The 41088-nt window shown below is 39.8% G+C and carries 41 protein-coding genes and 2 pseudogenes; 34 read left to right on the forward strand and 9 right to left on the reverse strand.

Going from position 1 to position 41088, the window contains the following annotated elements; genetic code table 11:
- Nucleotides 1-136: 136 nt before the first annotated feature.
- Nucleotides 137-367 (reverse strand): annotated as a pseudogene (locus tag PALI_RS20420) (transposase); the annotation flags it as partial.
- Nucleotides 368-1178: 811 nt separating this feature from the next.
- Here PALI_RS20420 and PALI_RS16265 point away from each other — a divergent pair.
- The 4 genes from PALI_RS16265 to PALI_RS16280 all read left to right on the forward strand — a co-directional run bounded on the left by PALI_RS16265 (nucleotide 1179) and on the right by PALI_RS16280 (nucleotide 3842).
- Entirely contained in the window at nucleotides 1179-1385 is a 207-nt protein-coding gene (locus tag PALI_RS16265) for a hypothetical protein (RefSeq protein ID WP_193156491.1), read from the forward strand.
- A gap of 107 nt (nucleotides 1386-1492) precedes the next feature.
- Entirely contained in the window at nucleotides 1493-2074 is a 582-nt protein-coding gene (locus PALI_RS16270; protein WP_193156492.1) for a hypothetical protein, read from the forward strand.
- 333 nt (nucleotides 2075-2407) lie between these two features.
- Nucleotides 2408-3040, forward strand: a complete 633-nt coding sequence (locus PALI_RS16275) for an OmpA family protein (protein ID WP_193156493.1) — start codon at nucleotides 2408-2410, stop codon at nucleotides 3038-3040.
- 94 nt (nucleotides 3041-3134) lie between these two features.
- A complete protein-coding gene (locus PALI_RS16280) occupies nucleotides 3135-3842 on the forward strand; it encodes a hypothetical protein (RefSeq protein ID WP_193156494.1) in 708 nt (235 codons plus the stop codon).
- Between the two features lie 34 nt (nucleotides 3843-3876).
- Here PALI_RS16280 and PALI_RS16285 read toward each other — a convergent pair whose 3' ends face one another.
- Nucleotides 3877-5655 (reverse strand): ABC transporter transmembrane domain-containing protein, encoded by a 1779-nt coding sequence (locus PALI_RS16285; protein WP_193156495.1) that lies wholly within the window; start codon nucleotides 5653-5655, stop codon nucleotides 3877-3879.
- Nucleotides 5656-5743: 88 nt separating this feature from the next.
- Between PALI_RS16285 and PALI_RS16290 the strand changes: the two genes are divergently transcribed.
- From PALI_RS16290 to PALI_RS16305, 4 genes and pseudogenes are all read left to right on the forward strand, one after another.
- Nucleotides 5744-6151, forward strand: a complete 408-nt coding sequence (locus tag PALI_RS16290; protein ID WP_182703426.1) for a DUF3224 domain-containing protein — start codon at nucleotides 5744-5746, stop codon at nucleotides 6149-6151.
- An 83-nt stretch (nucleotides 6152-6234) separates the two neighbouring features.
- Nucleotides 6235-6852 (forward strand): LysE family translocator, encoded by a 618-nt coding sequence (locus PALI_RS16295; RefSeq protein WP_138584523.1) that lies wholly within the window; start codon nucleotides 6235-6237, stop codon nucleotides 6850-6852.
- Between the two features lie 298 nt (nucleotides 6853-7150).
- A pseudogene (locus tag PALI_RS16300) lies at nucleotides 7151-7339 on the forward strand (hypothetical protein); the annotation flags it as partial.
- 24 nt (nucleotides 7340-7363) lie between these two features.
- Entirely contained in the window at nucleotides 7364-11668 is a 4305-nt protein-coding gene (locus tag PALI_RS16305) for an alpha-1,6-glucosidase domain-containing protein (RefSeq protein ID WP_193156496.1), read from the forward strand.
- A gap of 67 nt (nucleotides 11669-11735) precedes the next feature.
- Here the strand turns inward: PALI_RS16305 and PALI_RS16310 are convergent, their stop codons facing one another.
- Complete coding sequence (locus PALI_RS16310; protein WP_193156497.1) at nucleotides 11736-12491, reverse strand: MipA/OmpV family protein; 756 nt, start codon at nucleotides 12489-12491, stop codon at nucleotides 11736-11738.
- 252 nt (nucleotides 12492-12743) lie between these two features.
- Here PALI_RS16310 and PALI_RS16315 point away from each other — a divergent pair, with 252 nt between their 5' ends.
- Nucleotides 12744-13283 carry a PH domain-containing protein gene (locus PALI_RS16315; protein ID WP_193156517.1) on the forward strand — a complete coding sequence of 180 codons (540 nt, stop codon included), beginning with the start codon at nucleotides 12744-12746 and terminating at the stop codon, nucleotides 13281-13283.
- Between the two features lie 80 nt (nucleotides 13284-13363).
- Here the strand turns inward: PALI_RS16315 and PALI_RS16320 are convergent, their stop codons facing one another.
- The 3 genes from PALI_RS16320 to PALI_RS16330 form a co-directional block, all read right to left on the reverse strand.
- A complete protein-coding gene (locus PALI_RS16320) occupies nucleotides 13364-15148 on the reverse strand; it encodes an alkaline phosphatase D family protein (RefSeq protein WP_193156498.1) in 1785 nt (594 codons plus the stop codon).
- A 63-nt stretch (nucleotides 15149-15211) separates the two neighbouring features.
- Nucleotides 15212-15556, reverse strand: a complete 345-nt coding sequence (locus tag PALI_RS16325; protein WP_077536325.1) for a rhodanese-like domain-containing protein — start codon at nucleotides 15554-15556, stop codon at nucleotides 15212-15214.
- 5 nt (nucleotides 15557-15561) lie between these two features.
- On the reverse strand, nucleotides 15562-15750 hold the full coding sequence (locus PALI_RS16330; protein WP_193156499.1) for a YgaP family membrane protein: 189 nt from the start codon (nucleotides 15748-15750) through the stop codon (nucleotides 15562-15564).
- 124 nt (nucleotides 15751-15874) lie between these two features.
- On the opposite strand from PALI_RS16330, the gene PALI_RS16335 reads away from it, so the two are divergent.
- Genes PALI_RS16335 through PALI_RS16345 form a run of 3 tightly spaced genes read left to right on the forward strand, consistent with a single transcriptional unit; the run spans nucleotide 15875 to nucleotide 20515 of the window.
- On the forward strand, nucleotides 15875-16177 hold the full coding sequence (locus PALI_RS16335; protein ID WP_077536321.1) for an ArsR/SmtB family transcription factor: 303 nt from the start codon (nucleotides 15875-15877) through the stop codon (nucleotides 16175-16177).
- Nucleotides 16178-16182: 5 nt separating this feature from the next.
- The gene (locus tag PALI_RS16340; protein WP_193156500.1) at nucleotides 16183-19455 is read left to right on the forward strand and encodes an efflux RND transporter permease subunit; all 3273 of its coding nucleotides are present in this window, start codon (nucleotides 16183-16185) and stop codon (nucleotides 19453-19455) included.
- Nucleotides 19445-20515, forward strand: coding sequence for an efflux RND transporter periplasmic adaptor subunit (locus PALI_RS16345; protein ID WP_193156501.1), 1071 nt, complete (start codon nucleotides 19445-19447; stop codon nucleotides 20513-20515). The genes PALI_RS16340 and PALI_RS16345 overlap by 11 nt, the downstream gene beginning before the upstream one ends.
- A gap of 136 nt (nucleotides 20516-20651) precedes the next feature.
- On the opposite strand, the gene PALI_RS16350 is transcribed toward PALI_RS16345, so the two are convergent.
- Nucleotides 20652-21329 carry a nitroreductase family protein gene (locus PALI_RS16350; protein ID WP_193156502.1) on the reverse strand — a complete coding sequence of 226 codons (678 nt, stop codon included), beginning with the start codon at nucleotides 21327-21329 and terminating at the stop codon, nucleotides 20652-20654.
- Between the two features lie 176 nt (nucleotides 21330-21505).
- On the opposite strand from PALI_RS16350, the gene PALI_RS16355 reads away from it, so the two are divergent.
- From PALI_RS16355 to PALI_RS16370, 4 genes are all read left to right on the forward strand, one after another.
- A complete protein-coding gene (locus tag PALI_RS16355) occupies nucleotides 21506-22384 on the forward strand; it encodes an ABC transporter ATP-binding protein (protein ID WP_193156503.1) in 879 nt (292 codons plus the stop codon).
- An 11-nt stretch (nucleotides 22385-22395) separates the two neighbouring features.
- Nucleotides 22396-25971 carry an ABC transporter permease/M1 family aminopeptidase gene (locus tag PALI_RS16360; protein ID WP_193156504.1) on the forward strand — a complete coding sequence of 1192 codons (3576 nt, stop codon included), beginning with the start codon at nucleotides 22396-22398 and terminating at the stop codon, nucleotides 25969-25971.
- A gap of 261 nt (nucleotides 25972-26232) precedes the next feature.
- Nucleotides 26233-26544: a Bor family protein gene (locus PALI_RS16365; RefSeq protein ID WP_193156505.1), complete on the forward strand. Its 312-nt coding sequence runs from the start codon at nucleotides 26233-26235 to the stop codon at nucleotides 26542-26544.
- On the forward strand, nucleotides 26541-26864 hold the full coding sequence (locus PALI_RS16370; RefSeq protein ID WP_193156506.1) for a Bor/Iss family lipoprotein: 324 nt from the start codon (nucleotides 26541-26543) through the stop codon (nucleotides 26862-26864). The genes PALI_RS16365 and PALI_RS16370 overlap by 4 nt, the downstream gene beginning before the upstream one ends.
- Nucleotides 26865-26924: 60 nt before the next feature.
- Here PALI_RS16370 and PALI_RS16375 read toward each other — a convergent pair whose 3' ends face one another.
- Together PALI_RS16375 and PALI_RS16380 are read right to left on the reverse strand one after the other, a co-directional pair.
- Nucleotides 26925-27602, reverse strand: coding sequence for a TorF family putative porin (locus PALI_RS16375; RefSeq protein WP_193156507.1), 678 nt, complete (start codon nucleotides 27600-27602; stop codon nucleotides 26925-26927).
- A 276-nt stretch (nucleotides 27603-27878) separates the two neighbouring features.
- A complete protein-coding gene (locus PALI_RS16380; protein WP_193156508.1) occupies nucleotides 27879-29042 on the reverse strand; it encodes a hypothetical protein in 1164 nt (387 codons plus the stop codon).
- A gap of 477 nt (nucleotides 29043-29519) precedes the next feature.
- Between PALI_RS16380 and PALI_RS16385 the strand changes: the two genes are divergently transcribed.
- From PALI_RS16385 to rplQ, 18 genes are all read left to right on the forward strand, one after another.
- The gene (locus PALI_RS16385; RefSeq protein WP_193156509.1) at nucleotides 29520-31490 is read left to right on the forward strand and encodes an AsmA family protein; all 1971 of its coding nucleotides are present in this window, start codon (nucleotides 29520-29522) and stop codon (nucleotides 31488-31490) included.
- A 272-nt stretch (nucleotides 31491-31762) separates the two neighbouring features.
- On the forward strand, nucleotides 31763-32131 hold the full coding sequence (rplN, locus tag PALI_RS16390; protein ID WP_002959498.1) for a 50S ribosomal protein L14: 369 nt from the start codon (nucleotides 31763-31765) through the stop codon (nucleotides 32129-32131).
- A 10-nt stretch (nucleotides 32132-32141) separates the two neighbouring features.
- The gene (rplX, locus tag PALI_RS16395) at nucleotides 32142-32456 is read left to right on the forward strand and encodes a 50S ribosomal protein L24 (protein ID WP_002959496.1); all 315 of its coding nucleotides are present in this window, start codon (nucleotides 32142-32144) and stop codon (nucleotides 32454-32456) included.
- Nucleotides 32457-32472: 16 nt separating this feature from the next.
- The gene (rplE, locus tag PALI_RS16400; RefSeq protein ID WP_077536307.1) at nucleotides 32473-33012 is read left to right on the forward strand and encodes a 50S ribosomal protein L5; all 540 of its coding nucleotides are present in this window, start codon (nucleotides 32473-32475) and stop codon (nucleotides 33010-33012) included.
- Between the two features lie 10 nt (nucleotides 33013-33022).
- The gene (rpsN, locus tag PALI_RS16405) at nucleotides 33023-33328 is read left to right on the forward strand and encodes a 30S ribosomal protein S14 (RefSeq protein WP_077536305.1); all 306 of its coding nucleotides are present in this window, start codon (nucleotides 33023-33025) and stop codon (nucleotides 33326-33328) included.
- Between the two features lie 21 nt (nucleotides 33329-33349).
- A complete protein-coding gene (rpsH, locus tag PALI_RS16410; RefSeq protein WP_077536303.1) occupies nucleotides 33350-33742 on the forward strand; it encodes a 30S ribosomal protein S8 in 393 nt (130 codons plus the stop codon).
- A gap of 13 nt (nucleotides 33743-33755) precedes the next feature.
- Nucleotides 33756-34289 carry a 50S ribosomal protein L6 gene (gene rplF, locus PALI_RS16415; protein WP_077536301.1) on the forward strand — a complete coding sequence of 178 codons (534 nt, stop codon included), beginning with the start codon at nucleotides 33756-33758 and terminating at the stop codon, nucleotides 34287-34289.
- A 9-nt stretch (nucleotides 34290-34298) separates the two neighbouring features.
- A complete protein-coding gene (gene rplR / locus PALI_RS16420; RefSeq protein WP_002959486.1) occupies nucleotides 34299-34649 on the forward strand; it encodes a 50S ribosomal protein L18 in 351 nt (116 codons plus the stop codon).
- A gap of 9 nt (nucleotides 34650-34658) precedes the next feature.
- Entirely contained in the window at nucleotides 34659-35165 is a 507-nt protein-coding gene (rpsE, locus tag PALI_RS16425) for a 30S ribosomal protein S5 (RefSeq protein ID WP_002959485.1), read from the forward strand.
- Nucleotides 35166-35167: 2 nt separating this feature from the next.
- Nucleotides 35168-35350, forward strand: coding sequence for a 50S ribosomal protein L30 (rpmD, locus tag PALI_RS16430; protein ID WP_002959482.1), 183 nt, complete (start codon nucleotides 35168-35170; stop codon nucleotides 35348-35350).
- A 4-nt stretch (nucleotides 35351-35354) separates the two neighbouring features.
- Complete coding sequence (gene rplO, locus PALI_RS16435) at nucleotides 35355-35789, forward strand: 50S ribosomal protein L15 (protein ID WP_002959480.1); 435 nt, start codon at nucleotides 35355-35357, stop codon at nucleotides 35787-35789.
- Between the two features lie 10 nt (nucleotides 35790-35799).
- Nucleotides 35800-37128: a preprotein translocase subunit SecY gene (secY, locus tag PALI_RS16440; protein ID WP_138586020.1), complete on the forward strand. Its 1329-nt coding sequence runs from the start codon at nucleotides 35800-35802 to the stop codon at nucleotides 37126-37128.
- A 22-nt stretch (nucleotides 37129-37150) separates the two neighbouring features.
- Complete coding sequence (gene rpmJ / locus PALI_RS16445) at nucleotides 37151-37264, forward strand: 50S ribosomal protein L36 (protein WP_002959476.1); 114 nt, start codon at nucleotides 37151-37153, stop codon at nucleotides 37262-37264.
- A 126-nt stretch (nucleotides 37265-37390) separates the two neighbouring features.
- Nucleotides 37391-37747 (forward strand): 30S ribosomal protein S13, encoded by a 357-nt coding sequence (rpsM, locus tag PALI_RS16450; RefSeq protein WP_002959473.1) that lies wholly within the window; start codon nucleotides 37391-37393, stop codon nucleotides 37745-37747.
- Nucleotides 37748-37759: 12 nt separating this feature from the next.
- Complete coding sequence (rpsK, locus tag PALI_RS16455) at nucleotides 37760-38146, forward strand: 30S ribosomal protein S11 (RefSeq protein ID WP_002959471.1); 387 nt, start codon at nucleotides 37760-37762, stop codon at nucleotides 38144-38146.
- Nucleotides 38147-38167: 21 nt separating this feature from the next.
- Nucleotides 38168-38788 (forward strand): 30S ribosomal protein S4, encoded by a 621-nt coding sequence (rpsD, locus tag PALI_RS16460; RefSeq protein ID WP_002959461.1) that lies wholly within the window; start codon nucleotides 38168-38170, stop codon nucleotides 38786-38788.
- 24 nt (nucleotides 38789-38812) lie between these two features.
- Complete coding sequence (locus PALI_RS16465) at nucleotides 38813-39799, forward strand: DNA-directed RNA polymerase subunit alpha (protein WP_008168100.1); 987 nt, start codon at nucleotides 38813-38815, stop codon at nucleotides 39797-39799.
- A gap of 39 nt (nucleotides 39800-39838) precedes the next feature.
- Nucleotides 39839-40240, forward strand: a complete 402-nt coding sequence (rplQ, locus tag PALI_RS16470) for a 50S ribosomal protein L17 (RefSeq protein WP_008168098.1) — start codon at nucleotides 39839-39841, stop codon at nucleotides 40238-40240.
- The last annotated feature ends 848 nt before the right edge of the window (nucleotides 40241-41088 follow it).

Here is a 41088-nt window from a genome sequence, read left to right on the forward strand (position 1 = left end):
ATCGATTACCGTGTTTTTCATAGAATATAAAAAGTGGGTTTGGTATTGTTTTAAATTGGCGTTTTGGAAGGGATTACGGGTGTTTAAGTGGCTATATTTAGGGTTAAAAGAGCTTATCCTTCTTAATGCACGTTTTTTACAGCTTTTTTATATTATAAACAAGGCAATACAGTTGCGCATTCACTTTCGTTTGGCCTAGTAAGGTCAATTTATTCATCCCTTTATTCACTGTAATGTTGCCGAACACTGGTTCAATTCAGCCAAGCTGTTTGCTGTATTGTCGTCGTCCGATTGGGCTGCCTATTTTTACTTTCATTTTGTATACGTAGATCAGCTTTTTGCGTGATTCATTATTTATAAAGTGCACTTTCAACACTGTTTTGCTGATTTTTTCGTAATAATTAGGATGGGTATCATTCTAATTCCTCTCCAACTAAACTTACTTGACGTTATCTTACGATTGCCATGTAACACCTTGCTTTTTTTACACTGTTCAAAGCCTAGTACTTCATTTCACAAATAGCAAAATTTAGAATGGATGATGAGATGGGCGCTCCCCAAAACGGCGTCAATGCGCCAAACTGGTTATAACTCACACTCATTTAAAGGGAGCGTCTATCATGAAAATTAGTACATTATCAATTGACTTGGCAAAAAATGTATTCCAAATTTCTGCCTTTAATCATCACCATTTAATCTCGCTTGGGTGAATATTTTTAGGTTCTTTGGTGCGAAGCTCATTAGGAGCATGATAACCATGTAATCATAGCTCGAATATATGTCAGTACCTTTGCTTTTAAGCCAGCTTGTGACGCATCATTACTGTGAAATGGAGTACATGATAATAGAGTAAAAGCATCAATTCGAGGGAGCGTCCATATATGTCTTTGTTTTATGTTTATTTTATTGTGCTGTATTTATTCTTCAATTTAGAAGATTACAATATCATAAGAGTATAGGAGATAAAAATGACTAAAAACTTCATGAAAACGTCGGTGTTGTTACTGTTTACAGTTCTTGTTTCAATTCCAGCCTATTCCCAAGAAACCAGTAAAGATACTGCAAATATTAATTCAAGTAGTGTTCTTTTCGCAGGCCAAATTAGATGTTTCAAGTGCAATTCTGATAATAATTGCGCAGTGATCCGATGCCCTGAATAAAATTAGAGAGAGTTTGCAATGTTCAATATAAATTTTAAGAAAAGTATAGTTATGGGAGCGATTTTATTTTGTTCATTTTTATCTACAGCAGCGGAATCATCTAGCTTAGAAATAAATGAAACTATTGAAACTTTAATTCATCCAAGCTATAAACTGATGAAAGGCCAATTTTATTGTATAAAATGTGATGACGATAAGTGTGTAAAAATACCTTGTCCGGAATAGTCAAAAAAGTTGAAATTATTTTATTAGTGCGCGTTAATATTTTTTAAGGCGCACTAATAATTATTAATTATATTCACGGTTTTAAGCATTCTAATTGGAGATTAAAGATGAATTTAAGAATCAAGTACGTAATTGCAATTTCATTTATAGGTTCTATATTAGTATATTTTTTAAATACGCCTAGCAATTTAAATATTAACACGAGCGACGAAAAGCTAAGTTTAAATGAATCGGAAATCTCAAATAGACGTATAAATTCTATCTATAAACCAGAAAATAGTGGAGCACAAAAGACTGGGATTAATGTATTAAAATCCTTAAATCAAGAAACACTTAATAAGGAAAAAATACCTGAAGAAGATAGAGAGGTGAATGAACCGAGTCCATCAGAAGTTTTTATCCCCTTCGATAAACAAGAAGTAAACTATGAATGGGCAGATGAATTTACATACCAATTACATGATTTCTTTTCTGCTAACGAGCAACTCGCTACTCTAAAACTAAAAAATGTGGAATGTAGAGCAACATTATGCCACCTACAATTGTTGGTTTCGGAGGATGACTCTATCGATCAAGCTATAATTATTGCTAATACATTGCGCTCTGACGACAAATGGAAAAACTACTCATTTTATCTAATTGGTCAGACAGATGAAAGTACAATGACGGTTGAAATTGGTGTTAATTGAAGCAAGATTTATCATATTAAAATGAGTTTAAAGAGTTTTCTAAAGTCTTTAAAATTTGTTTAAATTATCGGCAGGTTCGACTTTAAAGTATATAACCTCTCTAAAGTCCACACAAGGGGGGAAATTTGGCTTCATAGATCACAATTATTGACTGGACACTGATCACTCATAGTCGCCTATCAGGTAAAGTCTAAACCAAGTTCTTATGACTACTTATAGCTAGTGATGACTATAAGGTTAGGCAGGGATTCCTACATTTTAATACCTTCTTCATAGTTTGTTCATACATGTATTTGCATACTCCGGCTAAATTCTTATTGAATAGGTAACATCATGACTTTAACTAAATCACTTTTAAGCGCAACTGTATTAGCTGTATTGCTTTCTGGTTGTGAAATGAATAACGCAGGTAAAGGCGCTGCAATTGGCGCTGCCGCAGGTGGCGTATTAGGTAAAGCTACGAGTAACCATAAAGATAAACGCTTTTTTATTGGTGCAGCAATTGGGGCACTTGCGGGCGCTGCTGTTGGCGACTACATGGATAAGCAAGAAGAAGCATTTCGTGATGAGCTAGCGGGTTCGGGCGTTGAGGTTGTGCGTGAGGGCGACAACTTACGTTTGGTTATGCCATCAAATATTACCTTTGCGACGGCTCAATCGTATATTTCATCAGGTTTTAACGACACGTTAAATGCGATTGCAAAAGTAATGAATAAGTACGAAAAAACTTACCTTAGTGTTGAAGGCCATACCGATAGCACAGGTAAAGATAGCTACAACATGAACTTGTCGCGCGAGCGTGCACAAAGTGTAAAAGATTATTTAGTGAATCAACAAATTATGGCGGCACGTATTAGCACTAAAGGCTATGGCGAAACACGTCCAATTGCGACTAACGATAGTGCAAATGGTCGTGCTCAAAATCGTCGTGTAGAAATTCAAATAGTGCCTAATACACAAGCTTAATAGCAAAAACCGCGCTAATGCGCGGTTTTGTTTATTTAATGGCACTTTTACCTGCGTTAGCTGTCATAACTAGTTCTTTCACAGGGACATATTTATGGCAAAGTGGCGTTCGACAATTATCTTATCGATACTTTTACATGGATTATTGTTGTTTTTTTTAACAACTTTAAAGGTACCTGAAATAAAACAGCCGCAATCACCGCCAATTAAAGCCTATATGGTGAGTGTGGCAGCCAAAATTAAAGCAACACAGCAAACGCCTCAACAGAGTGTTAATAAAAGTGTGCGCATAGAAAAAAAGCCAAATGAGCCGGTAAATAAAACAGTATTAAAATCAGTAAGCTCCTCTAGTAAGAAAACAGAAAAAACGGCTGAACCGGTAAATTCCACTATAACAAGCTCCACCACAATAAACGCCCACTCTGCAACATTAACGCCATATAAAAAAATCGACTTACAAAAAGGCCTTAATCGTATTTTACAGCAACAAATGGGATCTTTACCTGCTAGTACAACCTCTGCTGGTAAAACAGCGGATGAATACGCCACGGTAAACAGGATCACAGTCCCAAAAGTACACTCTGCAGCGGTAAAGCCGCTGTTACAAATAGAGCAGCAAAGTATGCAATTTACTACCTATCGCAAAGGTGATACTTGTTTTAAAAAGGTGTTTATTGGCGCAGGGGTGATGCAAAAAAATGACTTACCAGATAGTTATTTAACCGCAGGGCAATTGTGCGGTAAAACTAAGTTAACAGAGGCTTATGATGCTGCAATGAACAAATGGCTTAGCAAAAAGTAGCAGCAAAGCAGCTGCTACTTTAATTTATTTAAGCTCAATCTTTATTAAACTGTAATTCACACAGTTTTTGATACAGCGGATTGCTGGCTAATAACACTTGGTGAGAACCCGTTGCTATTATTTCCCCATTTTCCATTACCACAATCACATCAGCATGTTTTACCGTGGACAGCCTATGGGCAATTATTAACGTTGTTCTGTTTTGCATTAGGTGCTCAAGCGCCGCTTGCACGTGGTGCTCACTTTGCGCATCTAGCGCGCTGGTGGCTTCATCAAGAAGGAGTATTTCTGGGTCTTTTAATATAGCGCGGGCAAGCACAATACGTTGCTTTTGCCCGCCAGATAACCTAACACCTTGCTCACCTAAAAAGCTGTGATAGCCTTGTGGCAACTGGTTTATAAATTCATCGGCATGGGCATGTTTTGCAGCGGCATACACTTGCTCATCGGTTGCATTTGGGTTGCCGTAGCGGATGTTATGCATAACATCGGAGCTAAATAAAATAGGGTTTTGCGCTACCATGCCCATTTTATTGCGCAGAGTATTAAGTGATAGGTCTTTAATATTTATATCTTTAAACTTAATAGCTCCACTGGCCGGATCGTAAAAACGTTGTAGCAATTCAAATAATGTAGTTTTACCAGCGCCAGAAGGGCCAACAATAGCCACAGTTTGGCCTTGCTGAATATTTAGGCTTACCTTATTAAGTGCGCTTACATCGGGGCGAGAAGGATAGTTAAAGCTAATGTTTTCAAGCGCAATTGCAGGGGAACTACTTTCTTGCAGTAAATTACTATCTTGTGGGTTTAGCGGGTTTTCTATTTCACTTTTAACCGCAAGTAGCTCAAGTAATCTTGCAGCCGCGCCTGCTGCTCTTTGTAGTTCGCCATACACTTCAGCAACGGTAGCCACCGACATTGCGACCATAATAGCGTAAAACACAAATGCACCTAACTCGCCGCCGGTCATAGTACCCGCAAGTACATCGTTACCACCCACCCAAAGCATTGCGCTAATGGCACTAAAGGTTAAAAAAATCACTACGGCTATTAAAAACGAACGTTGTTTGATACGTTTTTTAGCCACGTTAAAGGCTTTTTCGGTCTCGAGTGCAAAGGCATGCTGTTCTTGTTCTTCATGGCTATAGCTTTGCACTACTTTAATATTTTGTATGATTTCGCCTGCATAGGTGCTTATGTCGGCAATGGCATCTTGGCTTGAGCTTGCAAGCTTACGTACCTTGCGGCCAAATACCATCATTGGGACAAGTACTAGCGGCACACAGGCAACAACCACTAAAGTAAGTTTTAAATTGGTGAACAGTAACATGGCTAAACCGCCCACCAACATAAGTACGCTGCGCAGCGCCATAGAAAACGATGAGCCGATAATAGATTGTAATAAGGTGGTATCAGTGGTTAAGCGAGACATAAGCTCGCCGCTGCGGTTTTCTTCAAAGTAGCTAGGGTGCAGCGTAACAATGCGATTAAACACGGCTTTTCGAATATCGTTGCTGACCCGTTCGCCAATCCACGACATTAAATAAAAACGGCTAAAAGTGCCTACTGCTAATAAGCTGATTAAACCAATAAGTACTAATACGGCCTGCTGTAATTGCACCTTTGATCCAGCAATAAAGCCATGATCAATAACAAATTTAACACCTTGCCCCAATGACAAGTTAACGCCTGCCGTTACGAGTAATGCGGCTAGGGCGGCGACTACCATCCACTTATACGGTTTAATAAAAGCAAAAACAGGTAATAAACTGCTAAAAGCAGCCTTTTCGGCTATAGGTGTTTCTTTTGACATAGTGGATTCTTTTTGAAGGTTAAGGTATAGATATGGCATCAAGGTAATAAAAATCAATAGTATTGAATATCATCAATAAGGATTCGTTATGACTACAAATATAATAAACGGTGAATTTACAGTCGCTTTAGCGCCAATTGAAGGTTACGCCAAAGGGCAGCAAGGCATTAATTTAGGGCGTATGTCGATTGATAAAACATTTAAAGGTAGCTTAAATGCGACCAGCCAAGGCGAAATGCTCAGTGCTATGACGCCAACGCAAGGGAGTGCAGGTTATGTTGCTATTGAGCAAGTAGTTGGGGAACTTGAAGGTAAGCAGGGGAGCTTTGTACTGCAACACTTTGGCACTATGAATAAAGGTCAAGATAGCCTGATTTTAAACGTCATTCCCGATTCAGGTACTGATGAGCTTGAAGGCTTAAGCGGCAGTATGAAAATTCGTATAGAGCAAGGTATTCATTACTATGACTTTGAATACACTGTAGATAGTAAATAACCAGAATTCAGGTTAAATAAAAAAGCATAGGTAAATACTTATGCGGATTAATTATTGAAGACCATGAATTATAAGGAGCATAAATGGCTTTATCTGTTTGGTTGAGTTTGGCATTGGTATGCATGATGGGCGCGATGTCGCCAGGGCCAAGCCTTGCGGTGGTATTAAAGCACACGCTTAGTGGTGGCATGAAAAACGGCATGCTTGCTGCGCTCAGTCACGGTATTGGCGTTGGGCTTTATGCTGCAGCCTCATTACTTGGCTTAGGAGCATTGATGGCTCAATTTCCAACACTATACCAAATATTGGTGTATTTAGGCGCTGCGTATTTAGCCTATTTAGGTTTAAAAATACTGCTAGCAAAACCAAGTAATAACGAGCTGCAAGTACAAAAGAGTGAAGTAAGTGCGAGTAAAGCGTTACAAGATGGATTTGCGATTGCTTTTTTAAATCCTAAACTCGCGATTTTCTTTTTAGCGTTGTTCTCACAATTTATAGATCCGCAAAACCTCACTTTAAGCATTGGCATTATTATGTGCTTAACCGTGTTTGTAATTGATACTGGTTGGTATTTATTAGTTGCAGTGCTAACTGAGGTGTCTAAAAATCGTTTTGGTTTTACTAAGCAAAACCCATGGTTAGACAAAATACTGGGTGTTGTGTTTATTGCCCTAGCCATAAGGGTGGTCATTAGTTTGTAGTTTTATAATTGGTTGTTGCTGAATTATTTGTACAAAATAGCTACAGCCAAAGTTCTCTGTGGTGCATACGTATTCATCACAATTTGATTACCTTTTAGTTACACTTTGTTGGTTGTGTTTCAACGGCACTGATATACCACATAACAATAACTAAAGGATACACACATGAAAAATTCAAACTAAGTGCGCTAATGCTGGCATTATTTGCTGCAAATAGCGCGATTGCAGCCAAGTGTAGCAACTCAGTTTATTACTCTTGCTTACAATGACACTAAATAACGCCACTTTGCTTTACTCAAATGACAATTCTGAAACGTTTATTGATTTTCAAACGTCATACAAATTTACCGATCCCCTAACAATGCTTTTGCAAGTTAATAACCTGACAGACAAACCGACCCAAAACTACTTTGGCACAAAGCAACGAACGGGTACGACTGAGTACTTTGGTCGTCAGTTTTATTTTGGTTTTACTTACAGTCATTAATTTAGCAAGTTGGAGCGTTTAAAAATGAAAATAATTAAAATATATAGCTACTTGCTAGCTGCGTTATACCTATTGGTTTTAATAGGCTGTGGTGGCAGCAAGGATGCAAAATCTGAGCAAGTGTTACTCACTTGTAATGCACCTCAAGTCCCAAATGAAGCTGGTACACAATGTGTCGAACCTGAACCAATAAAGTGTGCTGCCCCGACAGTTCCTGATGAAAAAAATGAAAGCTGCATTTTAGGTGCTGATCCTGCGTTACCAGAGCCCGTAGTTTTTCCTGGCGATAATGAGGCAATTTTGTTTTATAACCGCATAACAGACGCTGACTATGAAGGTTACCGATTACATTCGTGGAATGACGATGTATGCGATGCTTTTGCACCACCTTTTGATACGAGCGATTGGGCAGATGGTCATGTTCATGATGGGATAGATCCGAATTATGGTGCATATTGGATTATAAAACTCAAAGCTGGTTACAGCGAGTGTGCTAATTTTATTATTCATATAGGTACAGAGAGCACCGGTAAGGCATTTGGTGATGTTGATTTAACAATGCCATTAATGCAAGACGACGAAAAGTTTCAACGTATGAACTTTACTTTGCATGGTGAGCCGTCTGTTTTTGAGTTTCCTATTCTAAATTTAGGTGAGCGTCCGGTCGCTATTACAGGGGCTTCTGCACATTGGATAGATTTAAATACGGTACTGTACAAACCGAGTAATGAACTGAGTCAAATCATTAAATTATATAGCTCTGCAAGCGCGGATTTAGAGGTTGATGAAGAGACTGGATTAAATGGTCAAAGCATTGAGTTGATACAAACTAATTTAACCGATGAGCAAGCACTAAAAGTACCGCACTTGAGTAATTGGACCGCGTATCAAGGTAACTGGGATACAGAGGCCGCTAAGCAATTAATTAAACAACAATTGCTAGTGGCGGGTTTTGATGCTGATGGCAAGCTTCTTGAAGCAAGTTACGTTCAAACAGCAAAGGCATTAGATGCGCTTTATACGCAAAATGAAAATGATGCTAACGAGGCGCAACTAGGCGTTAATTACAATAACAATGCAATTGATGTATCAGTGTGGGCACCTACTGCCAATAATATGATGCTTAATGTGTTTGATGCCGATAAAGCACAAGTGCATAGCAGTGCAATGCTATTTGATAGTAATACTGGCATTTGGTCTATCAGCTTAGATAGCAAATACGATCGCCAATACTACCGTTTTGCGTTTGATGTATATCACCCAACCACCAAAGCGATTGAAAGTTTATGGAGTACAGACCCCTATTCACTCAATGTATCAAGCAATGGTTTGTATTCGCAGCTAATCAACCTAAATGACGATGACACCAAACCACAGGGCTGGGATGAACGCAGTATACCGACCATTACCAATCCAGAAGATGCGATTATTTATGAAGGGCATGTACGTGACTTTAGTGTGCGCGATACCAGTGTTAGTGCACCAAATCGCGGTAAATACCTTGCATTTACAGAGCATGAAAGCGTGCCAATGCAGCATCTTAAACAATTGGCTGATAGAGGTTTAACTCACTTTCATTTGTTACCAGTGACAGACATTGGCACCATTGAAGAAAATGCCGCAGAGCGAGTAGAAATAACCGATACGTTAGGTAAGTTATGTGAGCGTATTAACGATGAAGCCGATGCTTGTAAAACAGAAGACAAGAACAGCACCATTGTAAAATTGCTGCAAAGTTACTTACCAAATTCTGACGATGCCCAAGCACTTACCAGTGCTATGCGTGATCTAGATGGTTTTAACTGGGGTTACGATCCGCATCACTTTATTGCCCCTGAAGGGTCTTATGCCTCAACGGCTGAGGGTATTGCTCGCGTAGTTGAAACGCGCGCTATGGTGCAGTCGCTACAAGAAATTGGCTTAAGAGTCGTGCTGGATGTTGTTTATAATCATACAACAGCATCAGGTATTTGGGATAAATCGGTATTTGATAAATTAGTACCCGGTTATTACCACAGATACAGCGAAACGAGCGGCGATATTGAGCAATCAACATGTTGTGAAAACACCGCCACTGAGCATGTCATGATGGATAAGTTTGTCACTGATTCATTAGTGATTTTAGCCCGTGATTTTGGGTATGATAGTTTTCGTTTTGATGTGATGGGGCATATGCCTAAATCGTCAATTTTAGCAGCCCGTGAAGCGGTTCAAGCAATCGATGCAGATAACTATTTTTATGGCGAAGGGTGGGACTTTGGTGAAGTAGCTAATAACCGTTTATTTATACAAGCAAAACAAGCTGATATGGCGGGTTCAGAGGTGGGTACTTTTAACGACCGTATCCGCGAAGCTATTCGGGGGGGAGCACTGTTTAGCAATAACCCAACCGATGGTAATTTAGCTGAGCAAGATACATTGCGGTTATCGCTTGCTGGCAATTTACAAAACTATATTCTAAAAGACTTTAAAGGCAATTCAGCGAAGGGCAACAGCTTTACGTGGAATACTCAGCCAACAGCGTATGCACTTGATCCTGCCGATAGCATTAACTACGTTTCTAAACATGACAACGAAACCTTGTGGGATCAACTGCAATACAAGCATATTGCAAACATGAGTATTGAACAGCGTGTACGCGCCCATAATATAGCGCTCGCAGTGCCACTTGTGAGCCAAGGTATCCCATTTATGCAACTGGGCGCTGATTTACTGCGTTCAAAATCAATGGATCGTGATAGCTACAATGCCGGAGATTGGTTTAATGCAGTTGATTTAACTAAGCAAAATAATAATTGGAATATTGGTTTACCTAACGCTGAAAAAAATCAAGAAAAATGGTCTGAAATAATGCCTATTTCGGGTAATCCTCAAGCTGCTGCACAACCGCAAAATATTGCTTATGCTGGTGGGGTTTTTCAAGAGTTTTTAGCTATTCGCAGTGCTAGCCCACTATTTAGATTAACCACAGAGCAAGATGTAATAGCACGTGTTGGTTTTCATAATGTGGGCAAAAACCAGCAATATGGCTTAATTGTTATGAGTATTGATGATGGGGAAGGATTAACCGATATTGATGCAAACAACGATGCGCTTGTTGTGGTTATAAATTCCACTGGGCAATTGCTTACTCATAGCATACCAACGGCGAGTGGCTTTGAGCTACACACTGTACTTAAAAATAGTGTTGACCCAGCAATGGCTGCGGCCTCTTTTACCCAAGGCAATGGCAGCGGCAGTTTTAACCTACCAGCATACACTATGGCTGTATTTGTAAAACCGCAAGGTAGCACGCAAGGCGTAGGTTTAAGTGCAAATGCAACCGTTGGCGAACCTGATGTGCTCCCTTTTGGTAGCACAAGTGTGTATGTTCGCGGTAGCTTAAATGACTGGGGCACAGCAAATCGCTTTGAATATGTTGGGGATGACGAATATCGACTTACAGCCACGTTAGCCGCAGGTAGTTATGAGTTTAAAATTGCCTCTGAAGATTGGGCTACGGTTGATTTTGGCGCGCTTTCAGATGCTGATAAAGAGGTTGTGGAAAAACAAAGCGAGCCTTTAACACGTTCAGGCGCAAACATGACCTTTACAGCTGCCATTGATGCGACGTATGTATTTTCATTTAATGCCAATGATAAAGAAAATCCAACCTTAAAAATTTATAATGAAGAGCCATTTGCTAGCACGCCGGTATTCGTTCGTGGCAGCTTAAACGATTGGGGCACCAGTGATGAACTAATATATCAAGGGAAAGGTATTTACACGTTTACTAAAATGCTCAGCGCAGCCAGTTATGAATTTAAAATAGCTTCTGAGGATTGGAGTCGCGTTGATTATGGCTCTGCTGATACAGATATAAGCACTACCTTAGGCAAAGCGAAACGACTAGCAATAGGCGGCGCTAATATGATGATAGATATTGCAAATGATGGTGAATACCAGTTTATAGTGGATGCGAGCGATTTAAGCGCTGTTACATTGAGCATTTTAAATGTAGAAATGTTTGCAGATACGCAAGTATTTATCCGTGGCAGTTTAAATGGATGGGGAACAGATAACCCACTTAATTACCAAGGCAATGCGACTTACACAACGTCGTTAACCCTCGAAGCGGGTAATTATGAGTTTAAAGTGGCTTCTGAGGATTGGAGTACCGTTGATTACGGCGGTATTGGTGAATCCCCAATTGTAAATATAGGTGAACAGACTTTACTGGAAGCGGTGGGTGCGAATATAACGTTGAGAATTACTGAGCAGGGAAATTATACATTTAATGTTATTGGCCCTGATAAAAAAAACATCAAGGTATTAATCAATAAAAAATAACGCTATAAGCCGGTCAACTATATTGATCGGCTTATTATGTTTTAAATTAACCAGAGTTCAGGTTAAATTAGAACTGATAGCTAACCGACATCATGGCAGTTGAAATGTTCGCCGTATCTATAATTGGTGAGTTTTCAATATCAGAGTCTAATCGTGTGTAGCTGATCATAGCGCTTATATTCCATCTTTTATCCAGCTGATAACTTAGCAACATACCAGCGTTATAATTAACGGTAGAACCGAGTTTGTAAGGGGCATACGTGTTTGATTCGCCTTTTTTAATGCCGTAATAGTAGTTTGATACCTTGCTACTATTGAGTTCAACACCAAATGAAGGTATTAACATAATTTGTTTTGATAGCTTAAATGGGTAGCTATAATTAGTATCAAACATGGCGCCATCGCCGTGACCTAATACATCGTGTGATGCACTGGCACTAAAATGACCATACTTTGTGGCGTAACTTACTTTAGTTCCTGCATAAAGAGATATTTCACGATCGTTAAGGGCCTTAATTGCAGTGATATCAGAGTCGGATGAATCAAAATTTTGCCCAGGTTCAAGTATAGCTGACCAAGTAAAGCCTTCATCTTCAACTAGCTTGTAATCCAGAGCAAAGCCTCTAAACGTTAGTTTTTCACCTTCATAGTTGATCATGGGTAAAAGCAGTATTTTGTTATCAGTCCCTGCATAAGGCGATCCTGTTGAAATAACGGCAGCACCAATCGACCACGGAGATTCATCCTGAGCTTGAGCCGTTATACTTGATAAAGCGAATGCGCCAAGCAACAGTTGCACACTATTTTTTACATAAGTATTCATGATTACCTTCACTATTTATGTAATACCAATTGTATTAATAAAATTGGTAATAAGTTTATAAAATTTACGTTATTGATTGAACGCGTTGAGTGTAGCGACTAAAGCTAAACAGAGTTGTAAGTTAGTGTGTTAAATTTTAAGTATGTGTAAGCAGTTGAACTAAAGTGTTGGATTGTACAAATTTTGACTGTAATTGCATTCAACTTTGCAATGAAGTACTTTGAGCTAATCGTTATTAAAAATCATAAAATTATGCAAGAAACTATTTTAGAAAGCGCATCGTTCGATTCTAAGGTAAAGCAGTACTGGATGGTTACAGCAGTGCTATTTAGTTGCCTAGTACTGGTTACTATTCCGTTGATACCATTAATTTTACTTATTGTATGGCTGGTGGCAGGGCGAATTTTAGCGGCTATGTCGGCTGAGTTACTGCCACAAAAGCTAGTAGTTAAACGTGGGGTATTATTTAAAGAGGAAAAGTCGATACCGCTTGAGAAAATCACTGATGTTGGATTAAGCCAAGGCCCGCTTATGCGCTTTTTTGGGTTATATCGGTTAAGTTTTGAAACAGCAGGGCAATCAGGCCACGGTGCTTTAGTCTCTTTATTGGGGGTTGTAAATGCGGGTGAATTTAGAGAAGCCATATTGACTCAAAAAGATAACCTAAACGAACAATATCCTGTTGCAGATGAGCTTGCAGAAGATCACCTTAACCAAGCGCTATTAGCGCGCTTAGTTGAGGTGGTTGAACGTATTGATACACGTTTAGCAGCGCTTGAGAAACAGCGTTAACTAAGAAACTCTCTGGCTAGAGAAAAAATAAACATCATAATGATTCAACGTGTTAGTAAGCTCTTTAGCCAGAGTACAGATTATACGGTTAGTAGCTGAGGTTGGCCTGCTAGCATAATGAACCCTTTTTTACGCTCTTCAAGCATTTGGTAATCAGCCGCTTTAATAGTGCTTACATAGTTCCACTGAGCGTTTGCCTGCTCTTTAGTAAATGTTACGGTGAGGTAACCACGATTAACTAAGTTGTTGTAAGCGAGATCGTTTACTAACAGTGCAATGACTTGCTCAATTTGTGCAACTGTTTGCGCATCTTGAGTTGTCAGCGCTAAGTACTCTTCTAGGCCAGGTGAAGATACTGACGCTGTTGCAAATTCAACACCTGCGTTTTTTGATGCCGCAATAGGGTTATTTGTATCTGTTTTTAGCTGTCCAGCCCAAGCATTATGAGTATCGCCCGCTAAGACAACGAGATTTTTTTGTGCAGCAACCGCTGTACCTAGTAGCACTTCTCTCTCATAAGCATAACCATCCCAAGCGTCTAAATTGTATGGTACAGTTGTTTCTACACGAGCAAGCTCAGCTGGAGTAACGGTTGGATCACCTTTAAGTACTCGGATTTTGATTTGCGCTAACTCAGCAAAGAGTATATTTGCTTGAGCAAGCATTGCACGTGGATCACCACCGCTGGCTTGTGTAGTTTGTAAGCTTGATAAAAGCAGCATAACTTCAATAGGTAAATGCATTTTAGTCATAAGCACTTGTTGGCCAAGTACTTGCCAGCGATTATCTGAAGTTTTAATGCCATCGGTTAGCCAAGTTAGCTGCTCACTACCAAGTAAAGCACGATCGTCTGCACCAAGCGCATTAACGAACTCACCTTGTCCTGTTGCAGTGCTTAACTCAAAGTCAGCATAATCGAGTGGTTTATCGCGGGCTAGCATGCGCGTATCTAACATGTATAGAGAAACTAAATTGCCAAACTCAAAACGTCTATAAATACGCTCTTTGTCGGCTACATTACGAATAGGCATCCATTCGAAATAAGCTTGCAGTGCTTGTAATTTACGTTCGCTAAAGTCGCCTTCATCACTGTTATGATTTTGAGCTCCGTCGCGCCAAGTATCATTTGCAACTTCGTGATCGTCCCATACTGTGATAAATGCGCAGTGACTATGCGCAGCCTGTAAATTGCCGTCAAGTCGATAATTTGCATAGCGTTTACGATAATCGCTAAGGGTGATTATTTCACCTTGGTTATCTTCTGGAAGCAGTCGGCCAAGTTTTGCAGCATCTTCAGTGGCATATCCATCGTTACCATATTCATAAATGTAATCACCTAAATGTATTACTGCATCCAAATCAGGTTGTTTCGCTATTTCGCCATACACATGAAAGTAACCAGCAGGATAATTAGCACACGAAACAACAGCTAGTTTCACTTTATCTATATCACCTATAGGTAAGGTTTTACCTTGCCCGACTGGTGACGTTTTACCATGTGCATTAAAGCGATAATAGTATGCAGTGTTAGGACGTAACCCTTGCAAATCTACTTTAAGTGTAAAATCTGTGGCATTACTGATTTGCGCTTCACCATCGTGGCTAATGGTAGTGAATTGCGGATCAAGCGCTACTTGCCATTGAACTTTTAGGCTATCAGTTGTTGTATCTTTTGGTGTTACTCTAGTCCAAATGATTAAACTATCATTGAGTGGATCTCCACTCGCTACACCATGATCGAAGCTCACCGGAATATGAACATCGCCATTGTCATCAAATGCGCAGCCAGTAAGGCCAAAAGATAAAACAGCAGCGCCAAAACCCGCTGCTGACGCCTTTAAAAAAGTTCTTCGTGTAAACGACATTAGTTGTACCTGTTTAATCTAAAACTAATGAGTCTACCTTATTTTTGTTACGTTTATGTAACATTATAGGGTGTTAAGTATCTTTTTTATTTCACATGTAATAACAGTGACATCTTTGTAACCAATGCGGGTAAGTGCTTCTGCAGCTAATGTTGCTCGTGCAGCGCTAGCGCAATGTAAGTAGATTGGACGTGTCGCGTCTTTTTCTATTTCCATTAATTTCATTTCAAGCAATCCACGTGGGATGTTTATTGCTCCAACAGCCGCTTTTATTGCATGCTCAGCGGGCTCTCGTACATCAATAAGTAAACCTTTATTTTGTTCAAGCTCTTGTTTTGCTTGCTCTGCGTCAATACGGCGTTGGTTAGGTGTGATAGTTTTTAGTAAATCAGGGATTGAAGTAAGCATGAATTTTATTCCTTAACATTAAGTTTGCGTAGTAGTGCGATAGCTGGACACCAATCGCTAAAAGCGGACTGCACTAAATTCAGTGCAATAAAAATAGTTAACCATATCCAACGAGGATCAACAAAGGTTTGTAGTAATACAGATACAATAATCATGATGCCTGCAATTAAACGCAGTAAATTATTTAGCTTCATTTTAGTTTCTATTTTTAATATTTCATTTACTATATTCGATCTTTCTATATTAGTAAATTCTAATATTAGACATTTATAATGTATCTATTTATACTTCACTTACTTTTTATAATAAGAGCGCGCTATGAATATAGATTTTACCGCAATGGCAGGCAACGTAGCCGAAGCTGAACAGCTATTAAAGATTTTGGCTAATAAAAATCGTTTAATGATTTTATGTTCACTCCAAGATACAGAAATGAGTGTTTCGCAACTAAACGAAGCAGTTCCTTTGGCACAATCTGCACTTTCTCAGCATTTAGCTGCACTGCGAAAAGCGAATGTTGTGGCTACACGTCGCGAAAGCCAAACTATTTACTACCGTGTGATTGACGATAATGCCGTGCAATTACTGAGCACGCTATACAGTTTATTCTGTAAAGGTTAATGTTTATGAGTACGATTGATAACGCAGTAAAAAGTAGCCTTAATGGCCGTATTCCTATCATTATTTTTGTGTTATCTATCTTGCTTGGTCTATTTTCGCTAAAACAAACTCCGCGAGAAGAAGAACCGCAAATTGTAGTGCCTATGCTCGATATCTACGTATCGACTCCAAATATAGAGGCTCCAGAAGTTGCTCGGCTAGTCACGCAACCACTTGAAAAGTTATTAGCCCAATTACGTGGCGTAAAACATATTTACTCAACTACACAAACTGATGGTGTAGTAGTGACACTGCGCTTTGAAGTGGGCCACAATCGTGAACAAGCCATACTTGATACTTATGCAAAGCTTTACAGTTACGAGCACACGATGGCGTCGGTTATTAGTCATTGGCAAGTACGGCCAATTGAGGTAAACGATGTTCCTATTGTTATGTTGGGGCTGTACAGTAAAGATCCAAAGCTTTATAGCGATTATGAATTAACTCGTTTTGCGAATGAGATTGCCAATAATCTACAGCGCATCGAACACACCAGTGAAGTAAAGGTCATTGCAGGGCGGGAGCGCGTTTTAACTATTAACCTAAATGCCAGTGCATTGGCCGCTCATCAAACAACATTGAGCGATGTATATTATGCTCTGAGTGTATCTAATCAGCTTGTTCGAGTTGGAAGTATCGTTAATTCGCAGCAGCAAATAATACTTCAAGCGGGTGATGTACTTAGAAATAAATCAGCTATTGAGCAACTCATAGTTAATGTTGTGAACGCAAAGAGCGTATACATTACTGATGTGGCAACAGTAATAGATGGACCCGCAGAGCCTCATAGCTATCAATGGTTAGCGCAATCACATTCACAGCAAAGCTTGCCAATGGTGACACTAAGCATTGCTAAACAAGGTGGCGCTAATGCCGTCACACTTGCTAATGATGTCCACACTGTAATGAGTGCACTTAAAAATTCATTATTGCCCAAGGAGATTGATTACACCGTACTACGAGATTACGGACAAACGGCTGACGAAAAAGTAAACAATTTAACTTCTAGCTTAGTGTTTGCTGTATTTACGGTGGTGATATTTGTTGGTGTATTTTTAGGTTGGCGAGCTGCAGTTGTGGTTGGGTTGGCAGTGCCAATTTGCTACGGAATAACACTTACACTAGATTTTGCATTTGGTTACAGCATTAATCGCGTTACGTTATTTGCACTGATACTCTCGCTTGGCTTGCTGGTGGATGACCCTATTACCGGTATTGATAATATTAGCCGCTCTTTAAACAAAAAAGGAGATAAAAAGCAGCAAGTTGTAAGTGCAATGAGTGAGATCCGTACTGCATTAATAATGTCGACTTTGACAATTATGGTTGCGTTTATTCCGCTAGCATTTATTACCGGCATGATGGGGCCATACATGGCGCCTATGGCATTTAATGTGCCCGTAAGCGTTATGGTTTCCACCTTAGTTGCTTTTTTTGTAACGCCATGGCTTGCTATGAAGTTGTTAAAACCGAGTTACAACGCGCCTCAAGCAACAAATAAAATAGGTATGTATGAGCGCATACTTACCCCATTATTACTCTCTAAAGCACGTGCAAAATGGATACTTTGGATAACTCTAATTTTATTTGTGTTTAGTGCTATGTTACCCGTTTTACGATTAGTACCTCTGAAGCTCTTGCCATTTGATAATAAAAACGAGATACAAATACTAATAGATATGCCAGAAGGCACAAATTTAGAACAAACCGCAGTATTAACTCGCAAAGTACAGGCACTTACATGGCAACTTAATGAAGTAAGCGAAGTTGCAGCTTATGTTGGTCAGCCTTCCAGTATGGATTTTAATGCCATGGTACGAGGTTATTACCGCCGAGAGGCCAGTAACTTAGCTGAGCTAAGAGTGTTGCTGCTTGATAAAGGTGAGCGTGAACAGCAATCTCATGGGGTAGTAATGCGTTTGCGTGAACAGCTCGCACCTCTTTCTACACAAGGTATAAACATAAAAGTAGTTGAAGTGCCGCCAGGGCCGCCCGTTTTAAGTACGTTAGTCGCTGAGGTTTATAGCGATCCCTTTGTGGATGATCAAACTCATTACTTAGCAGCTCAACACGTGGCTCAGCGTTTAAAACAAGAGCCGCATGTTGTCGAAGTTGATACATCATTAGCCGAATCGTCGCCCCTTCAGCGTTTTATTACTGATAAGGGTAAGGCGGCCTTATCGGCAATATCTACACAAGACATAACTCAAGCTTTGCAAATTGCAGCTCAAGGTATGGACGTTGGTACGATGTATTTAGAGGGGGAAACACAGCCTGTGGCAATTCATTTACAGCTTCCCTTTGATGAACGCAATCAGTTGTCTCAATTACTCGCACTGCAAATAAGAGGTGATAGAGAGCTTGCCAAAAGCAGTAGCGAATTTGGTTTAATAAGCTCACCGCGCCCATTAGTCGCGCTTTCAGAGGTAGGTGAGTTTATTGATTTAAACGTCGCTAAGCCTATAACCCGAAAAGATCTGCGTAATGTGATTTATGTAACGGCTGAGCTAAATGGTCGTACGCCCGCTGCGGTTATTGCCGATATAAATAGTGATTTAGCGGTAAATAATAACGACTTTATTCAAACAAATTGGCTTAATAGGCACTTTTTTAATAACGGCGGCACGGCTGCTTGGCAATTACCGCAAGGTACATATGTGACGTTTAGCGGGGAGGGCGAGTGGCGTATCACTATTGATGTATTTAGAGATATGGGGATTGCCTTTGCCTTTGCATTGAGTGCTATTTTTATAATTTTACGAATACAAACCCAATCGGTAAGTTTGTCGCTCATTATTATGTCGGCTATTCCCTTAACAGTAATAGGTATAATGCCTGGGTTTTGGCTATTAAACCAATTTGGTGAGCGCACTATTGCAGGAGCGCCAGAGCCGGTGCTATTTACTGCTACCGCAATGATAGGAATGATTGCATTAGCGGGCATAGTAGTGCGTAACTCGCTTATTTTAGTTGAGTTTATAAATCAAGCTCGCGCACAAGGGATGGTAATCAAGGATGCATTAATTGCCGCTGGTACACATCGTATGCGGCCAGTTTTATTAACGGCAGGTACTACCCTATTAGGTAATTTGGTGATTACACTCGACCCTGTTTTTAGTGGGTTAGCAATAGCGATTATTTTTGGCATTGTGGCTTCTACATTATTTTCGCTTTTTGTAGTACCGCTTGTTTATTATTTAGTGTTTGCACACACAGAGGAAAATACACATGCAAGGTAAATCAAAACTTTTAGGCACATTAGCTGCCTTACTAGTGGTAATTATTGCTGTGTTATATATGGCGGGTAGCTTTTCACAAAAGCAAAGTACAGGTTTAAAGCAAAATAATATAGCGGATTACAGTGGTAATGTACTCACTATTTCATTGCAACCAATAGCAAAAGTAGAAAAAGTACCTGGAAGCGTTATCGCCAAACAAAACACACAAATATCATCACGTATCATGGCGCAAATAGAGACGTTAAACGTACGCGCGGGCGATAAAGTAATAAAAGGAGATGTGCTTATCACTTTGCAAAAAGACGATATAACAGCTCAAGTAGCGCAAAGTACTGCACAAATAAATGCAATTAAGGCATCACTCAATCAAGCCAATAAACAGCTAATACGTATGAAAGAGCTAAGTAATAAGCATTTAGTGTCAGTAAGTGAGTTGGACGATGCACAAGCTAAGTTTGATAATTTAACGGCAAGTTTTTCGGTGGCTGAGCAGCAGCAAGCTCAAGCAAAAATAGCCCTTAGTTTTACCTCTATTACTGCGCCCATTTCAGGTGTCGTTGTTGAGCGTTTAGTGGAACCAGGTGACACCGTAATACCTGGTAATACTTTATTGGCACTTTATAACCCAAAGCAGTTACAAGTAGAGTTTAATATACGGGAGCGCCAAGCAGTAAAACTAAAAATTGGTGAGCGTTTAAAGGTTATATTCCCTTCATTAAATACACAAAGCGATGCAACGGTGAGTGAAATAGTACCTGTAGCAGATAAAGCCGCACGTAGTTTATTAATTAAACTCGACTTTGATTCGCAACTAGGCTTGATGCCAGGCTTATATGCGCAGCTCATATTGCCTCTAAATAAAGCGCAAGGTGTATTAGTACCAATAAGTGCGGTACATAACGTTGGTGAACTTAATATGGTATATATTATTGAGGATGGACACATACAAAGACGATTTGTTCGTTTAGGCGAGGTTGTGAATGCACAGCAGCATGTTGTTGCAGGGTTAAACCCTGACGACATAATTGCTATTGATTATAACGTTAGCCAGACTAAATAACCTGAACTCTGGATAATAAATCTATCTCGAGCAGCTATCTTCAGCGCTAGCTACGTTGAACTTACTTACAATAGTCCAGCTATTGATGCGTAAATTCGCCTTGTTTTCACTGGAAATATCTTAACCAGAGCTCAGGTTAAATAAAGGTTGCGATCTCATCGATAGATTTTTTATCGAGCGCGTGAGCAGGTATGGTTGCATTCTCACTTGGGTAACCTGCAATAAGCAGCATATACGGGCGTTCGTTATCTTTATCTCGGCCACAAATATCGGTTAGAAAGCTCATTGGCTTTGGCGTATGAGTCAATGTAGCAAGGCCAGCTCTGTGCAGAGCTTGAATTAAAAAGCCGGTAGCAAGGCCAACTGATTCATGCACGTAGTAATTAGTATTTTTATCATCACTGCTTACGCCGCCCTTTTTTTGACTAAATACCGCAATAAGCCAAGGCGCATATTCCAAATAAGGTTTATTGGCATCGGTTCCCAGTGGCTTTAATGCCTCTAACCATTCTTCACCTGCTCGTCCTTCATAAAAAGAGCGCTCTAGTTTTTCGGCCGCTTCTCTTATTTGTTTTTTTATATCAGTGCTGTTTATAGCTACAAAATGCCATGGTTGATGATTTGCACCACTTGGTGCCGTGCCCGCAGCTTTAATGCAGGTTTCAATAATATCTTTAGGGACAGGGCGATCGCTAAAACTACGAATACTATGGCGGCGTTGGCTGGTTTGTAAAAACTCGTTAGCACGTTTTAGCATTTCATTGTGAGGGTATTCTATAAAGTCGTTTAGTGGTTGGCTTTGATGTTTTTGCATGGCTTTTTGCTTCTTATAAATAGTGTGTAGTTTTTATACCGAGTGAATATAGCTCATGCAAGCCTTATTGGTGTTTATTTTTTGTTACAAACTTCACTGATAAGTAACTAATGTTCCTATTTTTCTTGTGATATAACAGACTAGAAAAAATAATTATTAAAATCAAAGGAAGTAAAATGCTATCAATAAAAGGGTTATCAAAAACCTACGATAACGGTGTTCATGCATTACAAGGTGTTAATTTAACTATTCCTAAAGGGATGTTTGGTTTACTGGGCCCTAATGGTGCGGGGAAATCTTCATTAATGCGAACGATCGCTACACTGCAATCAGCCGATAGTGGCAGCGTTGTATTTGATGGTATTGATGTGCTAACACAACCTAAAAGCTTACGTGAGCGTTTAGGTTATTTACCACAAGACTTTGGTGTTTATCAGCGTGTTAGTGCTTATGATTTACTTGATCATATGGCGATTTTGAAAGGTTTAAGTAATAAGGCTGAACGTAAAGAGGCCGTTGAAGGGTTGTTAGCACAAACTAATTTATATGATCATCGAAAAAATGCCGTGAGTGGTTTCTCGGGCGGTATGCGCCAACGTTTTGGTATTGCACAGGCTTTATTAGGTGACCCTGATTTACTTATTGTAGATGAGCCAACAGCAGGGCTAGATCCTGAAGAGCGCAATCGCTTTCATAACTTATTGGTCGGTTTAGGCGAAAGTAAAGTGGTGATTTTATCAACCCATATAGTTGAAGATGTATCTGAGCTTTGCCCAAATATGGCCGTGTTAGCAAGTGGCCAAATTTTACTTGAAGGCAACCCAATTGAGTTGACTGACACGCTGCAGGGAAAAATATGGCACAAAGCGATGAGCCAAGCAGAAGCTGCAGAGCTGGAGCAATCATTACCGGTAATAGCGAAGCGTTTGTTTGCAGGCAAAACATTACTCAGTGTGTTTGCTGACGATGCGCCAGAAGGGTTTGAGTCTAAGCCTGCTGATTTAGAAGACGTCTATTTTTCAACATTGCACCAACACCGCAATAAAGCAGCATAAGGATACTGATTATGTTGTTTAAAATGATGCAATTTGAGCTGCGCTATTTTATGCGTCAGCCCTCTTTCTATATCACGTCACTTATTTTGTTTTTTCTTACTTTTATGGCATCGGTTTCTGACTCGGTGCAAATAGGGGGAAGCAGTAATGTAAATATAAATTCTCCTTATGCAATTTTGCAAGTTATTGCGATTATGTCGGTGTTTGCTATTTTTTTAGTGGTCAACTTTGTTGGAAGCTCAGCCATTCGTGATGACGTGAATAAGCTCAACGAATTAGTATTGAGTAAGCCACTGAACATAGTTCAGTATAAAGCTGGAAGATTCATCGGGGCCTATTTAGTTACGCTACTAGTGTTTTCAAGCACTATGTTGGGTGTGTGGGTTGGTAGTGGTTTTGGTAGCTTAATGGGTTGGTTAGACAGTGAAATGATAGGCGAAAACCAACTAAGTTATTATTTAGTGCCTTTCTTTTATATTGCAGCACCTTCTTTGTTTGTTGTCTCATCACTCATTAATGCTGTGGCAATACGCTTTCGTAGCATGGTAACGCTTTATTTAGTTGCTGTTGCTCTACTTATTAGCTATCTGGTTGGATCTAATATTTTCTCTGATATTCAATATCGTGAAATTTCAGCTTACCTTGATATGTTTGGTATGTCGGCAATGAGAATGCAGATGGAATACTGGACAATAGCAGAGCGTAACGTAATGGAAATTACCTTAACTGATCAGTTATTGCATAATAGGTTAATTTGGGTCGGTATTGCCTTACTAGCATTGGTAATTGCAGCGCTCAATACATCTCATCATTTGGCACAAAAGCAAAAAGTGAAAGGCAAGGCCAGTAAGAATAATAATACTAATTATGCAGCTGCACTTAAGTTTAATATAACGGTAAAAGCGACGGGAAATAATGCGTGGTCGCAATTTTTAACGCGTACTGTTTTTGAAGTCAAACAAGTTATAAAAAGCTATTCGTTTGGTATTTTACTTATTTTATCTTTAGCGACATTAATACCTGCGTTAGTTGGTTCTATGGGCTCATACGGTACGGATGTTTGGCCTGTCACATTTAGAATGGTTGAGCTTATTCAAGGTAGCTTTGGTATATTGATGATGATAGTACTTGTTTATTATTGTGGTGAACTTGTATGGCATGATCGTGAATCACGAATGGCCGATATTATCGATGCGTACCCTGTTGCGAATTGGGTTTTTTGGGGCTCTAAATATGTAGCGCTGAGTGCTGTTTTATTATTGTTATGTGCATTTGGCTCCGTGGTGACATTGTTTTATCAAATGATTATGGGCATGGCGAACTTTGATATTGCACAATATGTAATTAGACTCGGCTACTTATTTGTACTCGGCCTTATCTTCCAAGGTGGTTTTGCCTTTTTATTACAAGTGATTAGCCCAAATAAATACGTCGGTATGGGATTATATGTGCTGTATTTTATCGCTACTTTGGTGATGAGTAACTATGGTTTTGAGCATAATATGTTTGTAATAGGTCGTACACCAGAGGCGCCTTATTCAGATATTAATGGTTACGGCCACTTTTTAACTGCGGTGCATTGGTATAATTTATACTGGCTAGGTTTCAGTATGATTATTGCTGCACTTAGCTATGCGCTTTGGCCTCGTGGGGCAGGGCAAAATTTAAAAGCACGGGTTCAGTTGCTAGGCTATCAGCTAGGCAATTCAGGTAAAGCGTTTATTGTATGTGGTACCCTTATTTTTGGTGGTGTAGGAAGTTTTATTTACTACAACACAACGGTCCTCAATCAATTTGTAACCAGTGAGCAGTATGAAGACTTACAAGAGCAATATGAACGTGAGTTTGGTCAGTTTGTAGATACGGCTTTACCTATCCCAACAGATGTTGTTGTTACTGCTGATATTTACCCTCAAGAACGTCGTATTACAGCTACCGTGGTAATGCAGATAGAGAATAAATCGCAACAACCTATTACGCGAATATTAGTAAATAAGCCTGATCATACCCATAAATGGAGTGTTGAGGTGGATGGCGCGCAACTTGGGGAGTTAAACGAGCACTATCGTCATGCTTGGTTAGAGTTTACAGAGCCAATGCAACCAAACGAAAGCCGCGAAATTACAATGAGCGTAGAGCGTTATCCCGAAGGGTTTGAAGATAGAGGAAGCGATGAGCGACTTGTGTATAACGGTACTTTTATTGACAACACGGCACTGTTCCCAAGTTTTGGTTATTCCTTTGGTAAGCAAATACAAGATAAAAGTGAGCGTCGTCAAAGAGGTTTGCCAGAGTTAAAGCGCGGCAATAAAATTGAAGAAACGCAGTATCATAATCAGCCTTTGTTTGCGGATAACTATGTAAATTTTGCTGCCACAATTTCCACTGATGAGTCACAAATTGCGATGGTTCCAGGTTACTTGCAATCACAAAGTACTAAAAACGGCCGAACCACGTTTGTATACGAAATGGATGCACCTATGCTGCACTTTTACACTTTACTCTCAATGGAACTTGAGGTGAAAAAAGAGCAGTATAATGGCGTAAACATTGAAGTTTACCATCATAAAAATCATGCTTGGAATGTAGATGCAATGATTCAATCTACCAAAGACTCTTTAGATTACTTCTCTAAAGAGTTTGGTCCTTATCAGCATAAGCAAATGCGTATTATTGAGTTCCCTCGCTATCGTAGTTTTGCGCAAAGTTTTGCTAACACAGTCCCGTTCTCTGAAAGTATGGGGTTTATTACCGATACGCGTGACTCTGATAACATTAACTTTCCTTACTATGTTACCTCGCATGAGTTAGCACACCAATGGTGGGCGCACCAAGTGATTGGCGCGAACGTCGAAGGCTCTAATATTTTGTCTGAAATGTTATCGCAATATTCAGCAATTATGGTGATGAAAGAAAAGTATGGTGAAAACAACCTTCGTAAGTTTTTAAAGTATGAACTTGATCGCTACTTGTTTGGGCGCACAACGGAGTCTTATGATGAGCGTACTCTTGCACGTACAGTAGGACAGCAATACATCCACTATAACAAAGGATCTGTAGTTATGATGGCCATCCATGATTTACTGGGTGAACAACGTTTAAATACAGCTTTACGAGCGTTTTTACAAGATTACCAATATGCGCAAGAGCGTTATCCTACCACGTTAGACTTTATTGCTTATTTAAAACGAGAGGCGAGTGAGCAAGAGCAAATATTTATTGAAGATCAGTTTAATGCTATTACATTATATGAGCTAAAACTCAGTGATATTAATGTGCAAGAAGCTGAATCTGTTGATGGCGAGCATACCATTACGCTAACAATCTCTGCAGCAAAAAAACATGCAGATGGTGAAGGAAATGAAGAAGATGTACCGCTAGCGCAAATGATAGATATTGCTTTATTTAGTGCAGATCCGAATGAGATACATAGTGAAAATACGGTGATCTACATGCAAAAACACGAGATAAAAACAGGTGAAAATACTATTACATTAAAGGTAACAGAGTTACCTAAATTTGTTGGTGTTGACCCATTTATTAAGTTAATAGACAAGAAAAGTGGTGATAATATTAAAGCACTTTAGTTTTTAAGTGCAGTATGAAAAATGCCAGTCGTTTTACTGACTGGCATTTTTATAGCTATTAAAAGAGGTTATTGATAGCTAACAGTAAAGTTATTTCTACTATATATAAACTCATTTAGTAAGCAGCCCTCATCCTAAACTTTGTAGAAAATTGTATAAATTTTTGTATAAACCGCTACATTTTCCCCACACCTTCTTACGAACTTAACTCTAGTTATTTTGTACACTGTTGTCATTAAGAGTAAACAACAAGGGATAAGCATGAAGCAGCTAATGATAAGCGTTTTAGTACTAAGTCTAACTGCTTGCTCGGCGGTGACGATCCAGCCACAGCAAGCAACCAAAATAACAAGCAAAGCGAGTTATGAAGATAGCCGACCGTTCTTTTTATGGGGGTTGGTTGGAGAAGAACGCGTTGATGTGAAAAAAGTATGTGTAGATAAATCAGTGACGCAAATGCAGTCACAACAGACTTTTAGCGACGGAGCACTTAGTTTAATTACACTCGGTATATATGCACCTCACACTATTAAAGTATGGTGCCAAGATGAAATAGTGGGAGAGGCATTATGAGTATTAAGTTACTTATAACAAGTTGTACGTTAATTATATTAACGGGATGTACGAACATTTACTTTGATAATGGTGTAAAAGATAACGTGAGCAATAAAACTCAAGAGAGTTCACAATGGCATCATAACTTTGCTCTTGCATTATATGAAGGATCTAAGCCGTTAGATTTAAGTACTCATTGCCCACAAGGTGAATGGCAAAGTGTTCATACGTATAAATCCTTTACCAATGGTTTAGCTGAATTAGCTGTTAATCAAGTGGGTCCTGCTTGGTATCCTAAAACAGTTGAAGTGAGCTGTACTAAAGTGCCATTTAAATAACGTTATAAACGAGAAAAGGGCCATAAGGCCCTTTGTGTTGCAGCAAGTAACACATTCTTTTTATAGGCTAAAGTCTACAGAGTAGGCAACGTAAGCTTTTAAATCTGAGCCATCGATATCATTATCAGATAAGCCAAAAGTGAAGCTATCCTTAGAGATTGAAACGCCGTAATCGATGATGTTGTCATCACCAATAAAGTCGCCTGAGTAATGCCCCAAATGCAGCGCTATTTCAGTTCCATTACTACCAATAGTGAATCCATAGTCTGCTGTTAAATAAAGTGAATCACCAAAGTCGGAGCCATCACCACTAGCAGCTGAAGTTGCTAATATCGAAGCACCAAAAGTGAAACCTTCTACACTGATACTCCCGTAAATCTCAGAGAAATCTGCGTCAGCTTCTGAAGCCGCATCAGGGTAGGCATAGTAAATATAACCAATATCATAGCTAACGCTTTCATTGATTGCGCCACTAAAGCCTGCATATAAGTCGAGCTCGTAGGTCATTTCATCAGCCCAAGAGGCATTTGATGCCCATGTACCGGCATAAAAGCCGGACTCGTTAGCGTAATCAATTCCGCCAGAAATAGCAGCGTCGCCTCCTGTTTGCTCTTGACCACGCCATAAGTAGTTAGAGGTTGCTGCTGCATTTGCAGTGACCTCTGCAAATGTCGTTGTTGATGTTATGCCTGTAAACGCCAGTGCACTGAAGAGTATTGTTTTTTGTAGTTTTAGCATGTTTCATTCCCGCTATATGATTTTTGCATACCAAGGTTTTATTATGTGTTGCTTTGACCTTTTAACTGGATGCATTTTTATTTTTTAACTGGGAAGGTAATAGCACTGTATGTGCCAGTCTCGTTTTAATTATTTTTAAATAAAATTAATACTATTAAAACAATTACTTATGATGGAATGATGTTTTTACAAAGAAGTGTTTTTATTTTCTGTCGCACGCTGCTGGTGCATAAACTAACCTAGCTGCACTATTAAAGTACAGCTAGAAAAGGTTTTTTAGCCAAAAATAGTGCGCATTAGACTAATTGTTTCGTTAACGCCGCGACCTTTTTGTACTTCATTTATTATAGAGTCACGTTTACTGCGAATATGCTCAGGGATATCATCAGCAGCAAGTGCACGGTCTACTAATATTTCAGCCGATTCTTTACCTCTACGTTGAGTCTTACCTGTCGTAGTTGTGCTGCGCTTAGGTTTACTCAATAGTTTTATGTAATTAGAACTATCTGGTGTTTTATCATCAGCGTAGTAAAAGAAACATGGTATTAGTGCTTTAATAGCAACCAGTTGTTCTTCTAATTCGTTGCTTGCGCTAGCCATTTTGTACCATGACATAGCTTGAATACCTTTAACAATATCTTGCCAGTAGCGCTCAAAATCACTATTTTTAAGTTTAGGAACACCAAGAGCACCACATAATGCATCTAATCGATTATTAGTGATTGGAGTAAATAAATCTGGACGACGCATTGCTAGCAAACGAGTTGCAGGTGCAAGCGTTGGTTTTTCACCATTATCTGTGAATACTTTTGAATAAGCAGCAACAAATTGTTGATACTCATATTGAGTGATGTCACCTTCAAGCGGGATATTTGCAAGTGCGTCATCAAAAGCACCCGGTAGATCGGCAAGCATCTGATGAAAACTTTTTGCACTTTTCGTTGATGCAAACCATTCAACGTCAAAGTTATAAGTACTTGGATCAAGTGATGCCATATGCTTACCGCTAAACGCAAGTAAGTCTTCAGGGATCATATCTTTAAGTGATTGTTCGCGAATACTCTTAATATAGCTAACTAAACGAAGTTGTTCATCAAGTGCAATAACGTCTTTGTGTTGCTCAACAAATACACTAACTACAGGCCACGGTGCAATACGCAACGTTTTAACTTGTAAAAAGCTGATCGCTGAAATGAGCTGATCATGAAGCTTTTTAAGTACAGGCAACTGTTGTGGCTCTAGTAAATCGTAGTTCATACGATCTCTGCTTGCGCTTAATAGTTCGTAACACCAAGGTAAAAAATCATCAGGGTGGTTTTCTACTTTCACGGCCATAAGGTTAAGGCTTAACTCTGAAGATTGCTTCAGAATGTTCTGATAGATGTTATTTTCTTGTTCGCCTAGTGTCATTTTTGACGGTGAAATTAGCAGTTTTTTCATGCCTTGTAGAATCTCCGGATTAGATATATAATTTTTTGCTGGTCTATTTTAGCGCAATTACATCAATAACAACAGCATTGTCCTTCCCCCTCTTAATTGAAGTAGTTAAATCATGATGTTTTTCAAGCAATAAATATTGAATTATCGCTGTATATTATTCATTGTCACCTAATATATACAGGCTTTCAGCTGAGATATTAAAGTATTGCGCTATTTTAAGTGCGAAAAATTAATGTAATTTTAAACTGTTCCATGAAAGACCATAATTAAGTCTGTAGGTCTCTGGTGATTGTTTTTATGTTTTTTGAAATTAGCTAATTTGTTTTTAGAGTCATTCCCAAAGTTGATAAATATTTCAGTGCATATTCATTTCGAAATGATTTTATTACTAATAATGAGTTTTTTTAACTTCACAATGCTTTTAAAGCTAACAGTCGCTATGATAAGAATATTATTTGCACGTTTTAAAGGACGATCATGAAAACCTTACTTAAAATTATTGGTGTAATACTATTACTATGTATTGCATTAATTGTTGCTGCACCTTTTTTAATTCCTACCGATACCATTTTTAATAAAGTATCTGAACAGGTAGAACAAACTACTGGGCGCACTCTTACTATTAAAGGTGATAAAACTCTCAGTGTGTTTCCTGCCCTAAAGTTAGAACTTAACGATGTGCATTTTGCAAATATGGAATCAGGTTCGCGCGCCGACATGGCGAGTATGAAACAGCTTGCTGTACATATACCTTGGTTTTCATTATTTGGTGGTGAGTTTAAATTAGATAAGTTTGTTATAAACGAACCAAATATCCTATTAGAAACCGACAAAAATGGTAAAGCTAATTGGCAGTTGTTTGATGCAGTTGCAGAGCAACCTAAAGAGCAAAGTCAATCAGGTGAAGCGATAAAGCTTCCAGATAACTTTGATATTGAGCTTGGTGAGGTTGCTATTTATGGTGGCACCTTTACTTACCTAGATGGTCAAACAGGTGCTAAGCAACAAATTAGCGATTTAGAACTCGCTATTTTACTTCCTTCACTTCGTAAAACATTAGAAGTAAAAGGGGGTATTACTTATATGCAGGAGCGCTTTGAGCTTGATATAAAACTAGATACTCCTGCTAAAGCAATTGAAGGTGCAACTTTTAATGTTGAACAAAGTTTAGATTCTCGTTTAGTTGATTTAACGTTCAAAGGAAGTATAGCTAAGCAAGGGCAAGATATTAAAGGTCAGCTAGCACTGGGCGGTGAGTCTGTTAAAAGTATTGCGAAATGGCAAGGTGTAGAGTTAGACGCTAAAGACAATGCTTTTAACGCATTTAGTGTAAACGGTAAAATGCACCTAGTAGGTGAGAAATTTAATCTAGAAGATTTAGTCGCGACGTTAGACGCATTGGAAATAAAAGGTAAGAGCGAGCTCAATCTAGGCAAACGTTTAGCTATAAATGCTGATATTGATTTAGGTATGCTTGATTTAAACCCGTACCTACCTGAAGCAGTAGCAAAACAAGAAGAGCCAGTAGAGCAAAATGATAAACCTGCAGAACCAATAGTATGGGATGACAGTAAAATTGATTTAAGTGCATTAAATTCACTAGATGCGGATGTAGTTATTCGTTCAAGTGGATTAAAAGCCAACGATATTAAGCTCGATGCTAATCAATTTACTGTCGCCTTAAAAAATAGCATTGCAAAACTAAGTCTAGATAGCTTTTCTGCTTATGAGGGGTCAGGTAAAGGCGTTATCAATATAAACGTACAACAAGTACCTTATAAAATATCAACTAATTTTGACTTAGCAGATATAGATGCACAGCCTTTATTAACGGATGCGACAGGTTTTGACAAACTGATGGGTAAGGGGTCTTTAAATTGGAACCTAAATACAACAGGTCAAAGTCAAAAATCATTTATTGGTGCGCTCAACGGAAAGCTTGGATTTGAGTTTGCTGACGGAGCTGTAAAAGGTGCGAATATAGCTGAGATGGTTCGTAAAGGTAAGGAACTTATTTCAGGCAACTTTGGTGCTGCATCGGAAGGGCTTGATAGCGGATTTGAAGAATCAGAGCAAACAGATTTCTCAGCATTATCGGGTAGCTTTAACTTTACCAACGGCGTTGGCAGAAATACTGATCTATCACTAATTAGCCCGTTAATTAGAATATCTGGTGAAGGTGATGTTAATTTACCTAAAACAACAGTAAATTATCGCTTAGTAACCGGCATTGTTAGCTCAATCGAAGGACAAGGTACTACCGACGACAGTACTGGGTTTAAAATACCACTTCGAATAAAAGGGCCTTTTCACGATGTAGGCATAAAGCTTGATGTAAGTAATGTGCTTAAGGATGAAGCCAAACAAAAAGTCGATGAAGCAAAAGAAAAAGCTAAAAAGAAGGCGAAAGAAAAAATTAAAGATAAATTAAAAGGTTTATTTGGTTAATTTACTCTGATTTAAACAAACAAGGCACCTTAGAGGTGTCTTGTTTGTTTTGTAACCATCTGTAAAATAGTTACATAGCCGTAATTGCTCAAGTTTAATTATCTCCCACTCTAAATTAATTAAAAAATAACCTATCGCTACTCCTTCAATGCTGGTACAATTGCCCGCCCTTAAGAGACAACTCGTTTGTTTTTGAGTGGGATTTAATCGAAATGTCTTGATTTTAAACAAATTTAAGACACGTTGTAATTACTACACCGGAGGTCATTAACATGATCCAAATGCAAACTCAGCTGGAAGTTGCTGATAACAGCGGCGCTCGCAAAGTGCAGTGTATAAAAGTCCTTGGTGGTTCACACCGTCGCTACGCAGCGATTGGCGACATCATTAAAGTTTCTGTTAAAGAAGCTATTCCTCGCGGTAAAGTGAAGAAAGGTGATGTTAAAAACGCGGTAGTTGTGCGTACCAGAAAAGGTGTTCGCCGTCCAGATGGTTCTTTGATCCGTTTTGACAGCAACGCTGCTGTTATCTTAAATGATAACTTACAGCCAATTGGTACACGTATTTTCGGCCCTGTGACTCGCGAACTTCGTAATGATAAGTTCATGAAAATCGTTTCACTAGCCCCAGAAGTACTGTAAGGAGCCAATCATGGCAGCAAAAATACGTCGTGATGACGAAGTAATCGTACTAGCAGGTAAAGACAAAGGTAAGCGCGGAAAAGTGCTTTCAGTTGTTACTGAATCTGGTCGAATCTTTGTCGAAGGCATAAACTTGATCAAGAAACACCAAAAGCCGGTTCCACAATTGAACCAAGCTGGCGGTATTGTTGAGAAAGAAGCATCTATGGATGCATCAAACGTTGCGATCTTCAACTCGGAAACGAGTAAAGCAGATCGTGTAGGTTTCAAGATTGAAGATGGTAAGAAATTACGTATCTTTAAATCTACTGGTAAAACTATCTAATAGTTGGAGTAGAATGATGGCGAAACTGCATGAAGTATACAAAGACAAAGTAGTAACTGAACTTCAAGAGAAGTTTGGCTTCAGCTCTGTCATGCAAGTCCCTCAGATCGAAAAGATCACATTGAATATGGGCGTGGGCGAAGCCCTAGCTGACAAGAAGATTTTAGATCACGCAGTAGCGGATTTAGCAGCAATCTCTGGTCAGAAACCTTTAATCACTAAAGCACGCAAATCTGTTGCTGGCTTTAAAGTGCGTGAAGGCTACCCGATTGGTTGTAAAGTAACCCTACGCGGCGAGCGTATGTGGGACTTTTTTGAGCGTTTGGTATCAATCGCTATCCCACGTATTCGTGACTTCCGTGGCGTAAGTGCTAAGTCTTTTGATGGACGTGGTAACTACAGCATGGGCGTACGTGAACAAATCATCTTCCCAGAAATCGATTACGATAAAGTAGACCGTGTACGCGGTATGGATATTACTATCACTACTTCTGCGAAATCTGATGAGGAAGGCCGTGCGTTGTTAGAAGCGTTTAACTTCCCATTTAAGAAATAAGGGTAGGGTTATGGCAAAGAATTCTATGAAAGCGCGCGAAGCTAAGCGCACAAAACTAGTTGCTCAATTCGCTGAAAAGCGTACAGCACTAAAAGCTATCATCGCAGATGTTAATTCATCTGAAGATGATCGTTGGGACGCGGTTCTTAAGCTACAAGCTTTACCTCGTGATTCTAGCCCTGTACGTCAACGTAATCGTTGTAACATTACGGGCCGCCCACATGGTTACCTTCGCAAATTCGGCATGAGCCGTATTAAAGTTCGCGAAGCAGCTATGCGCGGTGAAATTCCTGGCCTTAAAAAGGCTAGCTGGTAATAGAATCATGGGAGTAAGACTATGAGCTTGCAAGATCCTATCGCGGATTTGTTTACACGTATCCGTAACGGTCAATCAGCGAAGAAAGTATCTGTAACGATGCCAACTTCAAAGCTGAAAGTAGCATTAGCTAAAGTACTAAAAGACGAAGGTTATATCGTAGACTTCACAGTTGACGGTGAAGTTAAACCTGAGCTTTCTATCGAGTTGAAGTACTTCGAAGGCAAAGCTGTAATTGAAAATATCCAGCGTGTAAGTCGCCCTGGTTTACGTATCTATAAGAAACGTGACCAATTACCTAAGGTAATGGGTGGTCTTGGTATCGCTATCGTATCAACTTCTAAAGGCCTAATGACAGACCGCACAGCACGTAGTGCTGGTGTTGGTGGTGAAATCATTGGTTTTGTAGCTTAATCGGAGGGGAACTATGTCTCGCATAGCAAAGGCACCAATTACTGTTCCTGCCGGTGTAGAAGTTACATTAAAAGGCCAGGAAATCACAGTTAAAGGCAAAAACGGTGAACTTACTCGTACTATCAACAACGCTGTTGAAGTACAAGTTAACGACAACGTTATTACTACTTTACCTCGTGATGGCGTAGCTAATGCATGGGCTCAAGCAGGTACTGCTCGTGCTCTAATCAACAACATGGTTGTTGGTACGCATGTAGGTTACGAGAAGAAACTTCAGTTAGTAGGCGTGGGTTACCGTGCTGCAGCTAAGGGTAAAACATTAGATTTAACTCTTGGCTTCTCACACCCAGTTAATTTCGCAGTTCCTGAAGGAATTACGATTGAAACTCCAAGCCAAACAGAAGTTCTAGTTAAGGGCGTAGATAAGCAGTTAGTTGGTCAAACAGCTGCTAACATTCGTGCATACCGTAAACCTGAGCCTTATAAAGGTAAGGGTGTTCGTTATTCAGATGAGAATGTACGCCGTAAAGAGGCTAAGAAGAAGTAAGGTAAGACGATGGATAAAAAAACAGCTCGTCTACGTCGTGCTAAACGCACTCGTAGAAATTATATTGAACAAGGCACAACGCGTCTTGTTATCCACCGCACGCCACGTCACATCTACGCTCAAGTTGTAAATGCTGAGGGTAATGTACTGGCTGCTGCTTCTACTGTTGAAAAGGCTATTAGCGAAACAGTTAAAGGCACCGGTAACGTTGAAGCTGCGCAAGCAGTTGGCAAAGCGGTTGCTGAACGTGCGGCTGACAAAGGCATCGAAAAGATTGCTTTTGATCGCAGTGGCTTTAAATATCACGGCCGTGTGAAGGCGCTAGCTGATGCTGCGCGTGAAGCCGGTTTGCAATTCTAGGAGTAGACAATGGCTAACGTAGAAGCAAAGCAACAACAGCCTGATCTAGCTGAAAAGCTAATCGCGGTAAACCGTGTGTCTAAAGTAGTTAAAGGTGGTCGTATCTTTAGCTTTACTGCACTAACTGTAGTTGGTGACGGCGCAGGTAAAGTAGGTTTTGGTTATGGTAAAGCACGTGAAGTTCCAGCTGCTATTCAAAAAGCAATGGAAAAAGCACGTCGCAACATGATCAATGTAGACCTAAATGGCAATACATTACAGCATCCTGTTAAGGGACGTCATGCTGGCTCACTAGTGTTCATGAAACCAGCCTCTGAAGGTACTGGTATCATCGCAGGTGGCGCTATGCGTGCAGTACTAGAAGTGACTGGTGTTCAGAACGTACTTTCTAAATGTTACGGTTCTACTAACCCAATCAACGTAGTACGTGCAACGATTTCGGCTCTTGAGAATATGAATTCTCCACAGTCAATCGCTGCAAAACGTGGCCTTCGCGTAGACGAAATACTGGGGTAACCATGGCAAATCAAACTGTAAAAGTAACACAAGTAAAAAGCTCTATCGGTCGTTTACCGAAACATAAAGCTACATTACGCGGTCTTGGTTTACGTCGTATCAACCACACTGTTGAGTTAGAAGACACAGCATGTGTACGTGGTATGATAAACAAGGTTTCTTACATGGTTAAGGTAGAGGGTTAATTTCATGCATTTGAATACACTTTCACCTGCTGCAGGTTCAAAAACTGCTCCAAAACGTGTTGGTCGTGGTATCGGTTCTGGTCTAGGTAAGACTGGTGGTCGTGGTCACAAAGGTCAAAAGTCACGTTCTGGCGGTAAAGTACGCGTTGGTTTTGAAGGCGGTCAAATGCCTATGCAACGTCGTCTACCTAAATTTGGTTTCACTTCTCGCAAATCTTTAGTATCTGCAGAAATAAACCTTTTTGAAATCGCTAAAGTAGAAGGCGATGTGGTAGACCTAAGCGCGTTACAAGCAGCTGGTCTAGTTAAAAAGAACGTTCTTTTCGTTAAAGTTGTTAAATCTGGCGAAGTTTCACGCGCTGTTACCGTTAAAGGCCTTAAAGCCTCTAAAGGTGCACGCGAAGCTATTGAAGCTGCCGGAGGCAAGGTAGAAGACTAAGGAAGTACTAATGGCTAAACCAGGTCAAGATACACAAAGTGCACAAAGTGGACTTTCGGAATTGAAGCGCCGATTACTCTTCGTATTGGGTGCTATCATAATTTACCGTCTAGGTTCATTTGTGCCGATCCCTGGGATTGACGCCGCTGTACTTGCCGATTTCTTCGAGCAACAAAAGGGCACCATTGTTGAAATGTTCAACATGTTCAGTGGTGGTGCACTTGAGCGAGCTTCAGTGTTAGCACTGGGTATTATGCCGTATATCTCGGCTTCGATTATTACGCAACTATTAACGCATATGTATCCTCCGTTTATAGAGCTTAAGAAAGAAGGTGAGCAAGGGCGTAAAAAAATTAGCCAGTACACACGCTATGGCACGCTTGTGCTAGCTACTATTCAATCAATCGGTATTGCTTCTAGCTTACCGGGCATGATGGAGGGGTTAGTTGTTAACCCTGGTATGGGTTTCTATTTCACCGCTGTGGTGAGTTTAGTAACTGGTACTATGTTCCTTATGTGGTTGGGTGAACAAATAACAGAACGCGGTATCGGTAACGGTATCTCAGTTCTAATATTTGTTGGTATTGTAGCTAACTTGCCGTCTGCTATTGGTTCGACAGTCGAAATGGCGCGCCAAGGTGATTTGAATGTTTTTGTACTGTTGATGGTTGCGGTAATTGTATTCGCTGTTACTTATCTTGTAGTGTTTTTTGAACGTGGACAACGTCGTATTGTTGTAAACTACGCTAAACGCCAACAAGGTCGTCAAGTATTTGCTGCTCAAAGCACGCATTTACCACTAAAAGTAAACATGGCGGGTGTTATTCCACCAATCTTCGCTAGCAGTATAATTCTGTTCCCTGGTACAATTGCTAGCTGGTTCGGCCAAGGTGAAGGTCCGGTCGCTGATGTATTACAAGCTGTTGCTACTACGTTGACCCCAGGTCAACCGTTGTACTCACTTGTTTTAGCTGCGGCTATAATCTTCTTCTGCTTTTTCTACACAGCGTTGGTGTTTAACCCACGTGAAACAGCAGATAACCTTAAGAAATCTGGCGCATTTATCCCAGGTATTCGTCCAGGTGAGCAGACATCTAAATACATTGATAAAGTGATGACACGCCTGACATTGGCAGGTGCTTTGTATATAACCTTTATCTGTCTGGTGCCCGAATTCATGACTATGGCATGGCAAACGCCATTCTATTTCGGCGGTACATCAATTTTGATTATCGTTGTTGTAATCATGGACTTTATGGCACAAGTACAGACTCACCTGATGTCTCATCAGTATGATTCTGTGCTGAAAAAAGCGAACCTTAAAGGCTACGGTCGATAAGGTCAGTTTACGGAGTTGAGCAATGAAAGTACGTGCTTCCGTTAAGAAAATATGCCGTAACTGTAAAGTTATTAAACGTGCTGGTGTAGTACGCGTAATTTGCAGTGAGCCTAAGCATAAGCAAAGGCAAGGCTAAGTAAACAGTCGTGCAGGCTGAGTTTTTCTCGGCCTGTGTTTTTAGTAGTAATTTGGTCTTCGTTTGAGTATCCTTACGGGCTTTTCAAACTTATGATTACCAAATTCGAATATAGGAGATGTGTTAGTGGCCCGTATTGCTGGCATTAACGTCCCTGATCATAAACATGCAGTTATTGGTTTAACAGCTATTTATGGCATAGGTAAGACTCGCTCTAAGGCTATCTTAGAAGCGACTGGTATCGCCGAGACCACAAAAATCGGTGAACTTTCAGACGAAATTCTTGACGTACTGCGTGATGCAGTTGGCAAGTACACTGTTGAAGGTGATCTTCGTCGTGAAGTTACTTTAAATATCAAGCGCCTTATGGATCTTGGTTGCTATCGTGGCCTACGTCACCGTCGCTCTTTACCACTACGTGGTCAAAGAACTAAGACTAACGCGCGCACCCGTAAGGGTCCTCGTAAGCCTATTAAGCGATAAGGGGATAGTATTATGGCTAAGACACCAATTCGTCGTAAAAAGGTTAAAAAACAAGTTGCTGATGGTATGGCTCATGTTCATGCGTCTTTCAACAACACTATTGTAACGATTACCGACCGTCAAGGTAATGCACTATCATGGGCTACTGCCGGTGGTTCAGGTTTCCGTGGTTCACGTAAATCTACACCATTTGCTGCTCAGGTTGCTGCAGAGCGTGCAGGTACTGCTGCTCAAGAATACGGTTTAAAAAATCTAGAAGTTTTCATCAAAGGTCCAGGTCCAGGTCGTGAATCTGCTGTACGTGCTTTGAATGCTGCTGGTTACCGTATTACCAACATTACTGACGTGACGCCAATACCACATAATGGTTGTCGTCCACCGAAGAAACGTCGCGTTTAACAATAGGTTAGGAGAAATAACATGGCAAGATATTTGGGCCCTAAGCTCAAGCTGAGTCGTCGTGAAGGTACTGACCTGTTCCTTAAGAGCGGCGTAAGAGCTATCGACTCTAAGTGTAAACTTGAGACTGCACCTGGTCAGCACGGCGCTCGTAAAGGTCGCTTATCTGATTACGGTTTACAATTACGTGAAAAGCAAAAAGTACGTCGTATCTACGGTGTATTAGAAAAGCAATTCCGTAACTATTACAAAGAAGCTGCTCGCCTTAAAGGCAATACAGGTGAAAACTTGTTACAGCTATTAGAGCAACGTTTAGACAATGTTGTATATCGCATGGGTTTTGCTAGCACACGTGCTGAAGCACGTCAGTTAGTAAGCCATAAAGCGATTTTAGTTAATGGTCGTGTTGTGAATATTCCTTCATACGTAATTACTCCAGAAGATACTGTTGTAATCCGTGAGAAGTCTAAAACACAAGCACGTATCATCGCTGCTCTAGAGTTGGCTGAGCAACGTGAAAAGCCGACTTGGGTTGAAGTTGACGGTAAGAAACTGGAAGGCAGCTTTAAGCGTCTACCTGAGCGTTCAGATTTGTCTGCGGACATCAATGAACAACTAATCGTCGAACTTTACTCTAAGTAAAGTTAAGAGTTAAGAGAGGATAAAATGCAGGGTTCTGTAACAGAATTTCTAAAACCAAGGTTAGTCGACATCGACGCTATCAACCCAACGCGTTCTAAAATAGTTTTAGAACCATTAGAGCGTGGCTTCGGTCATACTCTGGGTAATGCCTTACGCCGTATATTGCTTTCATCTATGCCTGGATGTGCAGTAACTGAAGTTGAAATCGACGGTGTATTGCATGAGTACAGCGCGAAAGAAGGCGTACAAGAAGACATCATTGAAATACTATTAAACCTAAAAGGTTTAGCAGTAACGTTAGAAGGCAAAGATGAAGTTTTTCTGACCCTGACTAAATCTGGTGTAGGTCCTGTTACTGCGTCTGATATTCAGCACGATGGCGATGTAACAATTGCTAATCCAGATCACGTTATTTGTAATTTAACAACAAATAACAGCGAGATCAGCATGCGAATTCGTGTTGAACGTGGTCGTGGTTATGTGCCGGCATCTAGTCGTTTATCCTCTGATGACGATGAGCGTCCAATTGGTAGATTGTTGCTTGATGCATCATTTAGTCCAGTTGAACGTATTGCGTACTCGGTTGAATCAGCCCGTGTTGAGCAACGTACAGATTTAGACAAGTTAATCATTGATATGGAAACAAACGGCACTTTAGATCCAGAAGAAGCGATCCGCCGTGCGTCTACTATCTTAGCTGAGCAATTAGATGCATTCGTAGATTTACGTGATGTAACTGAGCCAGAAGAGAAAGAAGAGAAGCCAGAATTCGATCCTATTCTACTTCGTCCAGTTGATGATCTTGAGCTAACAGTACGCTCAGCAAACTGCTTGAAAGCCGAGCAAATTCAATATATCGGTGATTTAGTTCAGCGCACTGAAGTTGAGCTTCTTAAAACGCCTAATCTAGGTAAGAAGTCTCTAACTGAAATTAAAGACGTGCTAGCTTCACGTGGTCTTTCTCTGGGCATGCGCCTAGAAAATTGGCCACCTGCAAGTTTAGCTGAATAATCTAAATCACTATATTAGTTTAGTTAGAAGGATAGGGTCATGCGCCATCGTAAGAGTGGTCGTCAATTAAACCGTAACAGTAGCCATCGTAAAGCGATGTTTAGCAATATGGCAGGTTCTTTGGTGAAACATGAAATCATCAAAACTACTTTGCCTAAAGCGAAAGAGTTACGTCGTGTAATTGAACCTTTAATCACACTGGCTAAGACTGACAGTGTAGCAAATCGCCGTTTAGCGTTTGCTCGCACGCGTGATAAAGAAGTTGTTGGTAAATTATTCAGTGAAATCGGTCCTCGTAACGCGGATCGTCCAGGTGGTTACACTCGTATTCTTAAGTGTGGCTTCCGTACTGGTGATAATGCACCAATGGCTTATATTGAACTAGTTGGTCGCCCAGCGACTAGCGAAGCAGTTCAAGAAGACGCACAGTCTGCAGAGTAAGTCTTAAAGAAACCTAAAAGCCGAGCAATGCTCGGCTTTTTCTTGTCTAAAATTTATTAAGTCCCCCCAACAGAATATTTCTTCCTAAAGTTCCTACTTTATAAGCTTATGTGGATTCATTTAAAACTTTTATCAGCGATATCTTTCATCAAGAGTGGTTTATTAACTAACCTGAGCTTTGGTTAAGATATTAACTAATATATTAAATCATAATGATATTTTAATTTACTTTTCGCTAGCCAGAGATTTTCAGTGAAAACAAGGCGAATTTACGCATCAATAGCGGGGCTATTGTTAGTAAATTCAATGTAGTAAGGGCTAAAAATAGCTGCTTGAGATAGATTTATTATCTAGAGTTCAGGTTAACTATCCTAATAGCTCTTTTAAATTCAAGATGGCTAATTGAATTGGCTTCATAATAAATAAATGAGTAAACATTAAAATTTAGCTGATATTTAACATCTTATACTTTCTATTAAGCCTCAACGGCCACAGACTTAAATAGTTCCATTTTTTAACCGTACTAAATTTACGTAAAACATAGCAAGTCAATTCAGGAATGGTCTTTGTATTTGCCTTATCTAATTGTTACTCCTTATAAAGGAGCAATTTGAATTTTGTGTAGCGGTATAGATCATTTATTAATGAATAGGATTCGAATGGATCCCATTTCGAAAGGGTGATCATGGCTTTTAATACTCGTTTTTACATTAACTAGCTATATAAACTAGTAAAGACATACTGTTTAGTGTTGTTTTTGACCGTTTAGCTCAAATACTCAGCGAACAGCACATTATTTCAAGTTTTCTTCAAAAAAGGGTTGATCTGTTTTCGGATCTCCCTATAAT

Origin of the sequence: Pseudoalteromonas aliena SW19, from assembly GCF_014905615.1 — a bacterium.
Classification (GTDB): domain Bacteria; phylum Pseudomonadota; class Gammaproteobacteria; order Enterobacterales; family Alteromonadaceae; genus Pseudoalteromonas; species Pseudoalteromonas aliena.

Coding starts and splice junctions, on each gene's coding strand:
- PALI_RS16265 (WP_193156491.1), top strand. CDS start 1,179: ATGTTCAATATAAATTTTAAGAAAAGTATAGTTATGGGAGCGATTTTA.
- PALI_RS16270 (WP_193156492.1), top strand. CDS start 1,493: ATGAATTTAAGAATCAAGTACGTAATTGCAATTTCATTTATAGGTTCT.
- PALI_RS16275 (WP_193156493.1), top strand. CDS start 2,408: ATGACTTTAACTAAATCACTTTTAAGCGCAACTGTATTAGCTGTATTG.
- PALI_RS16280 (WP_193156494.1), top strand. CDS start 3,135: ATGGCAAAGTGGCGTTCGACAATTATCTTATCGATACTTTTACATGGA.
- PALI_RS16285 (WP_193156495.1), bottom strand. CDS start 5,655: ATGTCAAAAGAAACACCTATAGCCGAAAAGGCTGCTTTTAGCAGTTTA.
- PALI_RS16290 (WP_182703426.1), top strand. CDS start 5,744: ATGACTACAAATATAATAAACGGTGAATTTACAGTCGCTTTAGCGCCA.
- PALI_RS16295 (WP_138584523.1), top strand. CDS start 6,235: ATGGCTTTATCTGTTTGGTTGAGTTTGGCATTGGTATGCATGATGGGC.
- PALI_RS16305 (WP_193156496.1), top strand. CDS start 7,364: ATGAAAATAATTAAAATATATAGCTACTTGCTAGCTGCGTTATACCTA.
- PALI_RS16310 (WP_193156497.1), bottom strand. CDS start 12,491: ATGAATACTTATGTAAAAAATAGTGTGCAACTGTTGCTTGGCGCATTC.
- PALI_RS16315 (WP_193156517.1), top strand. CDS start 12,744: ATGCAAGAAACTATTTTAGAAAGCGCATCGTTCGATTCTAAGGTAAAG.
- PALI_RS16320 (WP_193156498.1), bottom strand. CDS start 15,148: ATGTCGTTTACACGAAGAACTTTTTTAAAGGCGTCAGCAGCGGGTTTT.
- PALI_RS16325 (WP_077536325.1), bottom strand. CDS start 15,556: ATGCTTACTTCAATCCCTGATTTACTAAAAACTATCACACCTAACCAA.
- PALI_RS16330 (WP_193156499.1), bottom strand. CDS start 15,750: ATGAAGCTAAATAATTTACTGCGTTTAATTGCAGGCATCATGATTATT.
- PALI_RS16335 (WP_077536321.1), top strand. CDS start 15,875: ATGAATATAGATTTTACCGCAATGGCAGGCAACGTAGCCGAAGCTGAA.
- PALI_RS16340 (WP_193156500.1), top strand. CDS start 16,183: ATGAGTACGATTGATAACGCAGTAAAAAGTAGCCTTAATGGCCGTATT.
- PALI_RS16345 (WP_193156501.1), top strand. CDS start 19,445: ATGCAAGGTAAATCAAAACTTTTAGGCACATTAGCTGCCTTACTAGTG.
- PALI_RS16350 (WP_193156502.1), bottom strand. CDS start 21,329: ATGCAAAAACATCAAAGCCAACCACTAAACGACTTTATAGAATACCCT.
- PALI_RS16355 (WP_193156503.1), top strand. CDS start 21,506: ATGCTATCAATAAAAGGGTTATCAAAAACCTACGATAACGGTGTTCAT.
- PALI_RS16360 (WP_193156504.1), top strand. CDS start 22,396: ATGTTGTTTAAAATGATGCAATTTGAGCTGCGCTATTTTATGCGTCAG.
- PALI_RS16365 (WP_193156505.1), top strand. CDS start 26,233: ATGAAGCAGCTAATGATAAGCGTTTTAGTACTAAGTCTAACTGCTTGC.
- PALI_RS16370 (WP_193156506.1), top strand. CDS start 26,541: ATGAGTATTAAGTTACTTATAACAAGTTGTACGTTAATTATATTAACG.
- PALI_RS16375 (WP_193156507.1), bottom strand. CDS start 27,602: ATGCTAAAACTACAAAAAACAATACTCTTCAGTGCACTGGCGTTTACA.
- PALI_RS16380 (WP_193156508.1), bottom strand. CDS start 29,042: ATGAAAAAACTGCTAATTTCACCGTCAAAAATGACACTAGGCGAACAA.
- PALI_RS16385 (WP_193156509.1), top strand. CDS start 29,520: ATGAAAACCTTACTTAAAATTATTGGTGTAATACTATTACTATGTATT.
- rplN (WP_002959498.1), top strand. CDS start 31,763: ATGATCCAAATGCAAACTCAGCTGGAAGTTGCTGATAACAGCGGCGCT.
- rplX (WP_002959496.1), top strand. CDS start 32,142: ATGGCAGCAAAAATACGTCGTGATGACGAAGTAATCGTACTAGCAGGT.
- rplE (WP_077536307.1), top strand. CDS start 32,473: ATGGCGAAACTGCATGAAGTATACAAAGACAAAGTAGTAACTGAACTT.
- rpsN (WP_077536305.1), top strand. CDS start 33,023: ATGGCAAAGAATTCTATGAAAGCGCGCGAAGCTAAGCGCACAAAACTA.
- rpsH (WP_077536303.1), top strand. CDS start 33,350: ATGAGCTTGCAAGATCCTATCGCGGATTTGTTTACACGTATCCGTAAC.
- rplF (WP_077536301.1), top strand. CDS start 33,756: ATGTCTCGCATAGCAAAGGCACCAATTACTGTTCCTGCCGGTGTAGAA.
- rplR (WP_002959486.1), top strand. CDS start 34,299: ATGGATAAAAAAACAGCTCGTCTACGTCGTGCTAAACGCACTCGTAGA.
- rpsE (WP_002959485.1), top strand. CDS start 34,659: ATGGCTAACGTAGAAGCAAAGCAACAACAGCCTGATCTAGCTGAAAAG.
- rpmD (WP_002959482.1), top strand. CDS start 35,168: ATGGCAAATCAAACTGTAAAAGTAACACAAGTAAAAAGCTCTATCGGT.
- rplO (WP_002959480.1), top strand. CDS start 35,355: ATGCATTTGAATACACTTTCACCTGCTGCAGGTTCAAAAACTGCTCCA.
- secY (WP_138586020.1), top strand. CDS start 35,800: ATGGCTAAACCAGGTCAAGATACACAAAGTGCACAAAGTGGACTTTCG.
- rpmJ (WP_002959476.1), top strand. CDS start 37,151: ATGAAAGTACGTGCTTCCGTTAAGAAAATATGCCGTAACTGTAAAGTT.
- rpsK (WP_002959471.1), top strand. CDS start 37,760: ATGGCTAAGACACCAATTCGTCGTAAAAAGGTTAAAAAACAAGTTGCT.
- rpsD (WP_002959461.1), top strand. CDS start 38,168: ATGGCAAGATATTTGGGCCCTAAGCTCAAGCTGAGTCGTCGTGAAGGT.
- PALI_RS16465 (WP_008168100.1), top strand. CDS start 38,813: ATGCAGGGTTCTGTAACAGAATTTCTAAAACCAAGGTTAGTCGACATC.
- rplQ (WP_008168098.1), top strand. CDS start 39,839: ATGCGCCATCGTAAGAGTGGTCGTCAATTAAACCGTAACAGTAGCCAT.